Annotated in this window: 50 protein-coding genes and 2 riboswitches; of the genes, 12 read left to right on the forward strand and 38 right to left on the reverse strand. The window is 61.2% G+C overall.

Going from position 1 to position 57,671, the window contains the following annotated elements; translation table 11 throughout:
* The coding region (gene lon / locus OSA81_08435) for an endopeptidase La (GenBank protein MDE0899028.1) at positions 1-2,577 on the reverse strand (2,577 nt) is incomplete at its 3' end.
* 318 nt (positions 2,578-2,895) lie between these two features.
* Here lon and OSA81_08440 point away from each other — a divergent pair.
* The 4 genes from OSA81_08440 to OSA81_08455 all read left to right on the forward strand — a co-directional run bounded on the left by OSA81_08440 (position 2,896) and on the right by OSA81_08455 (position 7,227).
* Positions 2,896-3,414 (forward strand): MBL fold metallo-hydrolase, encoded by a 519-nt coding sequence (locus OSA81_08440; GenBank protein MDE0899029.1) that lies wholly within the window; start codon positions 2,896-2,898, stop codon positions 3,412-3,414.
* A gap of 190 nt (positions 3,415-3,604) precedes the next feature.
* Positions 3,605-5,278, forward strand: coding sequence for a gamma-glutamyltransferase (ggt, locus tag OSA81_08445; protein ID MDE0899030.1), 1,674 nt, complete (start codon positions 3,605-3,607; stop codon positions 5,276-5,278).
* A 7-nt stretch (positions 5,279-5,285) separates the two neighbouring features.
* Entirely contained in the window at positions 5,286-6,134 is an 849-nt protein-coding gene (locus OSA81_08450) for a hypothetical protein (GenBank protein MDE0899031.1), read from the forward strand.
* Between the two features lie 553 nt (positions 6,135-6,687).
* Positions 6,688-7,227: a nuclear transport factor 2 family protein gene (locus tag OSA81_08455; GenBank protein ID MDE0899032.1), complete on the forward strand. Its 540-nt coding sequence runs from the start codon at positions 6,688-6,690 to the stop codon at positions 7,225-7,227.
* A 162-nt stretch (positions 7,228-7,389) separates the two neighbouring features.
* Here the strand turns inward: OSA81_08455 and OSA81_08460 are convergent, their stop codons facing one another.
* Positions 7,390-9,099, reverse strand: coding sequence for an electron-transfer flavoprotein:ubiquinone oxidoreductase (locus tag OSA81_08460; GenBank protein ID MDE0899033.1), 1,710 nt, complete (start codon positions 9,097-9,099; stop codon positions 7,390-7,392).
* A 64-nt stretch (positions 9,100-9,163) separates the two neighbouring features.
* Here OSA81_08460 and OSA81_08465 point away from each other — a divergent pair, with 64 nt between their 5' ends.
* Positions 9,164-10,633, forward strand: a complete 1,470-nt coding sequence (locus OSA81_08465) for a hypothetical protein (protein MDE0899034.1) — start codon at positions 9,164-9,166, stop codon at positions 10,631-10,633.
* 18 nt (positions 10,634-10,651) lie between these two features.
* Here OSA81_08465 and OSA81_08470 read toward each other — a convergent pair whose 3' ends face one another.
* From OSA81_08470 to mutY, 3 genes are read right to left on the reverse strand one after another with little or no spacing between them, the layout of a single operon-like run.
* A complete protein-coding gene (locus tag OSA81_08470; protein MDE0899035.1) occupies positions 10,652-11,410 on the reverse strand; it encodes a glucose 1-dehydrogenase in 759 nt (252 codons plus the stop codon).
* Complete coding sequence (locus tag OSA81_08475) at positions 11,407-12,108, reverse strand: creatininase family protein (GenBank protein ID MDE0899036.1); 702 nt, start codon at positions 12,106-12,108, stop codon at positions 11,407-11,409. The genes OSA81_08470 and OSA81_08475 overlap by 4 nt, the downstream gene beginning before the upstream one ends.
* Positions 12,105-13,205, reverse strand: coding sequence for an A/G-specific adenine glycosylase (mutY, locus tag OSA81_08480; protein MDE0899037.1), 1,101 nt, complete (start codon positions 13,203-13,205; stop codon positions 12,105-12,107). The genes OSA81_08475 and mutY overlap by 4 nt, the downstream gene beginning before the upstream one ends.
* A 34-nt stretch (positions 13,206-13,239) precedes the next feature.
* Here mutY and OSA81_08485 point away from each other — a divergent pair, with 34 nt between their 5' ends.
* The 3 genes from OSA81_08485 to OSA81_08495 all read left to right on the forward strand — a co-directional run bounded on the left by OSA81_08485 (position 13,240) and on the right by OSA81_08495 (position 18,741).
* Positions 13,240-14,532, forward strand: coding sequence for a VWA domain-containing protein (locus OSA81_08485; GenBank protein ID MDE0899038.1), 1,293 nt, complete (start codon positions 13,240-13,242; stop codon positions 14,530-14,532).
* 320 nt (positions 14,533-14,852) lie between these two features.
* Positions 14,853-14,988, forward strand: a riboswitch (cobalamin riboswitch).
* Positions 14,989-15,154: 166 nt separating this feature from the next.
* Entirely contained in the window at positions 15,155-17,329 is a 2,175-nt protein-coding gene (locus tag OSA81_08490) for a TonB-dependent receptor (protein MDE0899039.1), read from the forward strand.
* 32 nt (positions 17,330-17,361) lie between these two features.
* Positions 17,362-18,741 (forward strand): hypothetical protein, encoded by a 1,380-nt coding sequence (locus tag OSA81_08495; protein MDE0899040.1) that lies wholly within the window; start codon positions 17,362-17,364, stop codon positions 18,739-18,741.
* On the opposite strand, the gene OSA81_08500 is transcribed toward OSA81_08495, so the two are convergent.
* The 12 genes from OSA81_08500 to OSA81_08555 form a co-directional block, all read right to left on the reverse strand.
* On the reverse strand, positions 18,738-19,553 hold the full coding sequence (locus tag OSA81_08500) for an ABC transporter ATP-binding protein (GenBank protein ID MDE0899041.1): 816 nt from the start codon (positions 19,551-19,553) through the stop codon (positions 18,738-18,740). The two genes, OSA81_08495 and OSA81_08500, sit on opposite strands and share 4 nt — an antisense overlap.
* Positions 19,550-20,554 (reverse strand): iron ABC transporter permease, encoded by a 1,005-nt coding sequence (locus OSA81_08505; GenBank protein ID MDE0899042.1) that lies wholly within the window; start codon positions 20,552-20,554, stop codon positions 19,550-19,552. Before OSA81_08505 ends, OSA81_08500 begins: the two co-directional genes overlap by 4 nt.
* Position 20,555: 1 nt before the next feature.
* Entirely contained in the window at positions 20,556-21,311 is a 756-nt protein-coding gene (locus tag OSA81_08510) for a helical backbone metal receptor (protein MDE0899043.1), read from the reverse strand.
* Between the two features lie 213 nt (positions 21,312-21,524).
* Positions 21,525-21,652: riboswitch (cobalamin riboswitch) on the reverse strand.
* Between the two features lie 24 nt (positions 21,653-21,676).
* Positions 21,677-21,898 carry a hypothetical protein gene (locus OSA81_08515; GenBank protein MDE0899044.1) on the reverse strand — a complete coding sequence of 74 codons (222 nt, stop codon included), beginning with the start codon at positions 21,896-21,898 and terminating at the stop codon, positions 21,677-21,679.
* Positions 21,895-22,497 carry a cytochrome c oxidase subunit 3 gene (locus tag OSA81_08520; GenBank protein MDE0899045.1) on the reverse strand — a complete coding sequence of 201 codons (603 nt, stop codon included), beginning with the start codon at positions 22,495-22,497 and terminating at the stop codon, positions 21,895-21,897. Before OSA81_08520 ends, OSA81_08515 begins: the two co-directional genes overlap by 4 nt.
* A 4-nt stretch (positions 22,498-22,501) precedes the next feature.
* Complete coding sequence (locus tag OSA81_08525; protein ID MDE0899046.1) at positions 22,502-23,215, reverse strand: cytochrome C oxidase subunit IV family protein; 714 nt, start codon at positions 23,213-23,215, stop codon at positions 22,502-22,504.
* Positions 23,216-23,222: 7 nt separating this feature from the next.
* Positions 23,223-23,741 (reverse strand): cytochrome c oxidase subunit 3, encoded by a 519-nt coding sequence (locus tag OSA81_08530; GenBank protein ID MDE0899047.1) that lies wholly within the window; start codon positions 23,739-23,741, stop codon positions 23,223-23,225.
* A gap of 59 nt (positions 23,742-23,800) precedes the next feature.
* Positions 23,801-25,498: a cbb3-type cytochrome c oxidase subunit I gene (locus tag OSA81_08535; protein ID MDE0899048.1), complete on the reverse strand. Its 1,698-nt coding sequence runs from the start codon at positions 25,496-25,498 to the stop codon at positions 23,801-23,803.
* 13 nt (positions 25,499-25,511) lie between these two features.
* Positions 25,512-26,207 carry a hypothetical protein gene (locus tag OSA81_08540; GenBank protein ID MDE0899049.1) on the reverse strand — a complete coding sequence of 232 codons (696 nt, stop codon included), beginning with the start codon at positions 26,205-26,207 and terminating at the stop codon, positions 25,512-25,514.
* Complete coding sequence (locus tag OSA81_08545; GenBank protein ID MDE0899050.1) at positions 26,207-26,383, reverse strand: hypothetical protein; 177 nt, start codon at positions 26,381-26,383, stop codon at positions 26,207-26,209. The genes OSA81_08540 and OSA81_08545 overlap by 1 nt, the downstream gene beginning before the upstream one ends.
* Positions 26,384-26,393: 10 nt before the next feature.
* Complete coding sequence (locus tag OSA81_08550; protein ID MDE0899051.1) at positions 26,394-27,044, reverse strand: c-type cytochrome; 651 nt, start codon at positions 27,042-27,044, stop codon at positions 26,394-26,396.
* The gene (locus tag OSA81_08555) at positions 27,041-27,355 is read right to left on the reverse strand and encodes a hypothetical protein (protein MDE0899052.1); all 315 of its coding nucleotides are present in this window, start codon (positions 27,353-27,355) and stop codon (positions 27,041-27,043) included. The genes OSA81_08550 and OSA81_08555 overlap by 4 nt, the downstream gene beginning before the upstream one ends.
* A gap of 91 nt (positions 27,356-27,446) precedes the next feature.
* Here OSA81_08555 and OSA81_08560 point away from each other — a divergent pair, with 91 nt between their 5' ends.
* Positions 27,447-28,007 carry a DUF192 domain-containing protein gene (locus OSA81_08560; GenBank protein MDE0899053.1) on the forward strand — a complete coding sequence of 187 codons (561 nt, stop codon included), beginning with the start codon at positions 27,447-27,449 and terminating at the stop codon, positions 28,005-28,007.
* Between the two features lie 7 nt (positions 28,008-28,014).
* Here OSA81_08560 and OSA81_08565 read toward each other — a convergent pair whose 3' ends face one another.
* The 7 genes from OSA81_08565 to OSA81_08595 form a co-directional block, all read right to left on the reverse strand.
* On the reverse strand, positions 28,015-29,178 hold the full coding sequence (locus OSA81_08565) for an aminotransferase class V-fold PLP-dependent enzyme (protein ID MDE0899054.1): 1,164 nt from the start codon (positions 29,176-29,178) through the stop codon (positions 28,015-28,017).
* A gap of 143 nt (positions 29,179-29,321) precedes the next feature.
* Positions 29,322-29,708, reverse strand: coding sequence for a hypothetical protein (locus OSA81_08570; GenBank protein MDE0899055.1), 387 nt, complete (start codon positions 29,706-29,708; stop codon positions 29,322-29,324).
* Between the two features lie 6 nt (positions 29,709-29,714).
* Positions 29,715-31,634, reverse strand: coding sequence for an amidase family protein (locus tag OSA81_08575; GenBank protein MDE0899056.1), 1,920 nt, complete (start codon positions 31,632-31,634; stop codon positions 29,715-29,717).
* Positions 31,635-31,665: 31 nt separating this feature from the next.
* Positions 31,666-34,404: a DUF5916 domain-containing protein gene (locus tag OSA81_08580; protein ID MDE0899057.1), complete on the reverse strand. Its 2,739-nt coding sequence runs from the start codon at positions 34,402-34,404 to the stop codon at positions 31,666-31,668.
* A 117-nt stretch (positions 34,405-34,521) separates the two neighbouring features.
* Positions 34,522-37,425, reverse strand: coding sequence for a TRAP transporter fused permease subunit (locus OSA81_08585; protein ID MDE0899058.1), 2,904 nt, complete (start codon positions 37,423-37,425; stop codon positions 34,522-34,524).
* Positions 37,426-37,435: 10 nt separating this feature from the next.
* Positions 37,436-38,170 carry a YIP1 family protein gene (locus tag OSA81_08590; GenBank protein MDE0899059.1) on the reverse strand — a complete coding sequence of 245 codons (735 nt, stop codon included), beginning with the start codon at positions 38,168-38,170 and terminating at the stop codon, positions 37,436-37,438.
* The gene (locus OSA81_08595; protein MDE0899060.1) at positions 38,170-39,003 is read right to left on the reverse strand and encodes a hypothetical protein; all 834 of its coding nucleotides are present in this window, start codon (positions 39,001-39,003) and stop codon (positions 38,170-38,172) included. Before OSA81_08595 ends, OSA81_08590 begins: the two co-directional genes overlap by 1 nt.
* Positions 39,004-39,178: 175 nt before the next feature.
* Here OSA81_08595 and OSA81_08600 point away from each other — a divergent pair, with 175 nt between their 5' ends.
* Positions 39,179-39,739 (forward strand): hypothetical protein, encoded by a 561-nt coding sequence (locus OSA81_08600; protein MDE0899061.1) that lies wholly within the window; start codon positions 39,179-39,181, stop codon positions 39,737-39,739.
* A 231-nt stretch (positions 39,740-39,970) separates the two neighbouring features.
* Positions 39,971-40,399 (forward strand): hypothetical protein, encoded by a 429-nt coding sequence (locus OSA81_08605; protein ID MDE0899062.1) that lies wholly within the window; start codon positions 39,971-39,973, stop codon positions 40,397-40,399.
* Positions 40,400-40,750: 351 nt separating this feature from the next.
* Here the strand turns inward: OSA81_08605 and OSA81_08610 are convergent, their stop codons facing one another.
* The 14 genes from OSA81_08610 to OSA81_08675 all read right to left on the reverse strand — a co-directional run bounded on the left by OSA81_08610 (position 40,751) and on the right by OSA81_08675 (position 56,169).
* A complete protein-coding gene (locus OSA81_08610; GenBank protein ID MDE0899063.1) occupies positions 40,751-41,635 on the reverse strand; it encodes an MBL fold metallo-hydrolase in 885 nt (294 codons plus the stop codon).
* Positions 41,636-41,792: 157 nt separating this feature from the next.
* Positions 41,793-43,340: an amidohydrolase family protein gene (locus OSA81_08615; GenBank protein MDE0899064.1), complete on the reverse strand. Its 1,548-nt coding sequence runs from the start codon at positions 43,338-43,340 to the stop codon at positions 41,793-41,795.
* A 560-nt stretch (positions 43,341-43,900) separates the two neighbouring features.
* A complete protein-coding gene (gene menC, locus OSA81_08620; GenBank protein MDE0899065.1) occupies positions 43,901-45,004 on the reverse strand; it encodes an o-succinylbenzoate synthase in 1,104 nt (367 codons plus the stop codon).
* Entirely contained in the window at positions 45,001-46,227 is a 1,227-nt protein-coding gene (locus OSA81_08625; GenBank protein MDE0899066.1) for an FAD-dependent oxidoreductase, read from the reverse strand. Before OSA81_08625 ends, menC begins: the two co-directional genes overlap by 4 nt.
* Positions 46,224-47,054 (reverse strand): hypothetical protein, encoded by an 831-nt coding sequence (locus OSA81_08630; protein ID MDE0899067.1) that lies wholly within the window; start codon positions 47,052-47,054, stop codon positions 46,224-46,226. The genes OSA81_08625 and OSA81_08630 overlap by 4 nt, the downstream gene beginning before the upstream one ends.
* Entirely contained in the window at positions 47,051-47,437 is a 387-nt protein-coding gene (locus tag OSA81_08635; protein MDE0899068.1) for a hypothetical protein, read from the reverse strand. Before OSA81_08635 ends, OSA81_08630 begins: the two co-directional genes overlap by 4 nt.
* A 105-nt stretch (positions 47,438-47,542) precedes the next feature.
* A complete protein-coding gene (locus tag OSA81_08640; GenBank protein MDE0899069.1) occupies positions 47,543-48,757 on the reverse strand; it encodes a M20 family metallopeptidase in 1,215 nt (404 codons plus the stop codon).
* Between the two features lie 57 nt (positions 48,758-48,814).
* Positions 48,815-50,164: a heterodisulfide reductase-related iron-sulfur binding cluster gene (locus OSA81_08645; GenBank protein MDE0899070.1), complete on the reverse strand. Its 1,350-nt coding sequence runs from the start codon at positions 50,162-50,164 to the stop codon at positions 48,815-48,817.
* Positions 50,161-51,399, reverse strand: coding sequence for an FAD-binding oxidoreductase (locus OSA81_08650; protein ID MDE0899071.1), 1,239 nt, complete (start codon positions 51,397-51,399; stop codon positions 50,161-50,163). Before OSA81_08650 ends, OSA81_08645 begins: the two co-directional genes overlap by 4 nt.
* Positions 51,396-52,856 (reverse strand): FAD-binding protein, encoded by a 1,461-nt coding sequence (locus tag OSA81_08655; protein ID MDE0899072.1) that lies wholly within the window; start codon positions 52,854-52,856, stop codon positions 51,396-51,398. Before OSA81_08655 ends, OSA81_08650 begins: the two co-directional genes overlap by 4 nt.
* A 46-nt stretch (positions 52,857-52,902) precedes the next feature.
* Positions 52,903-53,601, reverse strand: coding sequence for an MBL fold metallo-hydrolase (locus tag OSA81_08660; GenBank protein MDE0899073.1), 699 nt, complete (start codon positions 53,599-53,601; stop codon positions 52,903-52,905).
* 47 nt (positions 53,602-53,648) lie between these two features.
* Positions 53,649-54,134: a GAF domain-containing protein gene (locus tag OSA81_08665; protein MDE0899074.1), complete on the reverse strand. Its 486-nt coding sequence runs from the start codon at positions 54,132-54,134 to the stop codon at positions 53,649-53,651.
* Positions 54,135-54,324: 190 nt separating this feature from the next.
* Entirely contained in the window at positions 54,325-55,398 is a 1,074-nt protein-coding gene (locus OSA81_08670) for a M42 family metallopeptidase (GenBank protein MDE0899075.1), read from the reverse strand.
* A 243-nt stretch (positions 55,399-55,641) separates the two neighbouring features.
* Positions 55,642-56,169 (reverse strand): FxsA family protein, encoded by a 528-nt coding sequence (locus tag OSA81_08675; protein ID MDE0899076.1) that lies wholly within the window; start codon positions 56,167-56,169, stop codon positions 55,642-55,644.
* A gap of 85 nt (positions 56,170-56,254) precedes the next feature.
* On the opposite strand from OSA81_08675, the gene OSA81_08680 reads away from it, so the two are divergent.
* Positions 56,255-57,505, forward strand: coding sequence for a 4-hydroxy-3-methylbut-2-enyl diphosphate reductase (locus tag OSA81_08680; GenBank protein MDE0899077.1), 1,251 nt, complete (start codon positions 56,255-56,257; stop codon positions 57,503-57,505).
* Positions 57,506-57,671 lie beyond the last annotated feature (166 nt).

The following is a 57,671-nucleotide window of genomic DNA, read 5'->3' on the forward strand; positions in this document are numbered from 1 at the left end:
CTTAGCCTTCTTTTTCGGTGCGGCCTTCTTGGCGGCCATCGACTTCTGGGTCGCGGGCTTCTTCGCCTTAGCCTTCTTCTTCCGTGCTGGCTTCTTCTTGCCCGCTGCCTTGGCACTCGCCTTCCCCGCGGCGGACTTCTTCCTGGCCGGTGCCCCCTTTGTTTTCGCTTTTCGAGCCGTCGCAGGGCGGCCGGCTCCTGCCGGCATGTCTCCGGTCAAAGCGACAGCAACCACGTCGTCCAGCGTCTCGGCCAGATGGAACGTGATGTGCTTCTGAACATCCGCTGGGATGTCTTCAATATCTACTTCGTTGTCGATCGGAAGAATGATTTCTCGAATCCCTGCCCGAACGGCCCCCAGAACCTTCTCCTTCACTCCACCAATAGGCAGCACGCGTCCAGTCAATGTCAGCTCGCCCGTCATCGACACATCGCGTCGGACCTTCCGCCCAGAGATGGCCGACACCAGTGCCGTTGCCATAGTGATTCCGGCCGAAGGACCGTCCTTCGGAATCGCCCCAGCCGGGACGTGAATGTGAACCTCGACCTTCTGTAACGAATCTTCGGGGATGCCGAGTCGCTCGGCGTTGGCCTTCGCGTACGATAGGGCCGCACGTGCCGACTCCTTCATGACGTCACCAAGCTGCCCGGTCAGTACGAAGCCACCCTCGCCTGGCATGACGCTAGCCTCGACGAACATGATGTCCCCGCCCATCGGGGTGTAGAACATGCCGGTTGCCACGCCACGTGTGTCGTGATCCGAGATCCGCTCCGGATGCACCCTCGGGCGCCCCAGAAGCTCCGCCACGTCATCGGGCGACGCGTTGATCTTCTTGAGTTTTCCACCCGCAATCTGGCGCGCGACCTTGCGGGCAAATTTCCCAACTTCACGCTCTAGCTGCCGAACGCCGGCCTCCCGCGTGTAACTCTGGATGATCGTGAGGAGGGCCTTGTCTTTCATCTTCAGCTCGGCATCGGTCAGGGCATTTTCCTTCCTCTGACGACGGAGCAGATACCGCTTCGCGATCTCTAGCTTCTCGGCCTCGGTGTATCCGGCGAAGTCGACTCGTTCCATACGGTCGAGAAGCGGGCCCGGAATACGATCCAGATAGTTCGCGGTCGCGACAAAGAGCACCTCAGAAAGATCGAACGGGATTCCGAGATAGTGATCGACGAACGTGGAGTTCTGAGCGGGGTCGAGCACCTCTAGGAGAGCAGAACTCGGGTCACCCTGATACGACTGACCGAGCTTGTCGACCTCGTCGAGCAGGAATACCGGATTCTTGCTCTTGGCCGATCTCATCCCCTGGATGATCCGTCCAGGCATCGCACCCACATAGGTACGCCGATGACCTCGGATGTCGGCCTCGTCTCGGGCTCCACCAAGTGAAATCCGCACGTAATCACGACCAAGAGATCGCGCGATCGACTGAGCAATCGAGGTCTTTCCGACCCCAGGAGGTCCGACGAAGAGCAGAATAGGCCCGCGACCCGCACCACCGTCGCCAGCGCCGTCCGGCTCTTCATCACCGGCAGCCTCAGTAGACCGATCCATCGCGAGCTTCCGCACAGCCAGGAACTCGAGCACGCGATCCTTTACGTCCTCCAGCCCATAGTGATCATCGTGGAGGATCTCTTCGGCCAGACGGAGATCGATCTTCTCCTCACTTCGCTGGTTCCAAGGTAGCTCCGTGATCCACTCGAGAAACGTGCGAATGACCTGATACTCGGCCGACTGAGGGCTGGTACGCTCGAGGCGACGCAATTCACGATCGACCTCCGATCGTTGTTCCTCACTGAGCTCGAGCTCCTCGATCCGCTTCTGCATCTCTTCGATGTCGTCGCGTTCTTCCTCTTCTCCGAGCTCCTTCTGGATCGCCTTGAGTTGCTCACGCAGAAGCATTTCGCGCTGTCGCTCGCCCAGCTCCGACTGGACCTTCGCCTGAATGTCTTCCTGTGCATCGATCCGCGCGAGCTCCCGCTCCACCGCCAAGAGACAGGCGCGCATGCGCTCTTCGTCGTCGAGTAGCTCCAGAAATCCCTGTTTGTCCGAAGTCTCAAGCTCAAGATAGAACGCTACGAGGTCAGCAAAGGGACCCGATTCCTCCACGCCTTGAATAAGCTGATTCAGGGCCTCCGCTGGCACACCTCGACGGGTACCGAGTTCGGCAGCCCGGTCGCGCAGCTCCTGATCCAGTGCCTGAAACGCCGGATCCTCTGAATTTCGGGGCTCCACCGTGTCCATCTTGAGGAGCACCGCATTGAGCATGGATTGGCCCTCCTGCTCGTACGACAACGCCCGGGCTCGACCCTCTCCCTGCACGAGCAGCTGCACACCACCACGGACCCGATGGGTCTGGATGATGCGAACGACGGTCCCGACCGAGTACAGGTACTCGGGCGCAGCGTCGTCGACATTCTCTCGCTGTGCTACGGCAAACATTCGTCGGTCGCCGTCCAGCGCTTCCTGCACGGCCTCGACGGTTCCCGGGCGCCCTGCCGAAATCGGCACGGCGACGCCAGGATACACGACCGTATCACGAAGGGGCAGGACCGGCAGCGTGAATCTTTCAGCCATCGGATCTTCGGTGTCCTTTCCCCCGGTCATCTTCGGATCGGGGGTCGGTGTCTTGTCAGACAGAGTAGATGCTCCGGCGTTCGTTGATTCGTCTGTAATGGGTGGGCCCAAGAGCCCTGTCACTCACTCATCGCTCGCCAGTCGTAGCTTCGATTGCACGATCCTTGCCACGAATATGACCCAAATTCCTGCCCGGATCGCATGGCCTTATGCCAATCTGGCGGTTATCGGTATGCCGGACATGCCACTTTTTTGGGCCGAGAGCGGCGGTTAGGTTGGCACCTCCTCACTTCTCGCGCCACCGGACATCGTTCCATCATGAGCGATTCACTTGAGGGCATCACATGGTTTCGCGGCTCCTCCGTTCGAATCAGAAGGAAGGGCTTGGAGACCCACATGGACCCACATGGCGTGGACAAGGATTCCGAGGCGGATTTCGCGCTCCTCACGTATCTGCAAAACGACAATTTTTCGGAAGACGACATCGCCCGGGTACGAGGCGAGAAAACGGCACTGATCGCGTCCACCTCCATGAAAAAACAGCTGGACAGCGCATATCACTTCGTGCGCCCCGGGGACACGCTCCAACTCGACGGCTTCGATATTCTCGCGGTCCCCGCTCACAACGTGGACAAGAAGCACCACGCGCCGGAGCAGGGTTGGCTCGGCTACGTCTTTACGATCCCCGGCACACCTACTATCACGCCGGTGACACCGCCTTCCTCCCGTCGATGTTCGGGATCCGATGTGATGTCGGGTTTCTCCCCGTCGGTGGTCACTACACCACGGGTGTTGAGGATGAGGCCCGGGCCGGTGAGCCCTGCGGAGTCGAGGTGATCCTGCCGATCCATTGGGAGGAGCCGCAGGGCACGGAGAAAGACATCGCTCATCTGGGAGAACTATTCTCCCGAGACGTGCTCGAGAGAGAGGCCTGACCCTCGCTTCAACGAGCTTCGGCGCCGACATTCTCGGCCCCTCTCAATTCTTGGTGTCAGGGTGATGTCCACAACCAAGCACAGGTGACCCGATGCGTCCCATCATACCTATCATCACTCTCGCCCTCGCGGCCCAGCCACTGACCGCCCAAATGACTTCCCGGATGACAGGGCCGGTAACGAGCCCCGCGACCTATTCAGGTCGCTCGACTGTCTACGCGCCAAACGGCGTGGCGGCGACCAGTCAGCCTCTCGCGACAACGACAGCTCTCGAAATACTCAACAGCGGCGGAAACGCGATCGACGCAGCTGTCGCTGCGGCCGCAGTGCTGAACGTCACCGAGCCACACATGACAGGTATGGGCGGAGACATGTTCGCGATTCTCTGGTCAGCCTCGGAGGGTCGGCTGGTTGGTCTTGATGCGAGCGGAAGGTCGGGCTCAAAGACCGACGTCGCAGCACTGGTAGCAGAGGGCGCAGAGCGGGTCCCTGGAAACGGTGCGCGTTCGGTTACTGTGCCCGGCGCGCTGTCAGGATGGAGCGCCTTGGTTGAAACATACGGCAACTTGACGCTGGCCGAGGTGCTCGCGCCTGCGATCCGCCTCGCCGAAGAGGGGTTCCCCGTGTCACCGATCATTGCTCAGGACTGGGCCGGATCAGTGAACGGTCTCCGGCGTAACCCGGGTGCGGCCGCAACGTTTCTGATCAACGACGAGGCGCCCAAAGCGGGTGACTGGTTCAGCAATCCAGACCTGTCGCGAACGTTTCAGCGGGTCGCAGACCAGGGACCCGAGAGCTTCTATGGTGGAGAACTGGGCCAGGAGTTCATCGATGGTCTCGACGAACTCGGTGGCTACCTGACGATCGAAGACCTGGCAAACCACGAAATCCGCTGGGTCGAGCCGATGAGCGTCGACTACAAGGAGTACACGCTCTACGAACTACCCCCAGCAGGTCAGGGCATCGCAGCGCTCCAGATGCTGAAGATGCTGGAGGGCGTGGATTTCGCTTCAATGGAACACAACTCAGCTGAGTACCTCCACGTGTTGATCGAGGCGAAGAAGCTGGCCCATGCGGACCTCGCCCGGTATGTGGCCGACCCCGATCACATGCAGGTGCAGCCCGAGACTCTCCTCGATCCAGACTACCTCACGGGTCGTGCCGGATTGATCGATCACACGCGGGCAGCGGACAGGCCCGATCCCGGTCGCCTAGTGACGGACTCGGAGACGATTTACCTGACCGTCGCTGATCGTGACGGCAACATGATCTCCTTCATCAACTCGATCTACGGGTACTTCGGCTCCCGAGTCGTCATCCCGGGAACGGGCGTGGTGCTCCAGAACCGGGGGTCGGGATTTACCATGGAGGAGGGCCATCCAAATCAGATCGCCGCGAACAAGCGACCCTTCCATACCATTATCCCTGCCTTCGCTACGAAGGATGGATCGCCCTGGCTCTCATTTGGCGTCATGGGCGGCTCCATGCAGCCGCAGGGTCATGTCCAGGTCATGCTCAACCTGATCGAGTACGGAATGGACCCGCAGGAGGCGATCGACGCGGCGCGATTCCGCCACTTCAGCGGGACCACTGTTGCGATCGAGAATCTCGACCCGGAGGTCGGAAGCGCGCTCGAAGCGATGGGCCACGAACTGCGAAGCCCCGACGGAGTCGCGTTTGGAGGTGGGCAAGCGATCCTTAAATTATCTCGAGGATGGGCCGCCGCCTCCGATCCACGAAAAGACGGTATGGCAGCTGGAAATTGAAGAACCTGTGAGCGATCCCGATTCGGTAATCCCTTTCGACCGTCTACCCGACAACTTCGCGGCGAGTATCGGGAACCCGTCTGGGGTGCCGGCTGCACCGAGGCCAGCTGCCACCATCGTGCTTCTACGCGATGCACCCACAGGGATGGAGCTTCTTCTTATGCGGAGAAGCAGGAGCGCCGGCTTCGTCCCAGGCGCCTACGTCTTTCCGGGTGGCCGAGTCGACGGAACCGATGCGATGCCCGCGGTCATCGAGCGACTCGACGACCTGACGGTCGACGGCGCTGAGTCGAGGCTTGTCTTGCCCAGGGCTGAGCCTCCTGCGATCGCATATTATCTCGCGGCGCTGAGGGAGGCCTTCGAAGAGACTGGCATCCTTGTGGGGATCCGCTCCGATGGATCCGCCCCTCCGACAGCCGCGGAGGACGCCAATGTAGATCGAGTACGGAACCAGCTCATGAACGATGACATCTCGTTCGCAGACGCAATCGCACGACTTCAGTGCCGTATTGCCGGTGATGCGATCGAATACATCGCTCACTGGATCACACCCCTGCCCGAGCCGCGACGCTACGACACACGGTTCTTCGCGGCAAAAGTGCGTTCTGGTGCCACGCCGATCGTCGACCCACGAGAGATGACGGACGCAGTCTGGGTCGGGCCGCAGGAAGCCCTCGACCGCTGTGACCTTGGCGAGCTGCCGATGGTTTTTCCGACCATCAAGACAATTGAGCAACTCACTCTGTACGAGAGTGCGGACGAGGCCCTCGACGGCTTTGCCGGCAAGCCAGTGCGGACAATCCTGCCGACCCTCGTCATCACATCGACTGGTGTTGGCCTCCAGATCGAGGAGTAGCGGTCTGCGTCCGGGTTCGGGCAAGGGTTCGTCGACCTTTTTTCTTGCCCATGCGGTATCAGCCGAGAGAGTTAGCCCGAGAATCAAGGGATCTGACACAATCGATCCGCCTTCTGAACACCCTCAGCCTTTCCAGCAGCAATGAATCGTTCTTCGATCGCAAACCTCTCTTCGCCACCGCTGCGTTCAGTTTCGCGAATGCCCTGGCCGCCCAAGGAAATACCGCGCCGCTCGAAGACGCCGCGATAGCGATTCGGGGCAATGAGATTCTGATCTTAGCGAGCCGGATCGAGCTGCTTTTCGACCCCGACGCGCCACGCGACGCGATCGTGACCAAACCTTGGGGCTGGATATGTCATTCCCGGCCTGATTGACGCGCATGTCCACCTCGTGCCGGTACCCAATCGCGATCGTGCGGAGGCCGAGTTGTACCGCCTGCTCTACTCGGGCGTGATCGCGGTGCGGGACATGGCCAACTACCCGCGCGCCGAAGAGCCGGGCAACTAACCTCCAGCTACATTGGGCGCCCAGTCCTCGAGTCACCAGGTTCACCTTGAGACGTCTTTGCCCTGCTCTTCTTCTCGCCGCCAGCTTCTCGGCCTGCGTGCCGTCGGCACGCATCGACGACGACTCTGCTGCTCGAAAAGCTGAAATAACGATCCGTTCGCTCATGGCCGCCCGGGAGCGCGGTGACGTAACACTCGTCGAAGACCTCTTCTGGCCCGAGGCCACCTATGACGACTTTCCGAACCAGCATACGTATCAGGGCTTCCAGGAGATCATAGGGTACGTGACCGCATTGCACGCCTGGGCAGACGATGTCTACTGGAGCGTCGGAGCGGTTCACATCACGGAAACGGGCGCCATAGCGGAGTGGATTTTCTCAGCCACGCAGGCGCGGCCGATCGGCACGCAGGTCCCGGTCGCCACGGGCCGCGAAGTGATGACCAACGGGGTAACCCTCATCCAGATCGAGAACGGTCGGATCGTCCGTGCAGCGGACTACATGGACACCACTCCGATGATGCTTCAGCTCGGCGGGCGTCTCCAGATGCCAGGTGGGTCGGTGATCACGCTCGAGGATGGCCGCTGACGCGCCGCAGCGATGGCCGATCGTCGGAGCTCGTCTGTGGCATTCGCAGGGAGCGCCTCGCGGCTGATCCGCAGCAGTCGATCACTCGCGTGAACTTCATCGCTGACCCGGTCGCATCGACCCCGCGATCACGCTGAGGCGCGAGTAGCGCCCCCACCCGGTCTACATCTGCCGGTACGCGGGTCCGCTGCCGCCTTCACGCGGCGTCCATCTTGGGCCCAGAACATCGGTCGCCTTGCAGTCAATGCAATTCGGTGCGTTGACGACCAACTTGTCACCATCGCGTTCGTAGACGCCCGCGGGACAGAGGTGGACATACATCTCGGCTGCTTCCGCACTCACGTCCTCCCCGATCACGAGATGTGACGGGATGTCGTCGCGCGTCTGATTGCCGGACTTGTAGACGGCGTCGACCTTCGAGAACGTGAGCTTGCCATCGGGTACGACCTTCGACGGTTCGGACGCGAGCCGCTTCGTCTCAGCCGCGTCCTCCTCGATCGAGATCTTTCCACCAGGAAAGGCTCCTCCGGTAACCGTCATGAGGCCGGCCTTCACGCCACCTGAGTAGAATCCACTCTTGAACGCCAGGCGCATGTTCCGCGTGGCCTTCAGGTCCTTCATGATCACGCTCTGGTCGACGGCCGTCGTGTAGCCGGCGAGCGCCTCGCGAGAAGTGTCACCCTTCTTGAGGGCATCGAAGATCTGACGTGCGGCCATGATCCCGGAATGCATCGCGTAGTGGATGCCCTTCAAAGACGAGACTTCGACGTACCCGGCAGCATCCCCGACAATGATCAGCCCATCGCCATGCCGCTCCTTTGGGACGGAGTAATAACCACCCTCTGGAATCGTTTTGGCGCCCCACTCGACCAACTCTCCGCCTTCGAGCACCTCACGGAAGAGCGGATGCAGCTTCATCCGCTGCAGGGAGTCGTGGACGTCAAAGCGTGCGTCGGCATAGTCTAGACCGACGACCAGTCCAACGGCGACAGTGCTGTCAGACATCGGATACATGAAACTGCCGCCGAAGGCATCTTTCGGGAGCGGCCACGCCATCGTGTGAATGATCCGGTCGAGCGGCTTTTTGACCTCCCAGATCTCCTTCACACCCAGCGCAAAGATTTGCGGATTCTCGGACGTGATGCCCTTCCAGTCGAGCCACGCCTGCGACAGTGATCCTCGCGTCCCCTCTGAGAGAACGGTCACGCGTGCGGTGAGGTCGACCGCGGGCATTGCATCAGCACTCGCGGGCTCACCATCACGGCCTAACCCCGACGGAGTCGTCCGCACCCCGATGACGTTGTCTTCCTCAATGAGGAGTGCATCCACGGGGAAGCCGGGAAAGACGTTCACCCCCAGTCCCTCGGCCTGCTCACCCATCCAGCGCACGATCTCCGAGATCGATGCGATCCAGTTGCCGTGATTCTTCATCGTAGGAGGCGTCGGGATCCGATAGGAATTCGACTCGGTCAGTACATAGACCGCCTCCTTGGTAACCGGCCGACGAAGGGGCAGGTCGTCCATGAGGAGCTCAGGAAACAACTCCTTGAACGCGCTCGGATTCACGACCGCACCGGAGAGATTGTGCTCGCCGAGCTGGCCGGCCTTTTCAAGCACAGCGATCTCGACCTCCCCAACCCCGTCGCCTGATTCGTTGTCCTTCCGCACCAGACGAGCCAGCTCGATCGCACCGGCCAGACCGGCGGGGCCACCTCCAACAAACACGACATCCATGGGAAGCGCTTCGTCATCCGGCTGATCGGCGACGATGAACCGATCACGCGGAAGCGGCGGCTGATCATCGAGTGAACAGATCGACGTGCGGAGAACGCTGGTGCCCTCGGCCATGGGGAAGCTCCGGTGCTGGTTCATTGGGGGATCCGCGTCGAGCGACGCGTGTACGGATTCGACCCCAAAGATAACGGAGCCCTTCCGCATGACCCACGATCGCGCCCGAACTCTCGGTGACCTCAAGTCGAACGGCTACGTAAGCCGCTCTGTGAAGGACGAGATGCGGAACAACCTCATCCGGAAGCTGAAGACCGGCGATGAGCTGTTCCCAGGCGTGCAGGGCTATAACGACACTGTCGTGCCTCAGATCATCAACGCGGTCCTCGCTCGACACGATTTTATCCTCCTCGGCCTCCGTGGGCAGGCGAAGAGTCGGATCCTGCGTCAGCTTGCCCTCCTCATGGACGACGAGGTACCGGTCATTGCGGGTAGTGAAGTCAACGACGATCCCGTTTCTCCGATCTCCAAGTACGCGAAAGAACTAATCGCGGAGCACGGGGACGACACACCCATCGCCTGGATCGATCGGGACGCCCGCTACGTCGAGAAACTGGCCACTCCGGACGTCACCATTGCAGACATGATCGGGGACGTAGACCCGATCAAGGCGGCCCGAGGCGGGCATATTCTCGGGGACGAGCTGACGATCCACTACGGCCTGATGCCCAGAGCCAACCGGGGTGTCTTCGCGATCAACGAGCTCCCTGACCTGGCCGGGAAAATCCAGGTCGGGCTGTTCAATATCCTCCAAGAGGGGGATGTGCAGGTGAAGGGCTACCCCCTTCGCCTAGCACTCGACCTGATGATGGTCTTCACCGCAAATCCTGAGGATTACACGGCGCGCGGAAAAATCATTACCCCGCTCAAGGACCGGATCGGCGCCGAGATCAGGACACACTATCCGGCAGAAGTGGAAACCGGCATCGAGATCACCCGCCAAGAGGCATGGGTGGGCCGCGAGGGTGCATGCATCGAGGTGCCAGACTTCCTCGAGGAGACGGTCGAGCGCATCGCTTTCATCGCTCGCGGCGACAAGCGGATCGACCAGCGATCGGGTGTCAGCCAACGAATGCCGATCACGGTCATGGAGACCGCGGTTTCCAACGCTGAGCGAAGAGCACTCCGTCACAACGAAGAGGTCGCAGTACCTCGCGTCTCCGATCTGTTCGCTGCACTTCCAGCGATCACGGGAAAGATGGAGCTCGAGTACGAGGGCGAGATGCACGGTGGCGATCGAATCGCGCGCGAGCTGATTCAGCAAAGTTGCTCGCAGACGTTCGACGTACGCGCTGCCGGCGCCGACGTCGACGACATCGTCGAGTATTTCGAAACGGGAGGGGCAATCCAGGTGGGGCAGAACTCGTCAGGGTCCGCTTGCGTTCTAGGCTTCCAGACAGTTCCGGGGCTCCTGGATCTGGTGCGCATGGTCGGACTCGTGTCCGATTCTGCCGGGGACGGGCACCGGGCGGCGGCGTGCGAGCTGGTACTGGAGGCCCTGGTTGCGCAGAAGCGGATCAGTCGAAACCATGCGGGATACAGTCGAGTTCCGCACCATGGCCCGACTCAGGGAAAGGGATACGAGGGGTTCGACCCGATGGGCGGGATGAACGCCTGAGTCTCAGAGGAACCTCGCCTACTTCCCGCCATCCACCGGCAGCACGACCCCGCTGATCCAGCCCGCATTCTCTGACGCCAAGAAAAGCACCGCATGCGCTATGTCCGCGGGCGTACCTAGACGTCGGAGTGCGATTCCATCCAGCAGGTCGGCCTGCCCTTCAGGCCCATACGCTTTCCACTGACGCTCGGTAGCGTGGTTCGATAGCACGAAGCCAGGGGCAACGTTGTTCACGGTGATTCCGTAGGGCCCGAGCTCGTGCGCTAGCTGGCGGGTCAGGCCGATCTGGCCCGCCTTTGCCGTAGCATACGCCTGAATTCCCGTCTTGCTGATGGTCAGGCCGGCACCGCTAGAGATGTTGATGATCCGGCCTTGGCAAGCCTCCTTCATACAGCGCGCAACGGCCTGCGAGGCCCAGAATACAGCAGTTTGGTTGACCGCGACAACAGCCTCCCAATCCTGGATAGTCACCTCTTCCAGCGGCCGCCCCACCTGCCCTAGCACACCCCCGGCGTTGTTCACCAGGACATCGACACGGCCGGTCTGCGCGAGAGCAGACTGCACCCACGCATCTACTGCGAAGCGGTCGGTCACATCGACGATCGTTCCGTAGCAGGCGTCGCCAATGATCTCCAGAGTTTTCTGTAACTCATCCTCGACGACATCGCACACGAACACGGTGGCCCCACGTGTCGCGAAGGAGCCCGCGATCGCCCTGCCGAAGCCGTGAGCTCCGCCGGTCACCAGAACGGTCTGGCCTGAAAAGTCGTAGCTCATGCCCATCCCTCGGTCAGCCGTGCCCGTGTCTCTTCGACTGCGATTCCCCAGATCTCGTTCATCTCGTCCTCACTCCGCTCGTACCAGCCTCCGAAAGAGCCGTCACCCATCGCTTCTCGCAGACGCTCAGGAGACAACTGGTCACGGTCGGATAAACCAAGTGGCGGCTTATGCGCGTCCGGTAGATCCACTCCAGCCACCCGTGTCCATGGGAACGTCTCCATCCACGATGCATGGGACGCATCTGGGTCGATTGCATCGATAGCGGACCGCACGGCAGGCGCCTTCCACCAATCGTGCCATCTGACCTCGACTCCTTCGCGACCGGTCGCCCACGCCTCGACAGCCGGACGCGCCAGACTGTTCCCACCGTGCCCGTTCACCACAAGAATCCTCATGAACCCGTGACGGCGGAGGCTCGCGAGGATTTCAGTTAACACTCTCTCGTAGGTCGCCTGCGACAGCGTGACAGTGCCCGGATAGCCCATGAAGTAAGGCGTCAGTCCGTAATGCTGAGCGGGGAACACCGGAATTCCTAGCGGATCCGCCGCCGCAGACGCCACGCGTTCTGCGAGGATGCTGTCCGTGGCCAGACTGATGAATGCGTGCTGCTCCGTACTGCCGAGCGGTAACACACACCTGTCATCAGTCTCCAGGTAGGACTCTACCTGTTGCCAGTTCATCTTCGAAATCTTCACTGACCTGCTCCGGCCTGTTCGGCCATCCATGAGTCCAAAATCTTCCGCTGCGCGACAGGTATCGCATAGTCGGTCGTGTCCGCGGGATTGATCCAGGCATGTTCTCCGAGGGTAGCGGCAGGGCTATTAGTCGGCGCCACTCGGCACGACCCCGGCCTGTACGTCATGTCGATGTGTGTGAATTTGTGCCGGACCTCGGGGAGCACCATGGCCTCCCCGACAGGGCTCAATCCAGACTCCCTGGCGAACGAGAAAAGGTCGGTATGCGTCGATGCCTCCACTGTCTCTAACGACGGCAGTTCGGGAAACGCCCACATCCCGCCCAGCAGTCCGTCATCTGGTCGGCGCACGAGCAGGACGCGATGACCGTCGTGAAAGACTCCAACGGCGACACTTTCGGTACGCACTGCAGCTCGCGTGCGGCGGCCAGGTCGCTCAAGCTGGGTGCCCATTTCCTTGGCCTGACACCAGGACTGGACCGGACACTCTGAGCACTTCGGGCGCCGAGGTGTGCAGATCGTTGCTCCAAGCTCCATCAAGGCCTGGTTCCAGTCTCCCGGTCGCTCCGGATCGACGAGTCGCTCCGCCGCACGCTTGAGCCACGGCGGTCTGGGGTCTACCTCGTCGCAAACACGGGCCAGCACTCGCTTCACATTCCCGTCGACCGCAGGCACGACCTCACCGAACGCAATGCTCGCAATCGCTCCAGCGGTGTATGCTCCCACCCCTGGGAGTTTGGACAAATCATCGTGGGTCGCTGGAAAGACACCGCCGTGCTCATGGACGATCATTACAGCGGCTTTACGCAGATTCTTCGCTCGGCGGTAATAGCCCATGCCCTCCCACGCCTTCAGGACGTCATCCTCTTCGGCCGAGGCCAGTGACTGGAGGTCGGGGAACCGCTCGAGCCAGGCGTCGTAGTACCTCTCCACTGTCGCAACACGCGTCTGTTGCAGCATGAACTCCGAAATAAGCACTCGGTACGGGTCGGTGCTCTCCCGCCAGGGTAGATCTCGACCGAATCGGTCGTAGTGAGTCAGGAGCGCGTGTCGGAGATCGGGAACAACCGCAGGCTCCATCGCGAGGGGCTTGTTCATAGCGGGAAGGTATCCCGCCCAATAGCATGGTGTCATGCGCTTTACGACCTACTCCAAGTACAAGGGCAAATGGCTGGACGCCCTGAACCTCGAGTCTCTGCTCGAGCATCTGTCCGACTTTCTCATGGACGGAGGCTTCGCAGGGGGAGCTCACCATCATCCCTACTGGGGCTGGTCAGGTGACGAGGACGTGAACTCCGCGGATTCCCTCAAGGACGCTCTGTTGAAGGCGCTCATCGAGAGCGGGCAGCTCACATCCGAGATGATCGAAGAGCTGAGAGGCGAGGGTCAGGGAGACGACGCCATCCGTGAGAAGATCGCTGAACTTCTTGATGATCTGATCGCCCGGATGGCCGACGAAGGCTTCATCGACCTCGAGTCAGGCAATCCTCAGATCCCGGGCGCGACTTACGATGTCACGGGTCAGGGGAAGATCGACGATGCGAAGCAGGCCGCACAGCAGGTTAACTTCAGCCTCACCCAGAAAGGGATGGACTTCCTGGGCTATCGTGCGCTCAAGGGCTTACTAGGGGCTCTCGGGAAGTCGAGCGCCGGGTCTCATGACACACCACATCTGTCGACTGGCATCGAGGCGGAGGCAGCCTCACGTCCTTACGAGTTCGGCGACACGATGAACCTCGATATCCCCGCCACACTAACGAAGGCGATCGAGCGGGAGGGACTGAAAGTCCCGCTCAACCTCGAGTACGGGGACCTGATGGTGCACCAGTCCGAGTACCGGTCATCGTGCGCCACGGTGCTGCTACTCGACATCAGTCATTCGATGGTGCTCTACGGGGAAGATCGTTTTGCCCCTGCGAAGCGAGTGGCTCTCGCGATGTCACACATGATCCGAACGCAGTTCCCCGGCGACTCACTACGAGTCGTCACGTTCGGTGACCGTGCTCAAGAGATCCCCCTCTCACAGCTGGGGAAGGCCCAGGTTGGACCGTTTCACACCAACACAGCAGAAGGCCTTGAGATCGCGCGCCGGATCCTCACGTCGCAGAAGAAAGACATGCGACAGATCGTGATGATCACCGACGGCAAACCGAGCGCTATGACACTCCCGGACGGGCGCGTCTACACGAACTCGGGTGGACTCGATCCGGTGATTCTGAAGCGCACATACCAAGAGGTGTCTGCGTGCCGCAAGAGCGGGATCCTGATCAACACATTCATGCTCGCAGACGACCCCTATCTGGTTCAGTTCGTTCAAAAGGTGTCGGAGATCGCTCGAGGAAAAGCGTACTTCACGAGTACGATGACACTTGGTCAGCACATCATGACGGACTTTATGAAGAACAAGCGGCGGCGGGCGGGGTGAGGAAGCGGCTCGAAAAGGGATAGAACCAACGCGGCGCCTGGCGGTGATCGCCGCCATTTTTGAGCGTTGCGTGTGCGACCAAGGCACGGCCTAGGCGCACGGGTGAGACCGGCCTTGAGGATGCCCAATAGGAATCCCAAAACGGCACCCGACAAGAACGTGGAACTTGGCCGCGAGCTGCTTAAGCGCATCTACATCCCGCCGTCCAGACGATGGCCGCTCAAGGGACCACCTCGTTGAGCAGGAGATTCGACGGGACTTGCCCGAGCGCCACAGACCGGGTTATCCATCCGGCAACGAAGTATGACGGAGGGGCTCTCGGAAGTTCGGTTAAATGCCGGCGCGGCCCCGCCACTGTAAGAGGCACTCGGAGTTCCGGCTCCGGAAACACCACTCATTTGTGCCACTGGGCGTGATGCCCGGGAAGGCGAGCGGTGCTGCCTTGAGCCAGGAGACCTCTCCTCCGTCTTGACCATGTACCCTCGCGGGAGGGGAACGGGGTCCAGCAGCGGTCCGAAATCCGTCGCTGCTCCCGGTCTTCTACCCGTCTAATGGCGGGAATTTTTTTGTGTTTGCGGAGTATCGACGATCCGGCCGGCGGAAGCCGCGACCCTCCACATGCGTGTCTTCACCCGTTCAGGCGCGCGCGCGTATCGGCGGAGCTATCGTACTTGCGTGTTCGCTGCTCGTCGTCCTTTGTGAAGAGGGATCTGCCCAGGTCAACTCCGTCATCAAAGTGCGGGTGACGAGCCTCGTGGACGGAATGCCTATTGCAGGGGCCGACGTCTCCATCGATGAGGAGGGGCTCTTGGCAACCACGGACGGCCTCGGACGGGCCGTCCTCCGTGGCTCGGCGCCGGATCGGCATACACTGAACGTCACGGCACTGGGGTATCTGCCACGCTCGACGCAGATCACAGCCCGCAACGGTCGCCCCGTCCTGGTGGACATCGCCCTGGAGCTGGACCCGATACGACTTCGAGCACTTGAGGTCTCTGTGGCCGCCACCACGGTCACTCTGGGTGCCCTCGCAGTGTCACTCGATAGCGTAGGCCCCACGCAGACGAGCCTGAGCGACGTACTCGAAAGCATCCCCGGCGTAACAGCGGTTCGGCGCGGTGGTCCTGGGGCACCAGCAACGCTGCAGATCCGAGGGTCGAGTGCCGATCAGGTACTGGTGTTGCTCGACGGCGCACCCATCAACGATGCCATCTCGGGGGTGGCTGACCTTTCGTCGGTAGACGTCGCTTCCATCGATGAGGTCGTCGTGCTCACGGGTGCGGCAGCATCGCGATACGGGCCACGCGCACTCGGAGGGGTAGTCCTCTTGAGGAGCCGGTCCGACGTAGAATCTTCTGCACGCGCGAGCCTTGGAGCCGGATCCTGGGGCTCGCACGAGGGCGCGGCTTCTCTGTCTCTGGGGATCGACACCGGCCTCTCGGCTTCAGCCGCAGGACAGTGGGCCAAATCTGACGGTGACTTCATGTATGCCGTACCCGCCTTTCGCGGTGGAGGCGTGGCCCCTCGCCTGAACGCAGCGTCGGACCGGATCGGTGGCCAGCTACGGCTGACCCACACGGGCACACTCGCCAGCTCACTGAGTTTCATGGCCAGCGCAATCGAGCGCGGTAGTCCCGGAGCCATCGCACAGCCATCTCTGACCGGTCACCAGAGCCACGAGAGAGTCGTCGGGGCGGTCGAGATCGCGACCAAGGGCACGACTCGCGGAGCCTCAATGCGTATCGGAGGGCAGTGGCAAGACTCCGACTACCGCGACTCGGTGCCCCCGTTCGGACAGGCGTACGAGCAGACGACCCGAGTCAGTCAGCCAAGTCTCGACGTACAGGGGTGGTACAAGGCCGGCCCAATCAACCTGCGGGGGGGCGGAGGGCTCCGGGGATTCTCCGTCCAATCAGTCTCTCTCGACGCCGAGGACGTGATCTGGACCGAGGCAGGGGCGTGGACTCAGGTCGAGGCCACGCTCCTCGCCAAGGGGAACTCAAAACTGAGGGCGCTCGCGGTTATGCGCCTCGACCAACACGACCTTGTGCAGGGGTGGGTCGGCTCTCCCGGCGTCTCGCTGGCGTTCACGTGGCGAGACACCGAGGTCGCAGGGGGCATCCGCAACGGGTTTTCTCCTCCTTCGGTCGCCGACCTGTTCTTTCAAGAAGGAGTACTTGTTCGGCCCAACCCGGACCTCAGGCCCGAGCGTATCCGGGGGGAGCTGGACATCTCCCTTCGACAGCGGTTCCGTGTCGGCTCATCGCAGCTGAGCATCGAAGCCGCAGCGTACCAGGCGGACATCAATGACATGATTCTCTGGTTTCCAGACTTTCAGTTCGTCTGGAGCCCAGGGAACTTCAATATCCAGCGACAGGGCTTCGAGTTGAGCTCCGACGTGAGTGTTCCTCTCGGACGAGCCACCCACGGCGCGTCGATCCGTTGGGCTGAATCCACCGTCGCATACGACGAAGAGACCCTCGCAGGTCAGGTCGCATACCGGCCGATTCGAGCAATCGACGCTGACCTTCAGTTCGATCTACTCTTCGCCTCACTCACCGCTCAGGCGAACCACGTCGGGGAGCGGCGCTCCCTGGCCGGAACTGATCTCAATAGCCTCCCGCCATACAATGTGCTCGACCTCGGTGTCTCCATTCCACTCAAATTGAGCGGCGAGGGTCAACTCGACGTCGTGCTCTCGAACGCCCTCAATGAGTCGGCCGCGCTCCTAGCCGACTACCCTATACCCGGACGTGGATGGTCCATTCGCGTCCGCCTCGCCCCTCCTCTTTTTTGACCTCCATGGCTCTTCCCTCCGGAGACAATCCCTTGCCTCGCAGTATCTCCGCTCGACTCAGCACCTTAGCACCTTTGCTGGTTCTTATGATTCTCCCGGCGTGTGGAGAAGACGACCCGACGGGCCCGAACGCACCCTCAGCCAGCATTGCAACTCCCATCACGGGAGAGACGTACACCGAGGGAGCCGCCATACAGTTCACCGGATCTGGGACGGACCCTCAGGATGGGGCGCTCAGCGACGCTCAACTGGTCTGGACGAGTTCCATCGACGGGGACATCGGGACAGGTGCATCAATCGACGTTTCGGCTCCTTCGATCGGCATCCACACTGTGACACTGACCGCGACGGACTCAGACAGGAATTCCGGGTCAGTGTCCGTGTCGATATCCGTTGGCAAGCTCGCGTTTATCGACGGTACGGTATCGAGCCCTGAGATTGGCGTGGTTGTGAACTCTACTGCCAACGCGCTACGGCTCTTCCAAGTGGGCGATCCAACCGACTTTCGCGAGATACCCCTTGGGGCCAGTAGCCAGGTCACGTCCACCGGTGTCTCTTTGCGGGGAGACAGGGGCATCGTCCCTCTCGGAAACGCAGCCTCTGTCGCTGTCCTCGACATGCGAAGTCAGCAGATCATGGGCTACTACCTCTTTGACTCTGGAAACGCGACCGGATCAGCCTTCGTCGACGACAAGACCGTGCTCTCCGCGAATCAGACCACGGACGAGGTCGGACGCTTCACAATCGGGCAAACTGACAACGCCATTTCGGACAAGTTGTCAGTCACCCAATTCCCCAACGACGTCGTCGTTGTATCTAACTCGCTCGCACTCGTCGTGTCCGCGAACCTCGACGACGCTTATGCACCGAGCGGTGAGGGAATGGTCACCGCGATCGATCCCAGAACGATGACGGTCGTGGACACGGTTCGAACGGGTGGCACAAACCCACAATTCGGGTCCCTCGGCCCAGACGGACTTCTTTACGTCGTGAACACAGGGGACTACGTGAACCCAAGCAGCCTAGTGATCATCGACCCCACCACCATGACACAGGTCGACGTCGTCCCCGGCTTCCCAGCGGGCTCAGGGGATGTGCACGTCGGAGCAAACGGCCACGTCTTCGTGTCCGCGTTTTTCGTTGGGACCGTCGTCTGGGACTCCAACACGCGTGAGTTCGTGCGGGACATCGATGATCCGCTCTGCGCTCCACTGGCCGGGGGCCGGTGCCGCGGAGCCTTCAGCGCCACCACGGGGGCGGATGGGAGTGTATACCAGGCGTTCTTCGGAAGTACATCTGAGGGACTGGACCCGTGGATCTTCCGCTACTCGCCCGATTCCCTCGCCCTCACGGACAGCATCGCTTCGGGCCTCGGGCCGGTCGCAGTCGAGGTCCACCGTTTCCGCAACTAGGCAACGCCGCGGGGCGGGGTAAGCGGAACGACCTGGGGCACCCCGGCATCGTGACCGGGACCGGGGTGAGGGAGCACTGCGATCGGCCATCGGTACACCCTCTCGAGCGTATCCTTCGTAAACACATCCTGCGGGGAGCCAGCAGCCTCGACACGTCCCTCCGCCAACAAGAGCACATGTGACGCGTACCGTGCCGCAAGATTCAGGTTGTGCGTTGCGACAACGATCGTGAGGCTCTGATCCACGGTCAGTCGACGCATGAGCTCGAATGTCTCCATCTCGAAGTGAAGGTCCAGCGCGGCCGTTGGCTCGTCGAGCACCAGGGTCAGCGGCTTCTGGGCAAGCGCGCGCGCGATCCGCGTACGCTGAAGCTCACCACCGGAAAGAGTGGTGATGGGGCGGGCAGCAAACGACGCGACACCGGCCACCTCCATCGCCTCTTCCACGGCCCTGCGGTCATCCGGTCCCGCGCGACCGAGTGTGCCGATGTGAGGGTACCGACCCATCTCGACCAGCTCGCGCACCTTGAGTGGAAAGGCCAGAGGTTCGGACTGTGGGACGAACGCAACCTGGGTGGCGATCTCACGACGTTTCCACTCGACAATCGGGCGCCCCCGGAAGCTCACGTGCCCCGAGGACGCTCGAGCCTCTCCCAGCATCACCTGAAGTAAAGTGGACTTCCCGGAGCCGTTGGGCCCAAGTAGTGCGTGGAGTGACCCGGAGCCGACGGAAAGGTCAACACGGTGGAGGGCGTTCCGGTCTGCCCCGGGATATGAGTACGTGACTTCCTTGACCTCGAATTGGCAGGTCATGCGAGTCCATCCCGAGTTCGCAGCAGCCACAGAAACACGGGCACTCCGATCAGCGCCGTCACAACTCCAACGGGGAGTTCAGCCGGCGCGACAACGGTTCGCGCGATCGCATCCGCTCCGACCATGAAGGCCGCCCCAGCCATCGCACAGCCCGGAAGTAGCCAGCGGTGATCGCTCCCCCCGATGAGTCGCAACGCATGCGGAACGACGAGGCCGACGAAGCCGATCGCCCCGGCCCCCGCGACGCATGCTCCAACTATCAATGACGTCACAACGTAGAGGAAAATCTTCAGTCGCCGAACGTCCACGCCGAGGTGAAATGCGCTCTGTTCCCCGACAGACAGGAGATTGAGTGGTCGAGCTACAACCATGAGGAGAAGGAGCGCAGGACCGACGTACAGGAGAAGCATGAATGCCGATTCGCGTGAGGCACCGGCGAAGGATCCCATGATCCAGAGCATCGCTGCGCGGAATGTATCCGCGTCGGCGAAGTTGATGATGAGCAGAACGGTGGCGTTGAAGAACGCTCCGATCACAACCCCGGAGAGCAGCAGGACACGAGTGTCGAGACCTCGACCAGCGGTACCCGCCATGGCAAGCACCAGCACGATCGCAAGCACGGCGCCGAGAAACGCCGCAACCGGAAGTGCCAGGATTGACGTGGCAGTCAGGCCCAGGACCATGGCCGCGACGGCCCCCACCGCAGCTCCGCTCGACACGCCAAGAACATACGGCTCAGCCAAGGGATTCCTTAGAAGGGCCTGGAACACGGCCCCACTCACCGCGAGCCCCGCACCGACTGAGGCCGCCAGGGCGATCCGAGGCACACGCAGGCTCACAACGATGGTGTATACCGTGGGATCCGCTCTTCCCCGAAAGATGAGAAGCACGTCCCCCAACGACACCTGAACGGGTCCCACCACCAAGGCGATGGCACACACGCCGAGCGTAAGGCCAAACAGCGCGAGCAGCCGAAGCTGTGCTCCAGTCTGTCGTGCCATCTCAGCGAGCGCCGGGGTGAAGTGCGTCCGCGAGTACCCGAGCCGCAGCAGCTACGTTTGACCCGGGTCGATTGAACAGGTTGGCATCTACAAACAGCACGTTCCCCGACTGCACCGCGGTGACTTCCTGCCAGCCCGCAGTCGTTCTCAGGCGATCCACATCAGTCCCTGCGACTTCGCCCCGTGGCCAGATCAGTACCTTCGGGGCACGATCCACGATCGACTCAAAGCCGACAACCGGCCACTCCATGGGCGAGTCGCTGAACACGTTCAGGCCGCCGGCGATTGCTATGACCTCGTCGATGTATGTGCCACCTCCAGCGGTCATAGGCGGGTCGCCCCAGACCACGAACATGACCGGGACGGCGTCTCGGTCAGCAACAGATCCCCGCACCTGGTCCAACTCCGTCCGAATCGTGGACGACAGTTCCTGCGCAGACTCCTCGCGACCAAGGGCAACTCCAAGCCGCTCGGTCGCGGAGTAGAGGTGGGCAACGGTCTCTATCGGAAAACTCATGACACTCATGCCGAGCCGCTCGAGTTGGGCTTTGAGCGCCGGGGAGTCACGTCCCTCGGACATCAGTACCAGATCGATTTCGAACTCGACCATCGCTTCGAGACTGGGATCCAAGCCACCCCCCACCGAAGGAAGATCGGCGAGCGAGGGCTCGATATCGAAGTCAGTCCGGGCGACGAGTAGATCCGTGGCCCCGATCGACACCACGATCTCAGCGAGCGAAGGGACCAGAGCGACCACGCGCTGCGCTATCGGGGATTCCCCACCCCGGTCGACGGAACCCGCTACGCTGCGAGGTTCGGACCGGGTTGTATCTACACAGCCAGAGAGGGCAAGCACGGCGAGACCCCACAACCAGAAGTGGCGTGAGCGGCGACGAGTCAGGCGTTGATGAAGCGGCATACGACCTTCCCCTCAACCGGAGGATGAACGCGAGAATTCACGCGAACACAGGTCTACTGACTGAGGGCCGAATCACTCGCCTTCCCGGGAATCTTCCCAGTGGCGTATCGAGTGATCGTTTTCGGGTCTACCCGAGCCCAACACAGTGGCGGGACCGCGCCGGATTCACACCGGCTTCCGAGATGTGTCGCGCAAAGAGGTTACTACTCCGCGTCGTTCCCGTCGAGTTCACGCGACCGCTTTCGAATCCACAGTCCCGCTCCACCGACCATCCCCAAGGGAAGCAGGCTCAAAAACGCGGTCGTAGTGATAAAGGCCTGCCGGTTCTCATCGCTCGAGTCGAAGCACACCGGGCATGCATGAGCGACATCCGGGAAAATCGCCACCAAGACGAGGGCGAGAACAACCACGGTGAGTCGACTCACAAGTACACCTTCCAGTAAAGGACCGGCCAGACCAACACTACGAAGTACCAGAATGCAGAGACTGTCCCGAGCTGCGATGCCGTCAGCTTCCCCTGGTCGAGCTGTTTAAACGACCAGATCAAACCGAGCAACGCGGCGACGGCATGGAGCCCATGGGCCCCCACGATAAGGTAAAAGAACCCACCATACGTGCTCGACTGAAGCGTGAGTCCTTCGGCCAGAAGCGCCACCCATTCTTTGCCCTGGAACCCGATGAATACGACGCCCAGCAGAATGGAGATCAGTAGAGGTATCCGTGCGGCCGGCGCGGATTTTTTGTAGGCGAACCAGGCTAGCACCAAGACAACACCGCTCACGAGCAACGCCAACGAATTCAGGGCCGTCTGTTCGACCGGAAGGCGAGGCTGCCCGTAAGGTGGCCACATCTGGCCCGCTGTCTGAGACCGGACGATGGTGTGTGCAGAGATAAGTCCGGCGAAGAACATGACCTCCGTGAAGATGAAGATCAGCATGCCGAGCACACCACTAGGAATCAGCGTCTCCCCGCGCACAGGGGCCGGTCGTTGCTCGACCAGATATGTGGCTGACTTTACGCTCATTACACTACTGATTGGGCCGGAAATTCATCACGTAGTCGGCCATCTGTCCAAGCTGCTCTTCGTCATAGAGTGCCCCCCACGGAGCCATCAACGCAGAGGCACCCACGGCAACACCACCATCACGGATCGCGATCAGAACGCGGTCACGATCCCGTGTCTCCCAGAAGACGGGGTCAGTGAAGTTCGCCGGACTCGGGTCGAGTGCAGCGCCTGCTACTCCATCACCCAAGCCACCTGCCCCATGACACGTTGCGCAGATCATTCCGAAGGAAGCCTCAGCGCTGAAGCCGACTGGCTGAGCCTCAACGACCGTAACGACTTCACTTTCCTCGCCGTGATCATCCTCCAGCCCACGCTCCACGGCAGCCTGCGCCGCGAGGTTCACCCAGTTGTTGCCTTCATGGTTCATCACATCGGGAGCCACACCTGCCATCATGATGCCCAGCATAATCAGCGAAGCAGTGAGCATCCACTTCATGAGCCTCTTTTCCCACTTGAGGTGCATGAAATTGTTGATCACCAGGCGCGCCTTGACGAGCGCGATACCGAACGCGGTAATCAGAGTGATCCAACGAAGACCGGTCGCCTCACCGACTTCTGGACCCGCAACACTGATCAGAAAGAGAATGATCAGTGCAACGTAGATCTTGAAGTAAGGGACATCGTGGTGGCCTTCATCGTGACCGTGCTCATCGCTGCGTGTGTTTTTCTCGGACATGGCGCGCCTACTTCGCGATGTAGAGAAGCGGGAAGAGGAAAATCCAGACCACATCAACGAAGTGCCAATAGATCCCTATGATCTCGACTCGGTGCAGCTCTCGGCCCCGATACGCATCTATCGCCACGTAGCCCATGATAATGGCACCGGCGATGACGTGGAGCGCATGCAGCCCCGCTGCCGTGTAGTAAAACGACCAGAAGGTGTTCGCTGTGATCGTGTATCCGTGGGAGATCTCATTCGCCCACTCGAATGACTTGATAACGAGGAAGGTGCAAGCCCCGAGAATCGTAAAGCCAAGAAGCTTAGCGGCCTTTTTACCGTCACCCTTCTCTGCGGCCTGATGCGCGAGAACCGCTGTGAAGCTGGAGGTGAGCAGCACGAAGGTGTTGAGCGCCCCTACCCACGTTTGCGTGTGTGCAGCCGCAGCGGCCCACTCGGGATGCCCAAGGCGGTGCATGAGGTAAACGCTCAGTAGTCCGCCAAAGATCACGATCTCGGACGCCAGCACCCACCATATAGCCAAGCGCGCTGTCGGTATCCCCGTAGCGCTACGGGTCGTTGCTATCGGTCTTCCGTGTCCCATCAGCCTGGTTCGTTTTGGGGCCAGTAATCTGTTTCACGATCCGGATGGCCGTATTCGTAAGGGCCCCGATACACATTCGGCAGTCCCTCCGGCCAGTTGCCATGGGGTGGCGGCGACTCGGTTGTCCACTCGAGCGAGTTGGCCTCCCACGGATTCCTGCCTGCCTTCTCACCCTTGATCCAGCTAATGATGCAGTTGTAGAAGAACACCAACTGGAAGGCGAGCATGACAAGCAGCGCGATCGTCGCTACTTGGCGTAACAGATACATCTCCGGGCCGGCCAGCTCAGGGAAGTGCTGATAGTTGTAGATGCGCCGATGCTGTCCGCCCATCCCAAGCACAAAGAGTGGGATGAAGATGAAGTTGAACGGAATCACCGTGCCCCAGAAATGAATCTTACCCAGGGTGTCATTCATCATCTTCCCGAACATCTTCGGGAACCAGTATGTGAATCCACAGAACGTCCCGATGATCGCAATCGGGAAGAACGTGTAGTGGAAGTGGGCGAGCACGAAGTACGTGTCGTGGAAGTAGATGTCCGCGCCACTCGCGCCCAGGAAAATTCCCGTCACACCACCGACCAGGAACTCCGCCATAAAGGCGAGTGCCCATAGCATCGGAGTCTTGAGGCGAATGGACCCGCCGTACAGCGTGGCGATCACCACAAAGCACATCTCGGCGATCGGTACGGAGATCAGCAACGTCGTAACCGTGAAGACGTTTGCCATACGCGGATCTATGCCGGCGATGAACTGGTGATGCGCCCACACGAAGAAGCTCAGCACGCCCGTCGCTACAGCAGTGTAGAGAACAAGCTTGTAGCCAAAGATCTTTTTCCGGGAAAACGTAGCGATGACGTCGATCGTCATGCCGATCGCAGGCAACAGAACGACGTAGACTTCGGGATGCCCAAAGAACCAGAACAGGTGCTGCCACAGAATTGGATCGCCACCACGGGCGGGATCATAGAAGCCGGTGCCCAGCGTCTGGTCCAAGAACAGCATCGCCGCACCCGCAATGAGTGGCCCGACGGAAAGCATGAAGAGGATGCTCGCGATGACGATCATCCAGCAGACAAGCGGGATGTCATAAGCCTTCATGCCAGGCGCTCGGGAGTTCATCAAGGTGGTAATAAAGTTGATACCACCCAGCAGGAACGCGATGAATTCGAGCGCTACCGCCAGCAACCACAAAGACGAGCCAAGGTCGGTCAGGTTGTACTGACTCATTGCAGACAGCGGCGGATACGACGTCCAGGCACCTCCGAATCCGCCGCCCTGCACGAAAAGTGAAGCCAGCAGGATCAGCGCAGATACAAGGAATATCTGGAACGAGAGTCGGTTGATCTTCGGGAAGACCATGTCATCCGCGCCGATCATCAGCGGGATGAGGTAATTCCCGAAGGCGGCGATCAGAACGGGCATCGCCACCCAGAAGATCATGATCGTGCCGTGATTCGTGACTAGCGCGTTGTACTCACCGGGCGATACCTGCCCAAATCCCGGAACGGATATGCCCGGAAAGGCCAACTGCATCCGGAACACGTAGGCCATGTAACCGCCGATGATGGCCATGAACATGCCCGTGAACATGTACTGCATGGCGATCATCTTGTGATCCGTCGACCAGATATACTTCAGGATCCCTGAAGGACCGTGATGCTCGTCGTGGTGGACGTCGACTAAAGTGTCTGCCATCTGAATTCGCCCTCTACGGTGTGGTGGCTGCGGATGCCGCAGACATCCACGCCGCATGCTGGTTTGCGTCTTCGATATGGATCCGCGCGGCCATCACACCGTGGCCAATCCCGCAGATTTCCACGCACTGGACGAGGTGATCACCGGTCATGGTCGGCTGAAACCACCCTGTGATCGACCGGCCTGGGATCGCGTCCTGCTTCAGCCGAAAGACCGGCACCGAAAACGAATGCAGCACGTCTCGGGACTCGAGTCTGAAATGGTAGACCTTGTCCACTTCCACGTGCAGGTCATCGACAGTAAAGATGTCGTCGGACGTATCGAGCTCGTTGTCCGCACCCGGATGCTGGAAGGTCCACGCCCACTGCTGGCCGATGACCCGGATCGTCGTATCCGCTTCCGGCAGCCGCTGCTTGACGTTGTGCCAGACCATAACTGACCCCCACACAATGAAGATGTCGCAGATCAGCACGAGGCCGTGCGGGATGGTGATCCACCGTTTTACGTGCTTTTCCTTTCCTGTCAGGTACTGAGACTTCTGCCCTTCCTTGGCTCTGAATTTCCAGATCAGCCAGAAGAAAATTCCCTCCGCAGCCAAGAACCAAACGAGAACAAGCAAGCCGACCCAGAAGATCAGCCCGTCGATTTGATGGGCATATGTCGAAGCCTGAACGAGATCAGGAAACAGCCAACTGAGATCAGGAACCATTAGCCACCCATCCTCGTGCGCAGGATGATGGCGAGGGAAGCGAGTCCAAACAGGATCGCGCCGATAACGGTGATCTTAAAAGTCTTCCCCGCGTCGACCAGCGCCTCATTTTCCGAGTCAGCCGCACGCGCAGGTGCGTCGGACGCCTGAGTCTCGCGCATTGTATTATCTGACATAGTGATCGTCCTACCTGAGCGACTGCACGTAGGCGATGACGTCTTCCATCGCCTGATCGTCCAGAACCAGTGAGTTCACACGCATCGTTAGGCCCCAAGTGTCGCCGTCACGCGCACCACGAACACCGCTCTTGAAATTCTGAAGCTGGGTGAGGAGATACCAGTCGTCGAGCTGCACGATCGGCGGCGCGTGCAGGGCCGGATTTCCGAGACCATCCGCACCGTGGCATGTCGCACAGAGCACGTAGGAATCCGCACCCGCACCAGCATTGCCATGCAGAGTGCTCACAGGAAAAGTGGCGGAGAGGGAAGCGACGTACTCAGCCACCGACTCGATGTCACCCTCGCGATCTCCAGCGTTGAGCGTAAGGGCCATGGGGCGCATGCGCAGTCCGGGGAGGTCGCGCGCATGCTTGCCCCTGAAACCAGCCTGGAACCCACGAAGTTGTTCCTCGACGTACCACTGCGGAAGCCCGCCAATTGCGGGAGCAGCGATCTCAGAATCTCCAGCGGCGGCGTCACCGTGACACGGCGCGCAGGTCTGGAAAAGCTCAGCTCCGCGTTCCATGCCGACCGGAGGAGGGGTGTTGTCACACGCCGCAGCTCCCATGATCAAAAGCGGAAGCCAAGTCCTGATAACCGTCCGAAGTCGTACCATCATGCCTGTAGGGGTAATGGAATCGACTCGTCGATCAGCATGATCGGGATGTCGTCCCGTACCGGATAGAGCACTCTACCGTCCTCGCGAACGAGCGCTTCCTCCATACCTGCCGTAACAGCCACGCCGCCACGGTTGGTCACGGAACCCTGGTCGATCGACACGTTCACGCGGCTCAACAAGGCATCGTCCGCAACACGAAGCGGCTGCTTCGTTTCGGGACAGACAAGTATGTCCAGTAGTTTGTGATCGATCATTCGCAGGGTCTCGGTTTCTGACTGGAACAAGTCGCCGTGTGCGACCCTACCAGTCATGCTCGATTCCCATGAGGAGGAGAGACACCTCTGGGAACCGAAGCTGCGGGGCGTAAGTTATACTGGTCTTGGAACGAACGGGAGACTTCATATGGTACTTAGTGAACTTTGTCACAAGGCTGTGCGGCCCACTCGTGGGGCCGTTTTTGGGCTCCTCGAGCTTTGCGTCCTGGCGACCGGCTGCGCTGTGGCCGACGCGGTCCCCGCCAGTGCCCCCGGAGGGACTACCGACGCGGCCATAGTAGCCGTCTCCAGCCTCGACGCGGCGAACTTCCCACGGGCCGGGTTCGCATGGGTGATCCTTGGCTCAGACACGGTGGTGGCCGAGGTGGCTTCGACCGGGGACGAGCGAGCCGAAGGGCTGATGTACCGCGACGAGGTCCCCGACGGAACAGGCATGCTGTTCGTCTTTCAAGACAGTCAACCGCGGGCATTCTGGATGGCGAACACATACGTGGCCCTCGACATCGCCTATATGAACCCGTCCTACCGAGTCGTCGACATCATTGCGATGGAACCGTTGATCACGGAGTCCTATCCGAGCAGCGCACCGGCAATGTTCGCTCTTGAAGTGCGACAGGGATGGTTCGCAGAGCAGGGTATCACTGTGGGCGCGCAGGCCCATGTCGTGTTCGGCGTCCAGGGGCGCTGAAGAAGCCTCAGGCCACGGCGGCTTTCAGTACATCGTACAAGACACCGAGATCCTCACTGTCATTGTAGAGGTTCGGAGCGAGGCGCAAGGCCGTTCCTCTCAAGGAAGCCGAGACATTTCTCTCAGCTAGTGAACCCTTGAGCGCGGCCAAGTCGACCGACTCGGGCATTCTGAGCCCAAAGAGGTGATGCGATCGCCAGGCCGGGTCCTCCACCGAATAGCCCAGTTCTCCGACCTCACCGAGAAATTCCCGCGTCAACTCCTCGCAGTAGTCCTGAATCCGGGTCGGCTGCCAGTCGAGAAGAAGGTCGATCGAGGTAGCGGCGATCGGCGCGAGGAAGAAGCTCGAGCGCTCGGCCATGTCGTAGCGCACCGCACCGGCCTGATAACCGTCCTGATAGTCGACGAGGTGCTGAAAATCGTTGCTTCGCTCCCGGGCGATCCACGTCTCTTCGAGTGGGTCGCCGTCGTTGAACCGCGGGCCGAACCACGCCAGCGACAGGGAGTATGGCCCAAGCAGCCACTTGTAGGTGGCGCAGATCAATACGTCCGGCTGGACACGTTCGAAGTCGAACTCCATCGCACCGATCGACTGCGTAGCATCGACAACGAGCGCGGCTCCGACATCACGGCACCGCGCTCCAATGGCGGCAAGATCAAACCAGGTACCGTCCGTCCAGTGTACGTTCGGAACGGCGACGACCGCCGTCCGCGCGTCAATCGACTCGAGCAAGCGCTCGTTCCAGCTCTTTCCGCGCTCAGGGCCCTCATCCGGCTCGACGGTACGGAGATCTGCACCGCTCTCGGCGGCCATTCGACGCCAAGAGTAGACGTTGCCGGGAAACTGCTCGTGCGTGATGACGATGTTCTCACCGGCACCGACCTTAAGATTTCGAGCCGCCGTCGCAACCCCATAAGAGACCCCCGGCTGGATCGCAACGCCCGCGGGACCAGGTGCCCCGACAAGTTTCGCGTACAGCTCCCGCAAGCGGTCGGTCTCCCAGAATGAGTCGGGGGGAATAATCCGTGTCGGGACTCGCTTCTTCCGGATGGCATCGAAGCCCGCCTCTTCAGACACGCGTGGGAGTGGCCCCATGTACGCACAGTTGAAGTAGTGGTGGTCCCGTGGGAGCTGGAATGCGTCGCGCTGACAACTCAGTCTCTCGGCCATACGGAGCTAATCCTCGTTCTTCGAACGGGCGTGGTTGGCGGCGTACATGATCAGCCAGAGGAAGCCGACACCGATCGCCACCAGAATCGCGATCTCCCAGATACTCATCACAAGTTCCCTTGGGCTCACCGAGCCCGATCAGATCAGGACGACCCGTCGCATGGCGGATAGAGTGCCATGGTTTCCATTTCGCGGATCAACGCCTGGTAGACACTTCCCAGATCGACCGAATCGGTGTTCTCCGTCCACGCGCCACAACGTTCGCCCTGATAGAAGCTGCCCATGTACCGAATCCGTCCGTTTGGATGGTACACGGTAAGATCGCCATGCCACGCTCCCTGGACTAGCGCCCCCTCGAGCTCGGTGCCTTCCACCTCTTCGAAGTCGCGGTACACCGGCCCCGTCCATTGAGAGCCAGTGACCTCATCCACGTACACGCTGTCCATGACCGTCAGTTCGTTAAGATCGCGAGGGACTTCACCACAACCAGTGAGCACCCACATCAGAGGTGCCAGATGAGCGAACCTCATCGCGGCCTATCCGCCCACCACTAACGCCACCACCGCGGCACCGAAGGGGTGCTGGCGCGTGAGGACAATCATGTGCATATCACCGAGGTTGAGACTGCGGCGCTGAGGTTCAGAGAGGAGGACGGTCCCCTCGGACGTGAGGGCTCCCGGTCGCGACAGGAGGTGCACGATCTGCCAGTCCCCGTCTCCTTGAGGATATCGGAGAGCGACACCGGTGACATCGCCAGCCGCCACACCACTAATGGCCAGCGCGTATTCCAGGGCCCCGAGGTCCGAAGCAAATACGACCTCGGCGTTTAGGGTGACCAAATTGCCCGATGCAACGATGCCTTCCGGCACACCCGGGAGCGCGTTGACGCTTATGGCACCTGGCCGCTTTTCATTCACGAGAGGTGGTGTGCTCCAGGGCTCTCGCCGATGCTCTGTCCCCTGCTCGAAAGCGTATCCGATAGCCACCAGTCGAGTGTCTTCCAGAGTCCGCCCAATCATTTCCATTCCAATCGGCAGTCCCGACTCGGTGAAGCCCGCCTGAATGCTGAGTGAGGGCAATCCAGTGTTCGCACTAAGGCTGCAACTCGACCCGCGCTGAGGCTCTCCGAGCAGAGCGGGCACCGTGCGGACGGTTGGGAAGACGAACGCATCGAGGGAGTGCTCGTTCATCATCCCTTCGACCGCCGCGCGGAGAGGTCCGCGCTTCGCAAGCGCCGCACGGTACTCTTGTGAGTCTCGTTCCTGGCCAGAATCACGCGCTCGCATCCGCGGCATTAGCGCCTCGTGAATCAGGCCCCGATCGATCATCTCGGTGAGAGAGGAAACGGGCGCATCCGGTTGAGCCTCGAGGTAGTCGATAAGATCCCACTTGAACTCGTAATTGATGACACCGGACCCGGTAATGAGCTCATCGAGTGTCTCCAATTCCACCGTTACGGTATCCGCGCCCAGTTCCACCATTCGCTCGATCGCCGCTCTTACCAGTCGGGCGGCCTCGACCTCTTCAGGACCTGAGCCAAAATATTGCTCAAAAATCCCGATGCGGGCCCCTCGCAGCGCTCTCTCGTCGAGGGCGCCCGTGAACCGAGGAAGGTCCCTGCCACGCAGGATGTCGGTTGCCAGATCGCCGGGATCCGGTCCAACCGTGGCATCAAGCGCGATCGCGAGATCCCGAACGGTGCGCGCGAGTGGACCTCCCACGTCCTGAGTGTGGGATAGCGGGATGATGCCGTTAATGCTGGACAGGCCTTTCGTGGGGCGCAGCCCCACCAGGTCGTTCTGCGCAGCGGGAATCCGAATTGAGCCACACGTGTCGCTTCCCCACCCAACCGCGGCGAAGCTCGCGGCGATGGCCGCGCCCGTCCCACCGCTCGATCCACCCGGATTGCGGTCGAGAGCGTAGGGGTTGAGTGTCTGGCCGCCCATCGACGAAATGGTCGTGATGCCCGAAGCCAGCTCGTGCAGGTTCGCCTTCCCAACGATGACCGCGCCGGCTTCACGCAGCCTAGCAACCTGAAAGGCATCCTCCGCCGCCATGTTCCATGCCAGCGCAAGCGTCCCGGCCGTCGTCGGCATGTCTGTAGTGTTGTAGTTGTCTTTCAGGATGACCGGAATCCCGTGCATCGGACCACGCGGACCGGTTGTGGCTCTCTCCCGATCGAGAGCTGCTGCCTCTGCGACGGCACCCCCGTTCAGCCAGACGATCGCGTTGATCGCGGGGCCAGACTGATCGTACGCGGCGATACGATCGAGGTACTGCTGTGTGATTCCGGCTGAAGTCGCCCGGCCGGAGGCCATCGCAGCCTGAAGCTCCAGGATCGTCGCACCAGTTACGTCGATCTGAGCCTGCGCCCCGGACGGGGAGACAGCCACGGCTGCGAGGAACGCAAACCACACCAAGCCCGTTGGAACGGAGCACTTCACATTGTAAAACATCGGCACAACGTAGGGCCGTTGAGCGGGAAGGCTACAGCCCCAACCAGTAGTTCACCTTGATGATGAAGCGATTCACCGCCGGTGCGCCGAACAGGGTCCCGATGTCGTCCTCAAAATTGAAATCGCCATTGGAGGCGCTTGCCGCCTGGTTCCGCTGCCAGACAACAAAGATGGTGGAACCGGGTCGGTACTCCCATCTAACAACCGCGTTGCCCACGAGCGACTGGACATTGAAATCCCTGTCACCGAACGAATAGTCCGTTTGCCCATCCCCATCGAAGTCGACGTGCTGGGTTCCGTCGACCTCGCAGATCTCAGTCGAGCACATCACACCGGTCGTCTGCGTAGTCGCAACGCCTGGCTCGAAGTCGGTAAAGTCGTAGCTCTGGGAGAGCTCAAGCTGCTTGTACTGGGTGTAGTCACCAGAGGAAAGCAGGGGCTGGGCGAAGAGCTGGAGTGACAGGGCTGGGGTAAAGGTCCACTCCAGTCGTGTCTCCATCGCGACCGTTGTACGGTCGAGATCGGAAAAGAGGTATCGCCGGTCGTAGGTGGGGGCGTACGGCAACGTGTTCGTCGACGTGACGTACTGCGCGCTCGCGCTCGCTATTTCGTATCGGGGGTTCAGTCGTAGGGAGACATTGTCGGAGGGGCGGAGATTCATGTCGACCCCGATCTGCCGCCTACTTCCGGCACCGATGGCCTCCCAGCTCTGATCAACAGTGAGGCCCGCGTTAAAGGCTTTTCTGCGATCAGAATTGACTTTGAAGTTCCAGGCTGTTGACGCTGGCCCGACCATCATGGGCCCACCTCGCGTGGCGCGGCGGCTCATCTTCTGAGGCTGGTAGCGGAAGGTTCCACGGATGTTCCAGTAGTTGAGGAACTGCCCATTTGCGTTGAGCGAGTAGTTCCCGTTGGTCCGGGCATTGTGCCAGGAGTCAATCGACCATGTGTTGTCGAGGGCTTCGTGACTCCAGTTATGGAAACTGCTAACCGTAAGGTTGTAGTTCCGAAGCAAGCTTCCCGGCTGAATTTCTCGGTAGCCAAAGCGGAAACCACCATCGAGTCGCTCAGCGTTCGTGGAGAACCCGATGTCATTGACTTCAAAGGCCTTCGAGACCTCGGCGGCCCAAATTGATCCGGTCCAGTGCTGGCCGTTGCGCTTTTCCAACTGAACGCGCCAGTCGCGGCCAGCCAGAGAGGTGGCGTCCGGATCAAGATTGAAGCGCGTGGCGTCCGGTCGCTGCAGGTAGTGCGTCGAAGCGGTCTGGACCCTGTACATCGCCTCTTCGGACCCGCGCACGTAGCTCCCTGCAAAGAATGCCCACACGGCCCAGTCGCGGTCGGCCCACTGATGTTCGAAGCGCGCTCCGACATCAAAGGCGCTCGAACTGAGGTTGTTGAATGAGCCGTCCGAAGGCAGGTCGCGCTTCATAAAGGAGCCAAGGCCACGGAACTGGGTGATCCCTTCATTGAAGTCTTGGCCAATACTCAGAACACCAAACGTCGTCCGGGGCTCGACCAAGAAGTCACCCTCCGAGCCGTTCTCATAAAGACCCTGCCCGTATTCTTTACCCGTCACAGCTGCCAAGGCGCCTAGAGAGAGTCCCTCGGACGTCCGACCAGCGAGCTTCGCCGCCCCGAGAATCGTCGCGTTGTCAGGGATGTCAGAGAACAAGACATCCGATGGCGCGCGTCCGTGAGGCGAACGGCCTATTCGACGGCTGTAGAACAGGGAGTTCTTCCCACCCGAGAGACCGAAGTCAAAGACCCGGGCGTCCTCGACGAAGAACGGACGCTGTTCGGGGAAAAAGGTCTCGAACGCCGAGAGGTTGATGACCGCCGGGTCCGCTTCGACCTGGCCGAAATCCGGGTTGATGGTTGCGTCGAGGGTGAAGGCCGCTCCAAGGCCGTGGCTCATGTCCACTCCGAAGCGACCGCCGCCCGCAGTACCGTCGAAGAACGGATCGCCCGGTGTGGCCGGACCATTCGTCACGCTGCTGACCGCATAGGGAAGCAACTCGAGACGTCGGGAGGGACGAGACACCCGGACCTGATCCACGCGACCCATCTGACTCACGATCCCACGGCGGGTCCGGGAGATCAGGGAGTAGTAGCTCCGCTCATTCGATGCGATCCGAAGGCGGTGGAAGTTGATGCCCCAGGTCTGCACATCATCGGACGCTTCGTACCGGATCTGCGACAGTGGAATCCGGATCTCAGCGGTCCAACCCTGCTCATCGACATTCACGGCTGAAGACCAGACCGCATTCCACGCTTGGTCCATCTTGTCATCATTATAGAAGTACAGATCGCCCTGCACGTTTGCCGCCGAGACGCGAAAATTATAGCCGGTCAAGCCATCCAGATTCGGATCGAGGTGCACGCTGAACTGGTCGTACGTGCCCATGTTGTCACGACGGGTCATCCTGCGATCGATCTGATCGGGATTCGAGTCCCACATCCGGGCGGCGATCCAGATCGCATCCTCGCCGAAGAGAACTCGCACCTCAGTGTCATTCTCAGCCGGACCACCCTCAACGGGCTCCCGTTGAGTGAAGCCGTTGAAGACCCGTGCGTTCTCCCAGTCTGCCTCGTTCAGGATGCCATCGATCTCGATGTCCTCCAGTTCCGCGGTGGAGTCAAGAATCGAGGGAAGGGCAGAGGAGACTCGGTCACCCGAGCGCCTCTGAGAAGGGTTCACCAACACCGTCGAAGCGAGGCCGCTCGCACCCGGCTTCTCCTGCGCGGACAGGGGCGCCGAAATGATCAAGAGGCCGAGACATCCGGCAACGAATATGAGGTAACGATTAGTCACGAACGCAAACATGTGTTTAGCTGAGGGTTCGCATCAATAGTTCTCCCCGCGGCTCCCTGGAACTGCTTCAGGTTATCGCTGCGAGAGCCAACGCACAGCGGCCGCATGAAGCGGAATCGGAGCACTGATAAGACCTTCCAGATCGATCTGCTTCGCCATGTCGTGGACCTTTTCCAAGGATACACGATCCGTGTCAAAGATGTTGAGCAGTGTCAGGACCACCTCATCGTCCAGCGCCTCCATTGAGATCACCCAGTTCATGACCGCGAGCGACTGAACGACCGCCTCGACTCCTGGGTAGGCGCCCGCCGGGATCTCTCCGGGGACATAATACGGGTGTTCAACGAGCATTGCGGCAAGAACGTCGTCCTCAATCGAGAGCAGCCGCATGCTCCCGGTCGTCGTCGCCTCGAGAACGGAAGAGGCTGGGAACCCGACCGAGATGATCGCCGCGTCGATTGCACCGTCTCGCAAGGCCGCAGAGGATTCCGCAAAGGAAAGAAAGCGCGGTTCGATGTCATCGTAGGTCAGGTCGTGCGCCGACAGCACATGCCGCGCCAGCTGCTCTGTCCCACTCCCAGCCGCTCCGACAGACACACGCATCCCGGCGAAGTCGGACACCGTCTGCGCCGACGACGAAGCCGGAACGATGATGTGTGTCATGTTCGCATAAAGAGGTGCGATCGCCCGAAGCCCCGAGATCGCCGTTGTGAAATCACCCTCACCCTTCTGTGCCTGATAGACCGTCGACGCGATCGCCATGGCGAGATCCATCTGACCTGACCCGAGCCGGTTCACGTTCTCCACCGAACCGCCGCTCACCTCGGCGGTGAACTGGCGATCGGGATCAGCGATCGACAAGCGGCTCGCGATCGCGCCGCCCAGCGGATAATAGATTCCGCCGGTTCCGGCCGTGCCCAGCGACAGGAACTCCTGTGGACCACCTCCACGCGTGGGGGCAGCAGCGACCTCAGGGGCGGAACCGTCTCTGGTCGAGCCAGTGGGTGGGTTCAGCATAAAGAAGCTCGCAACTACGCCGGCAGAAAGAGCCCCTCCAACCCAGCGAGTCCACGTCGCTACCTGGCCTTTCTCCGTCCGAAAGAAGACGAGCCCTACGCCGATGAGTCCAGCCACATCAGTCACGAAACCCGGATAGACGAGAAGGGTGGCTGCCATCACCGCGAGAGCTCGTTCCCAGACCAACAAATGGGTCCGCGCGAACCCCACCCCTCCCGCTGCCAACGTGGTGACTCCGATCACAGCCGTCACGGTCGCAAGGAGGATACCAAGGAGCGAGCCGTCCAGGAGAAGCTCCGGCCCGTAGACGAACATGAAGGGCACGATGAACCCGGCGCCGGCGAGCATCGCTGCATAGAGTGCCGTCTTGATTGGTGGCGACCCTGCAATTCCTGCCGCAGCAAAAGCTGCGAGCGAAACCGGGGGCGTCACGTTCGAGATGCAGCCGAAGTAGAAAATGAAGAGGTGCGCAGAGAGAAGGGGCACGCCGAGATCGACCAGCGCGGGCGCGCCGAGCGCGGCCAACACCACATATGCAGCAGTCGTGGGCAGTCCCATGCCTAGTACGACGGACCCGAGCGCGGTGAGAAGGAGTGCGGGGAAGAGTTGGCCGCCCGACAATGTGATGATGAGTTCGGACATTCTGAGTCCGATCCCCGTCAGCGAAGCCACACCCACAACGATCCCTGCAGCGGCACACGCAGCAGCCACCTGGACAGCGCCCCGCCCCGCCCGCTCCATGATCTCCTGCATCTGCGTCAGCGACGGACGGGTCGACGGCCTGACGGCAGCCATGATGAGCGCGGACGTGACACCCCAGAACGCGGCACGCATAGGTGAGCGCCCCATCCCGAGCAGCAGCACGATGATGATCAGGGGCAACAGCAGGTGGAGGCGATCCACGATCGACTCCGACGCATCATCCTCCGCAGGCTCGATACCCATGAGGCCAGCACGGAAGTGGATCGCTGCCAGAAGAGCCGTATAGTAGAGGATGGCCGGAATGATCGCGGCCGCTGCGACCTGCAGATACGGAATGTTCGTCCAGGTCGCGAGGATGAACGCCCCTGCACCCATCACAGGCGGCATGAGCTGGCCGCCCGTGCTGGCCGCCGCCTCGATAGCACCCGCAAAGAACGGTCGGAAGCCCGCCCGCTTCATGAGCGGGATCGTAAACGTTCCGGTCGTCACAACGTTGGCTACGGCACTCCCGGACAACGAACCCATGAAGGCGCTCGCGACCGCGGCCGTCTTGGCGGGCCCACCACGGGTCTTCCCTGCAATCCGGTTGGCCATGGCGATGAGCAATGCGCCACCACCAGCCGTCTCGAGTACCGCCCCGAAAAGAACGAAGAGGTACACAAAGTCTGCAGACACCTGGAGAGGAATTCCCCAAATGCCCTCGGTAGAGAGGTACAGATGCTCGATCAGTCGGACTGCCCCATAGCCCTTGTGAGCCAAGAACCCCGGCAGGTGTGGCCCCGCGAATGCGTAGCCGAGAGCAAGCAAACACACCGTGATGAGGCCCCAGCCGGTCGCCCGGCGCGCGAGCTCCAGCACGAGAAGAATCGCTATCGCACCCATCCACAGATCGGTGGACGTCGGACTCCCCGAGCGCCCAACAAGCTCCTGATTCTCGAGTGCCAGGTAGGCACAGACCATGATCGCCAGACCGACCAGCACCCAGCTCCATCCGAGCTGAAGTCGCTCGACGGTCGTCAGCGGCAGCTTACCCCCTGTCTCCGCATCCGGCCGGGTCTCTTCGGACCGGCCCCGCCTTATTTTTCGCTGCACGCCAACGCCGAGAAAGCCGAGCGTGGCCATCAGAGCGAGATGCACAGGGCGCTGGATCAGCGCCGTAAACGGCGAGAAGCCCGCCGCATACATATGGAAGATTGCGGCTAATCCGGACGCACACGCGATTACTGCTGCGGTGATTTTTCCACGCTGATCATTCACGACGCCGACCCTATATGAAGTTTGCCATGATCGCTGACACACCTACCAGCAACACAAGCAGTATCGTGGCGGCGCTCGCGAAGCTGCGTCGGCGATCGATGGCGTGAATGCCCTGAGCGATAACGAGCGAGGCCCATATCTGCGTGAGGTCGAGAAGTCGGAACAGGTTGCTGAAGTAGCCGTCCGGCAGGAAGGGGAGCAAGCTCCCAAGGTTGAGCGTCAGCTGCACATCACCTTGGGAAATGCGTAGCGGAGTGACCACCAAGCCGAACAGAACGGCAATGAACCACGCATGAGATATCACCGCAAGGTACTGCTTATACGTGCCTTCATCGCCGAGGATAAACGCGAAGACCACTGTGTAGACACCCGCGAATACGAAGGACATGACCGCGGTCATGATCACCGAGGTGGCCGGAATCACGATGCGCATCAAGGTGAGTGCAGCCTGCGGCATCTCTGGCATCTCTCGCCCGGCGTCGAGGGCGGCCTGGCGCTGGGCCTCCAGGATGATGTCCACAGGTACCAGCGCCATGGACAGGCCAACTACGAACGCCCCGACCAGCAGGGCTCCGATCCACTTGGGCTCCTTGGCCAGCTGCTGCATGAGGTTGGCGGGGCTGACAAAAACGGATGCCAGCCGAGCGGGCAGACTCGGAAGGGTTGATGCGGGAGCAGCGTCGGCCTCGGTAGCAGAATGGGATTCAACCCGACCACCTGTGGCGTCTTCGATTCTCTCATCCATTACATGCCCTCCAATCTCGTGTGCTGCGTGGAAACAACATCCATCGGAATCGCGGTTGGCATGATCGGCAGACTTAAGGTGCCTGATCCGGTCGCTACTCGATGGTGCTCGAACATGATGGACTCGTTGTGATCCCAGAGGACATACCCGAGTACTTCGGCTTCGGACTCCTGGTGAATGTCCATCCCTCCCATCTCAAGATCCTGCTCACTGGATGACGTGCCCGAGAAAGAGATTCTCAGGAGCGCACGCCCGGCGACTACGGTATCTCCCTCCACGACATACGTGAGGACGGAAGTCTCGGAACGCATGCCGGGGCCATCCTCGCCCTCGAAAGAAACGGTATCGACCCAGCTGTCGCCCATCATCGCGCCTATGCCGGGAAGGCCTGGGAAAAACATGTAGGCCAGGCTCAGGCCGGAGACCATCTGTGACGCCTCATCCGTGACCGCCGGCCTCTCTCCGATACTCACGGTGTTGCCGGTCCGTCCCATCACGAACGTCAGGTCGCCTTGCACCCCACTCTCATCGAGCTGAATCGGCGCGCCCACCGGCTGGGTAATCGAGGCCTCTAGGTCCTGGAGAGACATCGTCACCCCCACGCCGTCCGGAACCGAAGAGAACCCCACCGCGTAGGTGGCAACTCCAGACTGGTTCACTTCCATGCTCTGTCCCATGATCGATACGGAGACTGCCGTCGTGTCCCCGTGCTGGTATGTGAGCTTATTCGTGGCCTGACTTCCGTATGCCAGGGTGGGGGGACCCGGAGGGCCACCGCCGCAAGCGGCAAGAGAAAAGCAGAGCAGAAGAGCTGTAAAAATTCGGGTCTTCATCGATGATCTCCAGAGGGCAGCGCACAAGGATAGTGAAGACAGACGCCTTTCGCCGCTCGCCCCGCCCACACTCACCCTTGGCCCCAAATGGGACGACTGATATCCTGTTGCACTCCGTTTTAGGACCTGTACTAAGATACGGAGCGATAGTGACATCCTTGGCAGCCAGGTTTTCATGAGCTTACGTACGAATCCGGACAGAATTCTCGACAACATCGACCGTGCCCGTAATCGGGATGCGGAGAGCGCCGCTTTCAACGTCGAACGCCAGGCAGCGGGGCGGGAACTCGATTCCCAGATGCCCGACCTCGATGCGACGAATACGGAGCGAGCGAAGCGAATCTTCTCGATTCTCGAACGTGCCTACACGAAGGCAGCACAGAGAGCCGAGCTCGGCCGACTGGCCTCCCGCTTTCAGGCCGTCGGAGATATTCATCACCACCACGCCCGTGGCGACGTGAGTATCTCGATCCAGTATATGGATCACGAGCGCTATGACGACGTTGGAGTCTCCCCGTTCGAGATTCATCCGGTTGAAGTCACGGATGCCAAGAAGGAAACGAAGACCAGCCGGGCTGATGTGAACGCTCTCAAGGTTCTGAGAAAGGAACTCCGGGGTGGAATCTTGGCGGCCTACACCAAGCTCGAACCACGAGTGAAGGACGCGATTCGCGAGCGTGCGGATATGGGCGCGATCCAGGTCCAAGTCATGGTGGACCTCCGGCCGGGCGAGTAGTCACTAGGTAGCACCTGCTCGACGTTCTCGAGAACGTCGGCACCGGGCACACTAGGAACCTCTCGCGGCGCCGTAGCGGCGGGTCCCGGCGCGGGCCGCGCTTGCCTGACGTCGGACCTCTCTGATGTGTCAGCCTACCTGCTTGGAGCCGCCACCGGCTCCTGAGCGCGGGACAAAGGTGCCGTCCCAGACAGCCATCGCAGGGCCCAGCTCGGATACCGATCGTCGTGCATGGCTCGAACCTCACGCATCATGGGACAGTTACTCATCGACGACGCCGGGGTTAATCCCCATGACGTCGAGACCGCACTGTCATCCGGCCGTCAGCCTGGCGAGCGCCTCGGCGACACGCTAGTCCGGATGGGGGTCACAACACGTGATGCTGTGGCTCGCGCCCTCGCGTGCCAGTTGGGGCTCGACTTCACGGCGGGACCGCTGGAGCCGACCGAGACTGCGCGGAAGGCAATCTTCCCGAGTCTCATTAAGGCCCACCATCTTGTTCGCCTCGATATCGACAGCCGCCGGATACGGATTGCTCTCTTTGACCCGCTGAATGTCCGCGCCATCGATGACGTGCCGTTTCAGACGGGGTGTAGGGTCGAGTGCCTCGGAGGTCGCTCGCAGCGGCGTCGGCGTGTTGGAAGAACTCCTGGCCGATGACCGCATGGTCACAGCTGTCGTCAAGAAGGCCCACTATCAACGACGCTACTTGGCGAGCCTGCGGGAGACCCTTGTTGCTCTGGACTCCTTAGTCGGTGCGCTTGCCAAGCTTGCAGAAGGTGAATGACGCGAGGGCGGGGGCTCTCTAACAAGCGATTGCTACTGTCACGGGTTACCTGAATGGCAGCGGGCCACTCGCCTTCAGCTCGCGCCCCTTGTTAGCAAGGTGGCCGTGCAGCAGAATCGCGAGACGTTAGACCGCAACGCGGATCGGTCCTTCGGGTCTCCGCTATGGTTCGTGAACTTCTCGTTATCAGACAGCTCTTTCCCGTCTTCACTCCTCGGGTATCGCTAACGCCGCGCAGACAACAGCAGGGAGAAGCTACCTAGGTCGTAGCGCTCGATCTCGCCATCGACCTGCCCCGTCAGCCTGCCCTCCCGCAACGCTGTGACCGCCTCGCGTAACTCAACGAGTCGGGATGGATCAACCACAGGAGTATTGTGCGCCGGGAAGACTCTCGTAAGGCGCGGAACCAGGTCAGCGAGGCGACGGACCGATTGCTCGTACCGCTCAAGATCGGTCTCCGGCGCGAAGAGCCAGATCGGGCCTTCGTAGAACGAGTCTCCCGTCCATAGGTACCCGGCGTCGGTATCCAACAGCGCGATGGCGTCTGGCGTATGGCCGGGGATGTGGAGGACTTCGACCGTACGCCCACCGAGATCCACCCTGTGCCCGTCGCGGCCGACTTCGCTGATCGTCCAGGGTCGGGTGCGGTAACTGTCCTGACTGACTCCGGCGGGAAGTGGCCCGCACAAAGCTGCTGGCTCCAGCTCTTGTCGGACCTGCGCGTTAGCCAGCCCTTCCGCGCGGGCGCGAGTGAAATCGGTGTCCATCCCGAAGATCGTAGAGAACTCGGCATTCCCTCCGATGTGATCGAGGTGTGTGTGCGAGTTGAGCACGATGACGGGTAATTCCGTCAGCTGATCGACGACGTCCGAGATGGCAGCGATGCCCATCCCGGTGTCGAAGAGAAGCGCACGCTCGGTACCCAACACCAGGTATGAGATGACCTCTTGCCACTGCTTCGGCTCGTAGATCGCCAGCACTCCCTCACCTGCTTCCCACACCTCGAACCAATCAGACTCCACCGGCACACGGACCAAATCCGCGTAGGCCGCGCGGGGAAGGGCGGCACACCAATCCACCGAGATCGCCTCGTCGGAAGTCTCGCTCACCTCCTCAAGACTTGGCGGACGCTCGCCCGCGCCAAGACACCCGCAAACGGCGAGGCAAATACCGAGCCCTGACCAGGCGCGAGTCGTGGGCCGGGCCACCGTTGGCGATAGCGGAGCTAGTCCGAGTCTTGATGTGCCAGACATGATATCCCGGGGTTCAACGTCGGTAGTAGCGTGGATCCGTCGGCAACGAGGCCGGGTCGATCACCACCCCGGCCTTCATCACTCTCCAGAGCCTGCGGATGTTGGAGATGTCGGCCAACGGATCGGCGTCGAGGATCAGCAGATCTGCGATCTTCCCTGCCTCCACAGTTCCGACGCGGTCCAGGACTCCGGCTGCGGACGCTCCCGTCTTCGTAGCGGCGACAATGGCCTCGCTTGGCGTCATTCCGAGTCCGACCAGCCCTTCGATCGCGAGGAGTGTCCCCGTGCCAGGGTCGGCGAAGAACGGCACCGACGCACCCGCACCGGCCAGTTCCGGAATGCCCGAAGGAGCGTTGTCCGTGGCGATGGCGATTCTGCAGCCACCGCGGATAAGACGATGGTGATTCTCGCGCTCTCCGAGCACCTGAGCCCGGAGGTCACGGCTAGGGTTCTCCCGCGCCCAGCGCTCGAGCAGTTCCCGGTACTCAGGGACCCGATCGCGGATGTTCCGATAGGGCCACATCTCCGAGATCAGTTCCTCGGGCGAAGGCTCGCCGGCGCTGGCTCCGCTTCCCCTCGCCAGGAAGGCATCCGCCAGTGGGCCCCAGGTCATGTGGGAGAAGATCGCGCAGACCGTTCCACGCTCCTTAAGTACACGAATCACGTCGTCCGGGATGAGTTGATCCCCGGGACTCCCGGCGTGGGTGATGATGTCCGCGCCCGCCTCCGCCGCGAGCAACAGCCCCTCCACGCTCGACGTGTGCACATCGACCTTGAGTCCTCGTCGGTGCGCCGTCTCGACGATCGTTCGCTGCACCCTCGGCGAGAAGACGATATGGACGGGTGGGTCGGTTCCATGCGTCGTTGCAGCGTACTTGATGAAGTCCGGCCCGAGGTCGATGTACCGATCAACTCGTTCTGCCACCTCAGCCGGCGACCGAGTCGTCAGGTCCACACCGAGGTCTGCCCATCCATGGAAGTATTCGTTGAAGAGCTTCTGTCTATCGGTCAGGGGCCCACGGTCATGATGTGGGCCACCCCATCCGATGATGTCACCAGCAACCATCAGACGCGGGCCCACGATGTCACCGGATGTAATGAGATCACGAATCTCGAGCAGCGGGGGCAGCGGCCCGTACGTGTCACGGACCGTGGTAACGCCCGACTTGAGCGCCATCTGTGCAGCTTCGACGGCGTAGCCAAACTCAAGGATCGGGTTCTCTACTCCATACAGGAGCAGAGGAAAGAGGTCCTCATGAAAGCCCTGGCCCGTGATATGATTGTTGAGGTCGATGAAGCCTGGCACCACGAAGCGGCCCTGTCCGTCGATGACCTCCGCGCCCACTGGAATCTGCACCTGTGCCCGGGGCCCCACGAGCAGGATCTCTCCATTCTGGACCAGGACAGTCAGATCGCGAAGTGGCTCGCCACCGTGGCCATCGATCACCGTTGCACCGACTATGGCCGAGGTCTGCGCACCGGCTGGAGTGGGCATCGCCAACGCGAGGCAAACCGCGGCCGCCGCTACAGCAATGATCCGGAGGCGAGGGCGCGGCTGCACGAAGGAACTCCAATCGAAGTCCAGTCGCACCTGACTAGCGGCTGGGAACGGGCGATGATGGGATACTGATAATCCAACACAGCGCAAGCTAGCTCCGCCCGGAGGGTGGCGCACTGAGGATCCTGGGGGACGGCACCGATGGAAGAACCGGCGTCTACCAGATGCTCACTATCTCGGATGAAATGAGAGACGAGATATCGGCCGGAGGTTCGGCATCCCGCCTCCGACGCCTGTCCAGGGAAGCCAGCACAGGAACCCTGGAGTCGGACGCTCGACGTGCAGTAGCGGCGGGGCTCACGCTGCCGCATGAAGTGTCGAGCCTTCTGCTCGCCGAGGCCTCTATCGGACTCCCCTGCTCTCACTGCGAGGCGCGCGTCCCTTTCAGCGCGACCGGGTGCCCGCAATGTGGTCTCAGACGAGAGCGCAACTGCGTGTGCGGTCGACCGCTCGACAAGGGTTGGCGCTACTGCCCCTGGTGTATCCGCCTCGTGAGCAGGTGACCACGCGGACTTACAAGTCCGGGCGCCACTATTGGGATCCAGTGCCCCACCGGAATCATATCAGCCGAACGTCACCACCCGGGTGGTGAGCGACTCGATCCACTCTTCGTCGATCTCAACTCCGATACCAGGACCCGTCGGCACCTGCATCATCCCGTCGGACACCACGAACTCCGGGGACACGATATCACGAGCCCAGTACCGACTGCTAGCAGAGATGTCGCCAGGAAGAGTGAAGCCCGGCAGAGACGCCAGGGCCACGTTGTGCGCGCGGCCAATCCCGGACTCGAGCATCCCACCACACCACACTGGGAGTCCGGCGTCCTGCATCATGTCGTGGATGCGCCGGCTAACGCCGAGTCCGCCGACGCGGCCCGGCTTGATGTTGATAATCCGACAGCTGCCAAGCTCAAGGGCCAGCTCCGTGTCACCCTCCGACTTAATCGACTCATCGAGGCAGACGGGTGTCTCGATCTCTTCCTGGAGGCGCGCATGGTGCAGGAAGTCGTCATAGCGGAGAGGCTGCTCGATCATCGTGAGATCAAGTGCGTCGAGTTCACGGAGCCGAGCGACGTCAGCAAGCGTGTACGCCGAGTTGGCGTCTGCCATGAACTTTACGTTGGGGTAGGCGGCTCGAAGGCCACCGAGCATCTCGATGTCGCGACCCGGTTTCACCTTGATCTTTACGCGGGCATAACCGTCTTCGATGAAGCCAGCGACCTGCTCGTGGAGCGCCTCGTCCGTTGACTTCAGCCCCACGCTCACACCGACCGAGACCGCTTCGCGCGTACCGCCAAGCTTCTGAGACAGCGACACGCCATCGGCTCGCGCGGCCATGTCCCAGCCTGCCATTTCGACCGCAGCCTTGGTCATTCCGTGCCCTCGAATCCAGGACACAGGATCAAGAATCTCCTCCGGGCCCTCGACTTCACGCCCGACGATATTGGGGAGAATGTAGTCGGTCAGGATATGCCACGAGGTATCTGTCGTCTCATAGGAGTAAGCCGGGTCCGGGCCCGAGACGCACTCGCTCCAACCAACCAGCCCCTCTCCCTCGAGTGTGAGGAGGAGGACCCTGCAGTCTTGCATCCCTCCGCTCGAAATCTCGAAAAACTCTTTGAGGCGAAGTGGGATTTCGCGAAGCGTAGCGCGCTCGATTTTCATGTGGCTCCGTCCATGTGGACCGGTTTGTTTGGAAAAAGGGAGAACACCTCATCGACCTGGTCCCATCCGACGCGGAGGAGAAAGGTCGTGTTCCTGCCGTACGACTTGCTGCCAAGAATATAGAAGTTCGGCTCAGGATTTCTCAGAGTGTCCGCACCGTGGCTCTCTTGGGCCAGGCAGTCGGCCGACGAGTCCGAGAGAAGGGCGGAAGCTAACGTCATCGGGCCCGACGTAGCCCAGCACTCATGAACCTGAAGTTGCCGATACATCCTGTCGTCCCCGACCGACCCGGTCAGCGAGATAATGACATCCACGGTGACCATCTGATCGGCACCGAGGGACACGACGACGCCGTCAGTCGACGTGGTCAGCTCCTCGATTGAGCGGCCTAATCGTACATCAAAGGGCGAATCGTCACCGACCGCGAGTGCGAGGGACGTGCGCACGAGCGTGCCACGTGATCCAAGGGGATCGTCCTCAATCGCACTGAATGTGGGCGACGGATTCCGAATGATCCATGTAACACGAGTCTCAGGTTCAGCCTCAACAATTTTCGCCAGTGAGATCGCCGCCGTCTGCGCCGAGTGCCCAGCCCCCACAAGGAGAATTCGCAGACCCGCCCAGCGGTCGGGAGAGTGAGAGACCGAGCCGGTGTCAAAATCCGGGAGCTGTCGGATGATGTGCTCGTCAGCAGCTTTCTCCCCTGGCGCCCCTACTCCGCCCTTGCCTAGCGCATTTGGTCGGTCGTACGTGCCGGTACAGTCGAGCACGACGTCAGCGAACTCGATACGCTCGCTGCCTTTCGAGTCGCGGATAAGCAATCGGAACGGAGGTGCCGCGCGTGCCGCGGTACCGATCTCGTCGCTCTTCAGCAGTCCCTCACGCCCGATTTCGATGACCCTGCTGTCCGGACGCAAACACGGCCCGACGTCAGGCAACTCCGAGACGGGTCTCAACACCTGGTCGACAAGCTCAGTACCTGTCGGACACCTTTCCCCGGATGGAACCACTTGTCCCGAGTCCTCGAGAGCCTTCCGCATGCGCTCGGACACACTCATGTCCCAGTGCGTGAAGAGACGAACATGCCCCCACTGTCTCACATTGCTCGCAGCCTCCTGGCCCGCTTCGAAGATCCGAAACGATCGTCCGGCTGCGACGGCCGCGAGCGCCGCCTCGAGTCCGACAGGGCCGGCTCCCAGTATGGCGATCTCAGGATAACTCACTCGCACTCGGTTGAAGCAACCAGCACGTAGGTGGAGGCACGCTCTCCTCGCTCGAATTCTCTCACTTCGTAGCCACGACTCAGGTAGTACGTGAAAGCTGCGCGCGTAGCGTGCCGCCACTCGATCGCCAACTCGAGGTCATCTCGCATCAGAGCGGTGATGTCCGAAGGAATCGCCACCGCGACGCTTTCGTTCCTCGACAGCTCGTTCCGCACCGGCCTCAGGCGACCATCCGTTTCGACGGCTTCAACCGCGAACGGAACCGGACCCGCCTCGACCGGAGCGAACGAAGACCGACCATCCAGTCGCCCCTCGACTCGCTCCGAAGAGAGTTCCCACAGGGCGATGAACCGATCAGTGCCGATGCCTCGATGCAGCGGGGAGTCCGTATCCCCATACATGTTCTCTTCGTACTCCCGCACAACCGCACCCAGTCGGGTGAGGTTCAGGTGCGCATTTCGTGACTGGAGGGGGTCGAAGGTCCAGTACATCCTGTCGACGCCCACCTTCCTGACCCGATCTCTCTGATACGCCTTAAGTCGTCGCCCCAGCCCCGTGTCACGAAGCCCAGGCCGTACTGCAAGCATGTCCGACCAGTGCGCCAACTCCCCGCGACGCACACCCGTCATCCCGAACACAAAGCCCACCAGTTCGCCATGCGCATCGTAGGCGCCAGCAGCCACACCTCCGAGAATCTGGGCGACTTTCAGAATCGCTGGCGAGACCCTCTCCGAAAAACCGACACCCCACGTCGCCTCCTGAAGATCGACGCAGGCACAATATTCCTCGATCGAGGAAAAGTCGCGAATGGTATAGGGCTCCGTCACTTGTCCCCTCTCGATCCGATCGCAGGCTCCAGCCGCCGATAAAGGCTCCCGGAGATGTCGAAAGGAATCTCTTCGCTAGTCGGAACGAAGGGTTTCATCCCCAGCCTGTGACCCTCGAACATCCCGTGGCCAAGGTGCCTGAGAGGCAGGAGGTCTTTCGAGAAACACGACTTCGAGGTCAGCGCCCCAAAGCAGCTTCCCCCTGTCACCGAAAGCATAAGCAGGTCTTCGCCGAGCTCCTCGTGCGTACCGGCGGCTTCGGGCGTGGCAAAACGCCGGGCGACGGCTCCGACAAGCATATCTCCCGCCATGGACATGCACATTGGTCCAGCGGCGAGCTCGAACTTCTCCGCCTCGCCGTCCCTCGGTAGCACCTCAACCACGGCTATAGTCTCCCGTCCCCCATGTCGCTCTCTCCACGGGTTCGTATGGGAAAGGTCAAGCTGGCAGCTCCGCGATGCGCGTTACCGAACCGAACAGAACCGGACTCATGATTCGCCGTCCTCAGCCATAAATGCGGAGTTGTCGACCGGCGCCATAAGGAGCCGGGCCAAAATTGCGCATCGGTCGAGTGATGGATCGATGACGATGTGTTCGTGGTCAGCGTGCGCCCCATCCCCCACACAGCCGAGGCCATCGAGTGTGGCAGTAAAAAGGCTGGTCGTGTTCCCGTCGGAGCCTCCGCCTGCCAAGGTGTGATCCAGGTCAAATCCGAGGTCGGCTCCCGCCTCCTGAGCTAGCTCCCAAAGACGGATATTCCTCGCAGTCCGCTCCAGGGGAGCGATGCGGACGCCTCCACTGACTTCCAGACTGACGCCTGCTGTCACAGGTTCGGTCGCCTTGAGCAGCCGCTCAACCTCCCTGCCATCCTCCGACGTCACGACCCGCACATCCACCACGCAACGGGCGTCGGCGGCGACTACGTTGGGTCGAGTTCCGCCATCGATCAGTCCGACGTTCAGCGTACGGCCAAGTTTCGGCGCATTCAGTGCGTTCACCTGCTGAATGACGTGTGAGAGCTCAAGTATTGCACTGGCGCCCGCCTCGGGATCAAGCCCAGCATGTGCCGCTCGGCCTCGGACGACAATCTCGAACTGACCCACGCCCTTTCGGGCCGTCTTGATAAGGCCCGACGGGCCCAGCGAGGGCTCTAGTACGAGGGCACGGCTCGCCTGACGCGCCAGGCGCCTGACATGTCGTTTTGAATCGGGGCTTCCCACTTCCTCGTCGGCGTTCACGAAGATCACCGGGGAGAGCGAAGGCTCGACGCCAAGGTCCCGCAGCGCACGCAAGGCGAAGATGATCTGGGTCAGACCACCCTTCATGTCGAGCGTTCCTGGGCCGTACAGCCTCCCTCCGTCAGTGTGGACGGGCATGCGCTCGAGCGTATGGAGCGGCCAGACAGTGTCACTATGCCCCATAAGGAGCTGGGTCGGAGCACCACGACGCCGACGCTTCGGCACCGCAAGTAAGTGGTTTCCACTCACTCGTCCGGGCACGATACGCACGTCGAAACCCAACTCCTCGAAGGCAGGGCCAATCAGAGCGTGAACGTCGCCTTGAGTCTCCGGATGGTCCGTTGGTGACTCAACTCGACACAATGTGGTGAGAAAGTCGACGAATTCATCTCTCATCCCTCGAACCAGGTCGAGTGTCCGTTTTCCGTCTTCCGTCGCCCGCGCCGGGTCATGTAGGATGCTCATGTCAGCGTGACCACCCACCATGGGAGGGGAAAGCAGGCGTCTCGATTTCTGTCATGCTCACTGATAATATCCTGCCTTTTCGTAGCTCTCGTCGAGAAGTTCGACTGGGTGCACGACAGCACCGGACTGTCCCTGGATGCGCAGGCCCGCCCCAATCTGCATCATGCAGCCCGGGTTCGGGGTGCAAGCGACATCCGCTTGCTCAGCACGGACTGCCTTAATTTTGTCTCCTCCGATCTGGCCGCCTAGGTCAGGATGAGTCATTCCATAGATGCCCGCCCCTCCGCAACACTCGTCAGCTTGCTGGACGACTCGCACCTCGACACCCGGGATCGCGGCAAGTACGTCGAGAGGCGCCGACTCGACCCCCTGAGCGTGCAGCAGGTGGCAGGGGTGGTCGTACGCGACACTGCACAACACCTCCGCGCCCCGACGGGGCCCGGCCACCGCCAGCAGTTCGGTTACGTCGCGTACTCGCTCGCTGAATGCACGTGCACGAGAGGCGTACACAGCGTCTTGCTCGAGCAGCGTGCCGTACTCCTTCATCGCCGCACCGCAGCCGGCTGCATTCACCGCCACACGATCAGTCCCAGCGGCCTCGAAAGCATCGATGTTGCGACGAGCGAGCCGCCTCGCACCCTCGAGGTCACCCCCATGCGCATGCAAGGCTCCGCAGCAATCCTGCCCCAGAGCATCACAAATCACGTACCCATTCGCGTATAACGTACGCGCTGTCGCGTCGTTGACCCGGCCGTACAAGCCCGCTTGAACGCATCCATGCAGCACCGCGACCGAGCCCAACTCGGCACTCGCATCGGCTTCGCCATTCCTCGCAACCGGCGGAACCACCAGCCGGCTTGAGGCGGTCCTCGAGTCCTCGCTGGCCGCCAGCATAGCCAGTGCGAGGCGCACGGTACCGAGCGCTCCCTGACTAGGAAGGACACGCACGCCGAAAGCGGCGAGCCCTGAGGCTCGCACCAGGCGACCTCCGAGAAAGAAGGGTCGTCGGATCCAGGCTGACCCCATAACCGTGAGGAGGGCCCGGGTCAGCACACTAGGGGGTTTCACATTAGTGGCGACGTCTCGAGCCAGCTCGAGAAGGGTCCCGTACTCGACCCCCGATGGGCACACGGGCTCGCAGGCGCGACACCCGAGACACCTGTCGATGTGCGTCTGAAAAGCTGTTGACGACGCATCGAGGCGCCCTTCCACGACAGCTTTCATCAGGTGTAAGCGGCCGCGCGGCGAGTCGTTTTCGTCCCCTAGACGATTATACGTCGGGCAAGCAGGGAGACAGAAGCCACAATGCACGCATGGCAGTAAACGCTCGCGTTGCGCGTCGAGTGCCACGGACAAGCGGTCAGCCGCGGACCCCGTTTCCGACGTGGTCTCGTGCGAGGCATTCATGCGGAACGTTGCCCGCGAGCCGGCCACATGACACCGGCCGGATCGAACGCAGTCCTTAGCCGATCAGTCAAATCTGCCTCGTCTGGCGACAGGCCACTCCCTAAGCCTGCCGAGCCATGCGGTCCCTCGGCACGAATAACTCGGAGCGCGCCCCCGAGGGCCTCCAGCTGCAGCGTGGCTCGGCCCAGGGCGTCGGGGTCGGTCCCGGCAAGCCCGATTCGCGCTCTGCCCGCATAGACGTCAACCAGAATCCCGACGGGGTCCAGCAAGCTCACCGCACCCAGGAGATCTGCGAGACGAGAAGGATAAGCCGAGACTTCGATACAGCACGGCGCATCCGCACCCCGATCCCTGATGTCAGGGAGGAGCGCGTTGGGGGTGCTGACCTCTTCGAATAGCTGGCCAACATGTGCCTCGAGCGTCGCACGATCGGCCGCGACCGTGGAAGGCGCCCCATGAAGCCTCAAGACCAGGCCGGCCGATCCGGCGAGCTTGGACGTTCCGTCAACGAGAACAATGGATGCCGGCATGACAGGAGCGGTCGTAACCCGCTGCGCGGCTTCTGCCAGATCGTCGATGCTCGACGCGGTGAGCGCCAGCACAAGTTCCACCGCAGGCTCGGGGTACGCCCGCAGGCAGACGGATGTCATAACAGCTAGAGTGCCTGCGCTCCCCACCATGGGCTTGATGAGGTCGTAACCCGCAACATTTTTCACGACCCTGCCACCCAGTCTGAGGACTCGACCGTCGCCGGTGACGACGGTCATCCCGAGAACGTGATTGCGAAGCTCGCCATACCCCATCCATAGCGACCCTGATTCCCCCAGTGCGACGAGACCGCCCAGAGATCGGTCCTCGACCCTGGGAGGATTGAACGGGGCCCATTGTCGGTTCTCGCGAAGCACTCGGTCTATTGTCGTGGAGGGAGTTCCGGCGCCCGCAGTGACGGTGAGGTCGGCTGCTTCATAGATCTCCACCCCCGACAGTCGGCTCGTGGACACTGCGACGTACGGATGATCCTCAGGCACCGCAGGCAAGCGGCTACCTCCACAGAACGGGAGCACGCCCACGGCTTCTCTGGAAGCCCACTTCATGATCTCTGCGACTTCGTCTGCTGAGGCCGGGGCAACCACGCTCATGGGCTCTGCGCTGAAGCTGGTCGCAGATGCCGCATCAGAGCCTGCTGTCACGGTTTCGGCCGACAGCGTGTTCTCCAGCGCCCGCACTCGCGTCACGTGGTGACCTCCAACACGGAGGATCCAGAACCCACCTCTGCAAAGGGGGGGGCAGCCTCCACTTCATCCGGCAAGACCTTCCCCGGATTGAACAGACCATCGGGATCGAAGACACGCCGCACACGCCGCAGCATGGCAAGCTCCTGCTCGTTGTGGACAAGGTCCATGTAGACACGCTTGTCTACACCTACGCCGTGCTCCCCCGTGATCGTCCCGCCGACGTCGACACACAGCTGCATGATCGCTTTCGACGCGGCCTCGACACTCGCCAGCTCATCGGGATCGTGGCGGTCGAAGAGCAGGTTGGGGTGAAGGTTCCCATCACCAGCGTGGAAAACGTTTGCAATCTTCAGTTGGTACCTCTCCCCGATAGCCGCGATCTGTGCAAGGACCTCAGGGAGCCGTGTTCGAGGAACCGTGGCGTCCTGGACGAGCAGGTCCGGTGCGATCCGGCCCATCGCACCAAACGCTTTCTTCCGCCCCTTCCACAGGGCGACACGTTCGGCCTCGGACGTGGCCCTGCGTACTTCACGAGCTCCCGCATTGAGGCAGCAGGCAGCTGCACGATCTGCGTCATCACTGAGCCCTGCCTCGGTACCATCGAACTCGATGACCAGAGCAGCGCCCGCATCAGTCGGGTAACCCGCGGCAAACACGCTAGCCTCTACCGCCTCGATTGTGGCACGGTCCACGATCTCGACTGCAGCGGGCAGGAGGCCAGAAGCCATGATCTCAGTCACAGCATGGCCAGCCGCCTCCATGGTGTCGAAGATGCCGAGGAGCGTCCGAACGCCCTGGGCAACCGGAAGCAATCGAACTTCGATCTCGGTCGCGATTCCAAAGCAGCCTTCGGAGCCGACGAACAGGCCAACCAGATCAAGTCCCCTTGCTGCGGCTCTACCCGCGCCCCCCAACCTGACAACTCGACCGCCCGCGAGCACGATCGTCAGGCCCGTCACGTAGCGGGCTGTCACGCCGTACTTCAGGCAATGCGGACCACCGGAGTTCTCGGCCACGTTTCCGCCCAGCGTACAAGTACTTTGAGAGGACGGATCCGGCGCGTAGTAGAGCCCAAAAGGCTGTGTCGCCTCCGTCAGCCGCGCGTTAATCACGCCGGGCTGCACGCGCGCCAGACGATTGGCCGTATCGATGGTCTGGATCTGATTCATCCTAGCAGTTCCGACGATCACGCCGTCAGCGGTCGGCAGCGCTCCCCCCGACAACCCGGTCCCCGCACCTCGAGGCACGATCTCGATGCCCTCGACGTGAAGCAGGCGAACGACCGCTGCCACCTCTTCGGTGCTGGCAGGGAGCACAACGGCTCGGGGTGTCACCCGGTACTGAGTCAGCCCGTCTGATTCGTACACCATCAATCGGTCTGCATCAGTAATTACGTGATCCGCGCCCACGATTTCTCGGAGCGCCGCGACGATACTAGGAGCCAAGGGACAAGTCATGACCGAGGATACGGTGGTGTAAAGCGGCAGGGCAACACGTGATGACTCAGCGCCGGACCCCGTTCACGTAGTCAATCAACGCGAACAGAGAAAGTCGAGCGGCACCGCGAACCGCTGCGGGTAGCTCGTCACGGTATACGGTGTCGAGAAGCTGCTCGATGTCAGCGTGCGGAGCCCGCGTCATGGCCTGTTCCACCTGAGCGATCCGGTCTCTGCGGTGAGCAGCAAACCGGGCCAGAGCCTCACCGGGATCCGTCAGCGGCGGACCATGAGTCGGGTAGAGCACATCCAGCTCTAAGGCGTGCAGCTTTTCGATCGATGCGAGGTAGTCGGCAACACAACCTGAATACTCCGCGACCCAGGTCGTATCTCCCTCACCCAAAACAAGATCCCCGGCGAAGAAGGCGCGCCGGACAGGCCAGTGGAAGCCCAGGTGGTCCTCCATATGACCGGGCGTGTGCACGGCGACAAGCGAGCCGTGATCTGTCGACGCCACGAAGCCGTCCTCAATCGGGATTGTCACACCCTCGACGCCGGCAGGCCCGTAGATATCCGCACCTGTAACGACCCCGAGGCTTCCGGCCGCAGCCGAGTGATCTGCGTGCCCATGGGTTACGAGAATACGGAAACTGCGGACCCCCGCCGCTAGGGCCGCCAAAGCCCGAACGTGAGTATCCACGTCCGGGCCTGGGTCGATCACAACCAGATCATCACTTCCGACCAGGTAGCTTCGGGTGCCGTCCAGTGTGAACGGTCCGGAGTTCCCCGCGTTCAGGAAGTGAGGATGCTCCGTCAGGGAGTCTCCCGTCGCTCCGCAGCCAGCTGCTCGGCCAGTTTGTCCGCCACACTGATCAGGGCGAGCTCGTCGTCCTCAGTGAAGGCGGCCTTTGTCTCGGAATCGAGGTTGATCTGTCCGAGAATGTCATCGCCAGCACGGATCAGAATGACCATTTCCGACTGGATATCCGGGTTGCACGCGAGGTAGTTCTCCTCAACGGACACATCCGGAACATTCAAGTTCGTGCGCTCGGCAACAGCTCGCCCGCAGATACCGCTACCTACAGGAATCTTAGCGTGATCGGTGGGCTCACCCACGTAGTTGTGCAGCCAGAGCTCCTCTTCCTTCAGCAGGTAGACCCCCGTCCATTCGAAGCGCTCATCTTCCGAAATCGAGCGCACTGCTTTGCGCAGGAGCGCGTCGGACAGATGCCCGCCGTCACGCATTTCCTGCAGTTCTCTGATAAGTGCTCCAGCGTCCACAAATAACTTCCAAATCATGAGGTTACACTCGGCCGGCGCGGTCCCGTCCGAACTCACAGCATCGGGTCGCCTTTCTGGCGAGCTCCATCCCTATGGTCGGCGCCTCTCCGGACGAGAGGGCATCCGCGGTCCCGACCTGCAGGGGCACGAACGGTAGAGCAGGCGTCCAACAGCGTCAACGGACCCCGAACGCCGAGAGCCGGAACCGCTACCGAGGAGTGAAATCGGTGCCAGGCCCGAGTTTGCGGACGAACGCCGCGATGAGGCTGGCCGTGTTGAAGAGATCTTCGATATGAACGATCTCGTTCGGGGAATGCATGTACCGATTCGGCACGGACACGAGGCCTGTAGGGACGCCGGAGCGGGTGAGGTGAATTCCGTCCGCATCTGTCCGGGTTGCTTTCGGTGAGGCCTGAATCGTATAGGGAATACCTTCTTCCTCCGCGACCGTCGCCAGCATTTCAAACACCTGATTGTGGGCGGCCGACCCACGACTGAGGACGGGGCCACCACCGAGATCATGCTCTCCGAGTTCTTTCTTCTCGATGTCTGGGACATCGGTGCTGAAGGTGACATCGACGACGATCGCCACGTCGGGGTTGACCGCGTAGGCACTCGTCCGTGCACCACCACCCTGATAGCCGATTTCTTCCTGGACCGTGGCCACCGCAGTCGCCGAAGCACAGGGCGCCTGCTCGTCGACCGAGATCATCCGAATCGCTTCGAGCACCACGAAGGCTCCGACTCGATCGTCGATTGCCCTGCTCGCGATCAAGTCGCCCGCCAGGCGAACCATGTCCTGGGCGATAATCATGGGATCGCCAACCCGAATGCCGAGACCAGCTATAGCGTCACGGTCAGAGGCGCCAACATCCACCCACAGCTTTCGTATCTCTGACGCCTTCGACCGCTCTTCTGGCTGTAGGAGGTGGATGGCCTTCTTTCCAACCACGCCCGGGATATCGCCCCCTCGAGAAAGCACGGTGACCCGCTGGCCCACGAGAACCTGAGGATCCCAGCCTCCGATCTCATCGATGTAGAGGAAGCCCTGTTCGTCGATGTGGGTTATCTGAAGGCCGATCTCATCGATGTGGCCCGCCAGCATGACAACAGGACCGTCCCCAGCGTTCACTGTCGCAAAGGAGTTGCCGCTGACGTCGACCCGTACGTCGTCCGCGAAGGTCTCAGCCTCCGCACGCCAGACCCGGGCCGCACGCGCCTCGAACCCCGACGGACCAGGGGCGTCCAGAAGCCGCTCCAGGAAGGAAATGTCTTTGCTCATGCCCAGAAGCTACCGAGTGGCAGGCGTCACTTCCATGCCGCATCGAGCCGGACTGAGACTCGACTGCGGCTCAGTTCGGGGCTTTCGCCGCAGCAGCGTGCAGCACTGTCGGGCCTGGTAAGCGTTTCGGCTGCCCCGGCTCTCTGGCCGCAGCCAGATAAAATTGTCGCAGTCTTTGAGGCGGCTGCGCTGCGATAGCTCGCGTTAAACCGCCGGCTGGAGATCTCGGCTTTGCCCCGTCAGCTACGCGTCGTCAGACTCGATTACGATGCCTTTCGACGGGTCCATTCCCGGTGGAGACGCGTCAGGAGGCCTTCGCTGAAAATCTTCAACACTACTCGCGCCGAACCCTCCCATTCCCCCGCCAAACGAGCCCATCGCCACAACCCTAACGGAGCCATCCGCAGCCTGCTTCTCCACGCTGGCCTGAATCCTCCGCTGTAGCCAGCGCCGGGTCGGCGGGAAGAGAAGAGAAAAGCCAGCGAAGTCCGTAAGGATGCCGGGAGTCAAAAGGAACGCTCCCCCGACCAGCACAGAAATTCCGTCGAGCATGGCTTGTCCGGGGAGCTTTCCAGTCGCGAGCTCTTTCTGGAACTGAAAGAACACGCGCATGCCCTCCGCACGTGCGAGCCAGGCCCCGGCAACGCCGGTAAATAGAACCAGCGTCAACGTCGGCAGGAGGCCGAACACCTGCCCAACCTCGATGAGAAGCATCAGCTCGAGAATGGGCAGGATGACAAAAAGGAGTGCGAGGCGGCCAAGTAGATTCATGACAATCCCTACCCTCAGATCGCGTCAGTGGGTTCAGTCATTCCATTCGCTAGCTACACACGACTTGAGTCAGGTCGGACTCCGCGTGAAATTCCCGACCATGGAGCAGACCTACTTCAGGAAGGGCTTCGGGCTCAAGAAAGAGCTTCGCCCCTTGATCGACGCCGAGTATCAGTCGGCGCTGGTTGAACGCATTCGATCCCGCGGCTATACGGATTCGTTTGGAGACATCACGGTCCGACTCGCTCAGGAGTTTGGGTTCTGCTACGGCGTCGACCGCGCAGTGGACTATGCGTATGAGACCGTCCACAAATTTCCGGACCGGCCGATACACTTGGTCGGAGAAATCATCCACAATCCGCACGTGAATTCGCGGATGACCGAAATGGGAATCAGCTTCATTTATCCCCAGTCGGACGGGATGTTTGATTTCTCAGCGCTAACTCCCGAAGACGTGGTCATTCTTCCTGCGTTCGGTGTCACGCTCCACGACTTCGACGAATTGAAGAGTATCGGGTGCGTCCTCGTCGACACGACATGCGGCTCGGTCCTCCACGTGTGGAAACGCGTCGAGAACTATGCGAAAGATGGCTTTACCGCCGTAATCCACGGGAAGTACACACACGAGGAATCACGGGCCACCGCCTCACAGGTCAACAAATTCGAAGGCGGGAAATACATTATCGTCCGCGACATGGCCGAGGGCGGACTGCTCTTCGACTACATCGCAAAGCGTCCCGGACATCTCGGCCGTGAAGCTTTTATCGAACACTTCGCCGCCAAAGCGTCACCAGGCTTCGACCCCGACCGAGACCTCGCTCTCGTGGGTGTCGCAAACCAGACCACGATGCTGGCCAAAGAGTCGCTCGCCATTGGCTGGAAGGTCCACGAGGCGATGGTCGAGCACTTTGGAGAAGAACACGCCTCGACACATTTTCGCTCCTTCGGCACGATTTGCTCGGCGACGCAGGAACGACAAGATGCCGTCGCCGAGATGATGGACGCGCCACCTGAAGTCATGCTGGTGATCGGTGGTTACAACTCGTCGAACACCAACCACCTGGCGCATCTCTGCCGACAGCATACGACGACCTTTCATGTGGAGGACGCGTCGTGCATTGACGTGGACACGGGTGAGATCCGGCACAAGCCAGAGATCGACCCGACCACGCCTGAGGTGATTGCCAGCGACTGGATCCCTGAGGGTTCTTTCACACTGGGAATCACTGCGGGGGCGTCGACTCCAAACAACAAGATCGGCGAAGCAGTTCTGAGAATCCTAGAGATCCGGGGAATAGACGCGTCTCTCGAAACGCAGAAGGGGCAGCCCGCCTAAGGGCCGCCCTTCTATTCATCCTAGAGAGCCGGACCTGGCCCTCGGACCCGCTTAGTCCTAGATCTTCAACGGGTCGATGAAATCCTTCTGCTCTTCTTCGGTAGGATCGCGCCCGAGGTGCTCGGCGTACGAAGGCGTGTCCGGGGACAATCTCAGCCACGAGGTC

This window comes from Longimicrobiales bacterium (assembly GCA_028823235.1).
GTDB lineage: Bacteria > Gemmatimonadota > Gemmatimonadetes > Longimicrobiales > Gaopeijiaceae > UBA2589.

Coding starts and splice junctions, on each gene's coding strand:
- OSA81_08440 (MDE0899029.1), top strand. CDS start 2,896: ATGAGCGATTCACTTGAGGGCATCACATGGTTTCGCGGCTCCTCCGTT.
- ggt (MDE0899030.1), top strand. CDS start 3,605: ATGCGTCCCATCATACCTATCATCACTCTCGCCCTCGCGGCCCAGCCA.
- OSA81_08460 (MDE0899033.1), bottom strand. CDS start 9,099: ATGAACCAGCACCGGAGCTTCCCCATGGCCGAGGGCACCAGCGTTCTC.
- OSA81_08465 (MDE0899034.1), top strand. CDS start 9,164: ATGACCCACGATCGCGCCCGAACTCTCGGTGACCTCAAGTCGAACGGC.
- OSA81_08470 (MDE0899035.1), bottom strand. CDS start 11,410: ATGAGCTACGACTTTTCAGGCCAGACCGTTCTGGTGACCGGCGGAGCT.
- mutY (MDE0899037.1), bottom strand. CDS start 13,205: ATGAACAAGCCCCTCGCGATGGAGCCTGCGGTTGTTCCCGATCTCCGA.
- OSA81_08485 (MDE0899038.1), top strand. CDS start 13,240: ATGCGCTTTACGACCTACTCCAAGTACAAGGGCAAATGGCTGGACGCC.
- OSA81_08500 (MDE0899041.1), bottom strand. CDS start 19,553: ATGACCTGCCAATTCGAGGTCAAGGAAGTCACGTACTCATATCCCGGG.
- OSA81_08505 (MDE0899042.1), bottom strand. CDS start 20,554: ATGGCACGACAGACTGGAGCACAGCTTCGGCTGCTCGCGCTGTTTGGC.
- OSA81_08520 (MDE0899045.1), bottom strand. CDS start 22,497: ATGAGCGTAAAGTCAGCCACATATCTGGTCGAGCAACGACCGGCCCCT.
- OSA81_08525 (MDE0899046.1), bottom strand. CDS start 23,215: ATGTCCGAGAAAAACACACGCAGCGATGAGCACGGTCACGATGAAGGC.
- OSA81_08535 (MDE0899048.1), bottom strand. CDS start 25,498: ATGGCAGACACTTTAGTCGACGTCCACCACGACGAGCATCACGGTCCT.
- OSA81_08540 (MDE0899049.1), bottom strand. CDS start 26,207: ATGGTTCCTGATCTCAGTTGGCTGTTTCCTGATCTCGTTCAGGCTTCG.
- OSA81_08545 (MDE0899050.1), bottom strand. CDS start 26,383: ATGTCAGATAATACAATGCGCGAGACTCAGGCGTCCGACGCACCTGCG.
- OSA81_08550 (MDE0899051.1), bottom strand. CDS start 27,044: ATGATGGTACGACTTCGGACGGTTATCAGGACTTGGCTTCCGCTTTTG.
- OSA81_08555 (MDE0899052.1), bottom strand. CDS start 27,355: ATGACTGGTAGGGTCGCACACGGCGACTTGTTCCAGTCAGAAACCGAG.
- OSA81_08560 (MDE0899053.1), top strand. CDS start 27,447: ATGGTACTTAGTGAACTTTGTCACAAGGCTGTGCGGCCCACTCGTGGG.
- OSA81_08565 (MDE0899054.1), bottom strand. CDS start 29,178: ATGGCCGAGAGACTGAGTTGTCAGCGCGACGCATTCCAGCTCCCACGG.
- OSA81_08570 (MDE0899055.1), bottom strand. CDS start 29,708: ATGAGGTTCGCTCATCTGGCACCTCTGATGTGGGTGCTCACTGGTTGT.
- OSA81_08575 (MDE0899056.1), bottom strand. CDS start 31,634: ATGTTTTACAATGTGAAGTGCTCCGTTCCAACGGGCTTGGTGTGGTTT.
- OSA81_08590 (MDE0899059.1), bottom strand. CDS start 38,170: ATGGATGAGAGAATCGAAGACGCCACAGGTGGTCGGGTTGAATCCCAT.
- OSA81_08595 (MDE0899060.1), bottom strand. CDS start 39,003: ATGAAGACCCGAATTTTTACAGCTCTTCTGCTCTGCTTTTCTCTTGCC.
- OSA81_08600 (MDE0899061.1), top strand. CDS start 39,179: ATGAGCTTACGTACGAATCCGGACAGAATTCTCGACAACATCGACCGT.
- OSA81_08605 (MDE0899062.1), top strand. CDS start 39,971: ATGGCTCGAACCTCACGCATCATGGGACAGTTACTCATCGACGACGCC.
- menC (MDE0899065.1), bottom strand. CDS start 45,004: ATGAAAATCGAGCGCGCTACGCTTCGCGAAATCCCACTTCGCCTCAAA.
- OSA81_08640 (MDE0899069.1), bottom strand. CDS start 48,757: ATGAGCATCCTACATGACCCGGCGCGGGCGACGGAAGACGGAAAACGG.
- OSA81_08645 (MDE0899070.1), bottom strand. CDS start 50,164: ATGAATGCCTCGCACGAGACCACGTCGGAAACGGGGTCCGCGGCTGAC.
- OSA81_08655 (MDE0899072.1), bottom strand. CDS start 52,856: ATGACTTGTCCCTTGGCTCCTAGTATCGTCGCGGCGCTCCGAGAAATC.
- OSA81_08665 (MDE0899074.1), bottom strand. CDS start 54,134: ATGATTTGGAAGTTATTTGTGGACGCTGGAGCACTTATCAGAGAACTG.
- OSA81_08670 (MDE0899075.1), bottom strand. CDS start 55,398: ATGAGCAAAGACATTTCCTTCCTGGAGCGGCTTCTGGACGCCCCTGGT.
- OSA81_08675 (MDE0899076.1), bottom strand. CDS start 56,169: ATGAATCTACTTGGCCGCCTCGCACTCCTTTTTGTCATCCTGCCCATT.